General features: G+C 71.2%; 50 protein-coding genes (2 of these 50 cut by a window edge). 14 read left to right on the top strand and 36 right to left on the bottom strand.

The genetic code is table 11. The annotated features are described in order from the left end of the window. From hslU to HZU84_RS20430, 3 genes are all read left to right on the top strand, one after another. Positions 1-1,012 carry the 3' portion of an ATP-dependent protease ATPase subunit HslU gene (gene hslU / locus HZU84_RS03805; protein WP_149502387.1) on the top strand. Its footprint begins 368 nt before the window's first position, so the window shows 1,012 of its 1,380 coding nt (coding positions 369-1,380); its start codon lies beyond the left edge, outside the window; the stop codon is at positions 1,010-1,012. A gap of 126 nt (positions 1,013-1,138) precedes the next feature. Further along, complete coding sequence (locus tag HZU84_RS03800; RefSeq protein WP_149502386.1) at positions 1,139-3,499, top strand: putative bifunctional diguanylate cyclase/phosphodiesterase; 2,361 nt, start codon at positions 1,139-1,141, stop codon at positions 3,497-3,499. 66 nt (positions 3,500-3,565) lie between these two features. Continuing rightward, positions 3,566-4,351 carry a potassium channel family protein gene (locus HZU84_RS20430; protein WP_244954389.1) on the top strand — a complete coding sequence of 262 codons (786 nt, stop codon included), beginning with the start codon at positions 3,566-3,568 and terminating at the stop codon, positions 4,349-4,351. Here the strand turns inward: HZU84_RS20430 and HZU84_RS03790 are convergent. The 5 genes from HZU84_RS03790 to HZU84_RS03770 form a co-directional block, all read right to left on the bottom strand. Further along, the gene (locus HZU84_RS03790; RefSeq protein WP_149502385.1) at positions 4,330-5,100 is read right to left on the bottom strand and encodes a type III pantothenate kinase; all 771 of its coding nucleotides are present in this window, start codon (positions 5,098-5,100) and stop codon (positions 4,330-4,332) included. The genes HZU84_RS20430 and HZU84_RS03790 overlap by 22 nt on opposite strands. 79 nt (positions 5,101-5,179) lie before the next feature. Continuing rightward, positions 5,180-5,695: a hypothetical protein gene (locus tag HZU84_RS03785; protein WP_149502384.1), complete on the bottom strand. Its 516-nt coding sequence runs from the start codon at positions 5,693-5,695 to the stop codon at positions 5,180-5,182. 246 nt (positions 5,696-5,941) lie between these two features. Continuing rightward, positions 5,942-6,781: an ABC transporter ATP-binding protein gene (locus HZU84_RS03780; protein WP_149502383.1), complete on the bottom strand. Its 840-nt coding sequence runs from the start codon at positions 6,779-6,781 to the stop codon at positions 5,942-5,944. A 34-nt stretch (positions 6,782-6,815) separates the two neighbouring features. Next, positions 6,816-7,730, bottom strand: coding sequence for a nitrate ABC transporter permease (gene ntrB / locus HZU84_RS03775; RefSeq protein WP_149502382.1), 915 nt, complete (start codon positions 7,728-7,730; stop codon positions 6,816-6,818). Positions 7,731-7,785: 55 nt separating this feature from the next. Continuing rightward, positions 7,786-9,030 (bottom strand): CmpA/NrtA family ABC transporter substrate-binding protein, encoded by a 1,245-nt coding sequence (locus tag HZU84_RS03770; protein ID WP_149502381.1) that lies wholly within the window; start codon positions 9,028-9,030, stop codon positions 7,786-7,788. 497 nt (positions 9,031-9,527) lie between these two features. Between HZU84_RS03770 and icmF the strand changes: the two genes are divergently transcribed. Continuing rightward, positions 9,528-12,818 (top strand): fused isobutyryl-CoA mutase/GTPase IcmF, encoded by a 3,291-nt coding sequence (gene icmF, locus HZU84_RS03765; protein WP_149502380.1) that lies wholly within the window; start codon positions 9,528-9,530, stop codon positions 12,816-12,818. A gap of 27 nt (positions 12,819-12,845) precedes the next feature. Here icmF and HZU84_RS03760 read toward each other — a convergent pair whose 3' ends face one another. Continuing rightward, entirely contained in the window at positions 12,846-14,186 is a 1,341-nt protein-coding gene (locus HZU84_RS03760) for an esterase-like activity of phytase family protein (protein ID WP_149502379.1), read from the bottom strand. 342 nt (positions 14,187-14,528) lie between these two features. On the opposite strand from HZU84_RS03760, the gene HZU84_RS03755 reads away from it, so the two are divergent. Then, positions 14,529-14,714 (top strand): hypothetical protein, encoded by a 186-nt coding sequence (locus HZU84_RS03755; RefSeq protein WP_149502378.1) that lies wholly within the window; start codon positions 14,529-14,531, stop codon positions 14,712-14,714. Here the strand turns inward: HZU84_RS03755 and HZU84_RS03750 are convergent. Together HZU84_RS03750 and HZU84_RS03745 are read right to left on the bottom strand one after the other, a co-directional pair. Further along, the gene (locus HZU84_RS03750; protein WP_149502377.1) at positions 14,696-16,138 is read right to left on the bottom strand and encodes an NYN domain-containing protein; all 1,443 of its coding nucleotides are present in this window, start codon (positions 16,136-16,138) and stop codon (positions 14,696-14,698) included. The genes HZU84_RS03755 and HZU84_RS03750 overlap by 19 nt on opposite strands. 103 nt (positions 16,139-16,241) lie before the next feature. Then, the gene (locus HZU84_RS03745; protein ID WP_149502376.1) at positions 16,242-17,273 is read right to left on the bottom strand and encodes an endonuclease/exonuclease/phosphatase family protein; all 1,032 of its coding nucleotides are present in this window, start codon (positions 17,271-17,273) and stop codon (positions 16,242-16,244) included. A 97-nt stretch (positions 17,274-17,370) separates the two neighbouring features. On the opposite strand from HZU84_RS03745, the gene HZU84_RS03740 reads away from it, so the two are divergent. Then, entirely contained in the window at positions 17,371-18,552 is a 1,182-nt protein-coding gene (locus HZU84_RS03740) for an acetyl-CoA C-acyltransferase family protein (protein WP_149502375.1), read from the top strand. 135 nt (positions 18,553-18,687) lie between these two features. Here the strand turns inward: HZU84_RS03740 and HZU84_RS03735 are convergent, their stop codons facing one another. The 5 genes from HZU84_RS03735 to HZU84_RS03715 form a co-directional block, all read right to left on the bottom strand. Further along, positions 18,688-18,951: a hypothetical protein gene (locus tag HZU84_RS03735; protein ID WP_149502374.1), complete on the bottom strand. Its 264-nt coding sequence runs from the start codon at positions 18,949-18,951 to the stop codon at positions 18,688-18,690. A 149-nt stretch (positions 18,952-19,100) separates the two neighbouring features. Further along, positions 19,101-20,804: an ABC1 kinase family protein gene (locus HZU84_RS03730; RefSeq protein ID WP_149502373.1), complete on the bottom strand. Its 1,704-nt coding sequence runs from the start codon at positions 20,802-20,804 to the stop codon at positions 19,101-19,103. A gap of 11 nt (positions 20,805-20,815) precedes the next feature. Beyond that, entirely contained in the window at positions 20,816-22,930 is a 2,115-nt protein-coding gene (locus HZU84_RS03725; RefSeq protein WP_149502372.1) for a prolyl oligopeptidase family serine peptidase, read from the bottom strand. Further along, a complete protein-coding gene (gene ybeY / locus HZU84_RS03720; RefSeq protein ID WP_149502371.1) occupies positions 22,927-23,388 on the bottom strand; it encodes an rRNA maturation RNase YbeY in 462 nt (153 codons plus the stop codon). Before ybeY ends, HZU84_RS03725 begins: the two co-directional genes overlap by 4 nt. Positions 23,389-23,440: 52 nt before the next feature. Next, positions 23,441-24,448 (bottom strand): PhoH family protein, encoded by a 1,008-nt coding sequence (locus HZU84_RS03715; RefSeq protein ID WP_149502370.1) that lies wholly within the window; start codon positions 24,446-24,448, stop codon positions 23,441-23,443. A 121-nt stretch (positions 24,449-24,569) separates the two neighbouring features. Here HZU84_RS03715 and HZU84_RS20895 point away from each other — a divergent pair, with 121 nt between their 5' ends. The 4 genes from HZU84_RS20895 to ruvB all read left to right on the top strand — a co-directional run bounded on the left by HZU84_RS20895 (position 24,570) and on the right by ruvB (position 29,202). Further along, complete coding sequence (locus tag HZU84_RS20895) at positions 24,570-26,630, top strand: sensor histidine kinase (protein ID WP_180692779.1); 2,061 nt, start codon at positions 24,570-24,572, stop codon at positions 26,628-26,630. 160 nt (positions 26,631-26,790) lie between these two features. Beyond that, positions 26,791-27,462, top strand: a complete 672-nt coding sequence (locus HZU84_RS03705; RefSeq protein ID WP_149502368.1) for a response regulator — start codon at positions 26,791-26,793, stop codon at positions 27,460-27,462. 22 nt (positions 27,463-27,484) lie between these two features. After that, positions 27,485-28,063, top strand: a complete 579-nt coding sequence (gene ruvA, locus HZU84_RS03700) for a Holliday junction branch migration protein RuvA (RefSeq protein ID WP_149502367.1) — start codon at positions 27,485-27,487, stop codon at positions 28,061-28,063. 59 nt (positions 28,064-28,122) lie between these two features. Continuing rightward, the gene (gene ruvB / locus HZU84_RS03695; RefSeq protein WP_149502366.1) at positions 28,123-29,202 is read left to right on the top strand and encodes a Holliday junction branch migration DNA helicase RuvB; all 1,080 of its coding nucleotides are present in this window, start codon (positions 28,123-28,125) and stop codon (positions 29,200-29,202) included. A gap of 6 nt (positions 29,203-29,208) precedes the next feature. Here the strand turns inward: ruvB and HZU84_RS03690 are convergent, their stop codons facing one another. Genes HZU84_RS03690 through HZU84_RS03650 form a run of 9 tightly spaced genes read right to left on the bottom strand, consistent with a single transcriptional unit; the run spans position 29,209 to position 35,551 of the window. Beyond that, positions 29,209-29,886 carry a histidine phosphatase family protein gene (locus HZU84_RS03690; protein WP_149502365.1) on the bottom strand — a complete coding sequence of 226 codons (678 nt, stop codon included), beginning with the start codon at positions 29,884-29,886 and terminating at the stop codon, positions 29,209-29,211. A gap of 11 nt (positions 29,887-29,897) precedes the next feature. Next, positions 29,898-30,533 carry a YbhB/YbcL family Raf kinase inhibitor-like protein gene (locus tag HZU84_RS03685; RefSeq protein ID WP_149502364.1) on the bottom strand — a complete coding sequence of 212 codons (636 nt, stop codon included), beginning with the start codon at positions 30,531-30,533 and terminating at the stop codon, positions 29,898-29,900. A 50-nt stretch (positions 30,534-30,583) separates the two neighbouring features. Next, positions 30,584-30,907, bottom strand: a complete 324-nt coding sequence (locus HZU84_RS03680; RefSeq protein ID WP_149502363.1) for a DUF1840 domain-containing protein — start codon at positions 30,905-30,907, stop codon at positions 30,584-30,586. A 57-nt stretch (positions 30,908-30,964) separates the two neighbouring features. Continuing rightward, positions 30,965-31,723, bottom strand: coding sequence for a lysophospholipid acyltransferase family protein (locus HZU84_RS03675; RefSeq protein ID WP_149502362.1), 759 nt, complete (start codon positions 31,721-31,723; stop codon positions 30,965-30,967). Positions 31,724-31,737: 14 nt separating this feature from the next. Further along, entirely contained in the window at positions 31,738-33,030 is a 1,293-nt protein-coding gene (locus tag HZU84_RS03670; RefSeq protein WP_149502361.1) for a dihydroorotase, read from the bottom strand. Beyond that, on the bottom strand, positions 33,027-33,989 hold the full coding sequence (locus HZU84_RS03665) for an aspartate carbamoyltransferase catalytic subunit (RefSeq protein ID WP_149502360.1): 963 nt from the start codon (positions 33,987-33,989) through the stop codon (positions 33,027-33,029). Before HZU84_RS03665 ends, HZU84_RS03670 begins: the two co-directional genes overlap by 4 nt. Beyond that, on the bottom strand, positions 33,989-34,498 hold the full coding sequence (gene pyrR, locus HZU84_RS03660) for a bifunctional pyr operon transcriptional regulator/uracil phosphoribosyltransferase PyrR (protein WP_149502359.1): 510 nt from the start codon (positions 34,496-34,498) through the stop codon (positions 33,989-33,991). Before pyrR ends, HZU84_RS03665 begins: the two co-directional genes overlap by 1 nt. A gap of 4 nt (positions 34,499-34,502) precedes the next feature. Continuing rightward, entirely contained in the window at positions 34,503-34,973 is a 471-nt protein-coding gene (gene ruvX / locus HZU84_RS03655) for a Holliday junction resolvase RuvX (RefSeq protein ID WP_149502358.1), read from the bottom strand. After that, positions 34,970-35,551, bottom strand: coding sequence for a YqgE/AlgH family protein (locus HZU84_RS03650; protein WP_037477396.1), 582 nt, complete (start codon positions 35,549-35,551; stop codon positions 34,970-34,972). Before HZU84_RS03650 ends, ruvX begins: the two co-directional genes overlap by 4 nt. A 34-nt stretch (positions 35,552-35,585) precedes the next feature. Here HZU84_RS03650 and HZU84_RS03645 point away from each other — a divergent pair, with 34 nt between their 5' ends. After that, positions 35,586-37,085, top strand: coding sequence for a cryptochrome/photolyase family protein (locus HZU84_RS03645; protein ID WP_149502357.1), 1,500 nt, complete (start codon positions 35,586-35,588; stop codon positions 37,083-37,085). 32 nt (positions 37,086-37,117) lie between these two features. Here HZU84_RS03645 and HZU84_RS03640 read toward each other — a convergent pair whose 3' ends face one another. The 7 genes from HZU84_RS03640 to HZU84_RS03610 form a co-directional block, all read right to left on the bottom strand. Next, positions 37,118-38,215, bottom strand: coding sequence for a GGDEF domain-containing protein (locus HZU84_RS03640; RefSeq protein WP_149502356.1), 1,098 nt, complete (start codon positions 38,213-38,215; stop codon positions 37,118-37,120). Between the two features lie 13 nt (positions 38,216-38,228). Continuing rightward, positions 38,229-44,363, bottom strand: a complete 6,135-nt coding sequence (locus tag HZU84_RS03635; protein WP_149502355.1) for a hybrid sensor histidine kinase/response regulator — start codon at positions 44,361-44,363, stop codon at positions 38,229-38,231. 10 nt (positions 44,364-44,373) lie between these two features. Further along, complete coding sequence (locus HZU84_RS03630; protein ID WP_149502354.1) at positions 44,374-46,689, bottom strand: methyl-accepting chemotaxis protein; 2,316 nt, start codon at positions 46,687-46,689, stop codon at positions 44,374-44,376. Between the two features lie 59 nt (positions 46,690-46,748). After that, positions 46,749-47,279: a chemotaxis protein CheW gene (locus tag HZU84_RS03625; RefSeq protein ID WP_149502353.1), complete on the bottom strand. Its 531-nt coding sequence runs from the start codon at positions 47,277-47,279 to the stop codon at positions 46,749-46,751. A gap of 29 nt (positions 47,280-47,308) precedes the next feature. Further along, positions 47,309-47,674 (bottom strand): response regulator, encoded by a 366-nt coding sequence (locus HZU84_RS03620; protein ID WP_037480979.1) that lies wholly within the window; start codon positions 47,672-47,674, stop codon positions 47,309-47,311. A 14-nt stretch (positions 47,675-47,688) separates the two neighbouring features. Further along, a complete protein-coding gene (locus HZU84_RS03615) occupies positions 47,689-48,057 on the bottom strand; it encodes a response regulator (RefSeq protein WP_149505108.1) in 369 nt (122 codons plus the stop codon). A 146-nt stretch (positions 48,058-48,203) separates the two neighbouring features. Continuing rightward, positions 48,204-48,356 carry a rubredoxin gene (locus tag HZU84_RS03610; protein ID WP_037480977.1) on the bottom strand — a complete coding sequence of 51 codons (153 nt, stop codon included), beginning with the start codon at positions 48,354-48,356 and terminating at the stop codon, positions 48,204-48,206. A gap of 146 nt (positions 48,357-48,502) precedes the next feature. Between HZU84_RS03610 and thiD the strand changes: the two genes are divergently transcribed. From thiD to HZU84_RS03595, 3 genes are all read left to right on the top strand, one after another. Next, a complete protein-coding gene (gene thiD, locus HZU84_RS03605; RefSeq protein ID WP_149502352.1) occupies positions 48,503-49,438 on the top strand; it encodes a bifunctional hydroxymethylpyrimidine kinase/phosphomethylpyrimidine kinase in 936 nt (311 codons plus the stop codon). Positions 49,439-49,526: 88 nt separating this feature from the next. Beyond that, positions 49,527-50,819 carry a glutamate-1-semialdehyde 2,1-aminomutase gene (gene hemL / locus HZU84_RS03600; protein WP_149502351.1) on the top strand — a complete coding sequence of 431 codons (1,293 nt, stop codon included), beginning with the start codon at positions 49,527-49,529 and terminating at the stop codon, positions 50,817-50,819. A gap of 19 nt (positions 50,820-50,838) precedes the next feature. After that, positions 50,839-51,714, top strand: coding sequence for a D-hexose-6-phosphate mutarotase (locus HZU84_RS03595; protein ID WP_149502350.1), 876 nt, complete (start codon positions 50,839-50,841; stop codon positions 51,712-51,714). Between the two features lie 19 nt (positions 51,715-51,733). On the opposite strand, the gene HZU84_RS03590 is transcribed toward HZU84_RS03595, so the two are convergent. The 7 genes in view from HZU84_RS03590 to mdcA are tightly spaced (at most 50 nt apart) and all read right to left on the bottom strand, a layout consistent with a single transcriptional unit that may run on beyond the window. Continuing rightward, positions 51,734-52,651 carry an ACP S-malonyltransferase gene (locus HZU84_RS03590; RefSeq protein ID WP_149502349.1) on the bottom strand — a complete coding sequence of 306 codons (918 nt, stop codon included), beginning with the start codon at positions 52,649-52,651 and terminating at the stop codon, positions 51,734-51,736. Continuing rightward, complete coding sequence (gene mdcB / locus HZU84_RS03585; RefSeq protein ID WP_149502348.1) at positions 52,648-53,514, bottom strand: triphosphoribosyl-dephospho-CoA synthase MdcB; 867 nt, start codon at positions 53,512-53,514, stop codon at positions 52,648-52,650. Before mdcB ends, HZU84_RS03590 begins: the two co-directional genes overlap by 4 nt. Then, a complete protein-coding gene (gene mdcG / locus HZU84_RS03580) occupies positions 53,511-54,203 on the bottom strand; it encodes a malonate decarboxylase holo-[acyl-carrier-protein] synthase (RefSeq protein WP_244954388.1) in 693 nt (230 codons plus the stop codon). Before mdcG ends, mdcB begins: the two co-directional genes overlap by 4 nt. Then, positions 54,200-54,898, bottom strand: coding sequence for a biotin-independent malonate decarboxylase subunit gamma (locus HZU84_RS03575; protein WP_149502347.1), 699 nt, complete (start codon positions 54,896-54,898; stop codon positions 54,200-54,202). The genes mdcG and HZU84_RS03575 overlap by 4 nt, the downstream gene beginning before the upstream one ends. Before the next feature lie 2 nt (positions 54,899-54,900). Next, on the bottom strand, positions 54,901-55,830 hold the full coding sequence (locus tag HZU84_RS03570; RefSeq protein WP_149502346.1) for a biotin-independent malonate decarboxylase subunit beta: 930 nt from the start codon (positions 55,828-55,830) through the stop codon (positions 54,901-54,903). Further along, the gene (gene mdcC, locus HZU84_RS03565) at positions 55,827-56,162 is read right to left on the bottom strand and encodes a malonate decarboxylase acyl carrier protein (RefSeq protein ID WP_149502345.1); all 336 of its coding nucleotides are present in this window, start codon (positions 56,160-56,162) and stop codon (positions 55,827-55,829) included. Before mdcC ends, HZU84_RS03570 begins: the two co-directional genes overlap by 4 nt. A gap of 50 nt (positions 56,163-56,212) precedes the next feature. Beyond that, positions 56,213-56,739: the final stretch of a malonate decarboxylase subunit alpha gene (gene mdcA / locus HZU84_RS03560; RefSeq protein ID WP_149502344.1), read on the bottom strand. The gene runs 1,159 nt beyond the window's last position; the window shows 527 of its 1,686 coding nt (coding positions 1,160-1,686); its start codon lies beyond the right edge, outside the window; its stop codon occupies positions 56,213-56,215.

Here is a 56,739-nt window from a genome sequence, read left to right as displayed (position 1 = left end):
CGCCGAGGACGCCGCCGAGGAGCGCATTCTCGACGTGCTGGTGCCGCCGCCGCGCCCGGCCAGCGCGCCCGGTCTGGGCGGCCTGGGCTTCGGCTTCGCCGAGCCTGCGGCGCCCGCGCAGGCGCCGGTCGACAGCACCGCACGCCAGACCTTCCGCAAGCGCCTGCGCGAAGGCTCGATGGAGGACAAGCAGATCGAGATCGAGGTCGCCGAGGCACGGCCCGCGGTCGAGATCATGGGCCCGGCCGGCATGGAGGACATGGCCGAGCAGTTGAAGGGCATGTTCTCGCAGCTCGGCCAGGGCAAGCGCAAGGCCCGCAAGCTGACCATCGCCGAGGCGCGCCGCCTGCTGATCGACGAGGAGGCGCAGCGCCTGGTCAACGAGGAGGAGATCGTCACCCGCGCGCTGCACAACACCGAGCAGAACGGCATTGTCTTCATCGACGAGATCGACAAGGTCGCCAGCCGGGGCGAAGGCAGCGGCGGCGCCGATGTCTCGCGCCAGGGCGTGCAGCGCGACCTGCTGCCGCTGGTCGAGGGCACCACCGTCAAGACCAAGCACGGCATGGTGCGCACCGACCACATCCTGTTCATCGCCTCCGGGGCCTTTCACCTGTCGCGCCCGAGCGACCTGATCCCGGAGCTGCAGGGCCGCTTCCCGATCCGCGTCGAGCTGGGCTCGCTGAGCGTCGACGACTTCGAGGCCATCCTGAGCAGCACGCACGCCAGCCTGCTCAAGCAGTACCAGGCGCTGCTGGCCACCGAGGGCGTGACGCTCGACTTCCTGCCGGGCGCGATCCGCCGCATCGCCGAGATCGCGCACGGCGTCAACGAGCGAACCGAGAACATCGGCGCGCGCCGGCTCTCGACCGTGATGGAGCGCCTGCTCGACGAGATCTCCTTCGACGCGCCGCGGCGCAGCGGCGAGACGGTGTCGATCGACGCCGCGCAGGTCGACGCGCGCCTGGGCGAGCTGGCCGGCAACGAGGATCTGTCGCGTTACATCCTCTGACACCTGGCGTGATACCACCCTGAACAGGGGGAGGGGTCATCCCGACCGGACCGGGGCGTGGCCGATATGATGAACCGGCCCCGCCCGGATTCCGCCCGGATGCGGGGCGATTTCATCATTTTCGACATGCCCTGCCCGATCGCCCTGGAACTCGAGACTGCCCTGGCGGCCGCCGACCTGCTCGGCCTGCCGGCGGTGGTGCTCGACCTGCGCGGGCAGGTGCTGGCAGGCGCCGGACTCACGCTCGATCCGGCCGGCATCGAGCCGCTGCTCGCGGCGCTGTCCGACCGGCGCCACGGACCGATCGAGCCCCTGCCGGCGGCGGCCGGACGCTGGCTGCAGCTGGACCTGTCCTGGCCAGCCGGCGCACAGGCCGGCCAGGCGCTGGCGCTGGTGCGCGAGGTCGGTGCGCCGCAGGCGGCCGAGCCGACCTTCCGCCGGGAGCGCGACCGGCTGTGCTGGCTGGCCGACAGCGCCCCGGTGCTGATGGCCTACTGCGAGAACGATGCGCTGCGCTGCAGCTATGCCAACCGGGCCTTCGTGCAGTCGCTGTGCCCGGCTGCATCCGAACGCGGCCCGATCGGCCAGCCACTGGCCGGTGCAGTCACCCCGGATCTGGCCGACTGGCTGCAGGCCGCCACCGCACAGCTCGAGCGCGATGGCGAGGCGGTCTGCAATGAGCAGTGGCTCACGCTGGCCGACGGCACCGTGATCTGGGCCGAGCTGACGCTGGCGCCGCATGTCGACGCACGCGGCCGCCGCCACGGCCTGTATCTGCTGGTCAGCGACCACAGCCGACACCACCATGCCGAGCGTGCGCTGCTCGAGTCCGAGGAACGGCTCGCGCGCTTCATGCAGGCCGGCGTCGAGGGCATCGTCTTCCACCGCGACGGCCACATCGTCGATGCCAATCCGGCGCTGTGCACGCTGATCGGCCAGTCGCTGCACGAGCTGCTGGAGCGGCCGCTGCTGGGCCTGATCGCGCCGGAATTCCAGCCCCGGCTGGCGCGCCGGCTCGATGCGCAGGAGGACCTGTGCATCGAGACCAGCCTGATCGCGAAGGACGGCCGGCGCATTCCGGTCGAGCTGATCGAGCGCGGCACGCTGCAGCGCGGCACGCCGATGCGCATGACGGTGCTGCGCGACATCCGCGAGCGCCGCGACGTGCAGGACCAGCTGCACTACCTGGAGCATCACGATGCGCTGACCGGCCTGGCCAACCGCCACGCGCTGTTCAGCCAGCTCGAGCATCTGATGGTCGCCGCCCGGGCCTCCGACACCCGGCTGGCGCTGCTGTTCATCGACCTCGACCACTTCAAGCGGGTCAACGACTCGCTTGGCCATGCCGCGGGCGATGCGCTGCTCAAGACCCTGGCCAGCCGCCTGGGCGAGCGGGTGCGCAGCACCGACCGGGTGGCACGCTTCGGCGGCGACGAGTTCATCGTGCTGCTGCCGGGCGTGCGCAGCCGCGAGGCGATCGCCCATGTGGCGCGCAAGCTGCTCGAGGCGCTGGCGCATCCGGTGCGGATCGCCGGCTCGACGCAGGACATCTCGATCACGCCCTCGATCGGCATCGCGGTCTATCCGGACGACGGCGACACGCCCGATGTGCTGATCCAGCATGCCGATGCGGCGCTGCATGCGGCCAAGGCACGCGGCCGCGCCCACAGCGTCTTCTTCGAGCCGCGTCAGGTCAGCCTGGCGAGGGACAACCTGGTGCTGGAGGGCCAGCTCGGCCAGGCGATCGCGCAGGAGGAGTTCGCGCTGCTGTTCCAGCCGCAGGTCTGCGCCCGCGACGGCCGCTTTGTCGGCGTCGAGGCGCTGATCCGCTGGAATCATCCCGAGCGCGGCCTGCTGGTGCCCGACGCCTTCATCGCGCTGGCCGAGCAGCACCGGCTGATCGTGCCGATCGGCGCCTGGGTGCTGCGCGAAGCCGCCCGCCAGGCGCGCCTGTGGCATGAGGCCGGTCTGCCGCTGACGGTGGCGGTCAACCTGTCGACGCTGCAGTTCCAGGCCCCCGACTTCATCGCCTCGATCGAGCAGCTGCTGGCCGAGACCGCCCTGCCGCCCGGCTGGCTCGAGCTCGAGCTGACCGAGCGCATGCTGATGGACGATGTGCCCGGCGTGCTGGCGCGGCTGGCGCAGCTGCGCCAGCTCGGCGTGAAGCTCTCGGTCGACGACTTCGGTACCGGCTACTCCTCGCTGAGCCATCTGAAGGAGCTGCCGATCGACAAGATGAAGATCGACCGCTCCTTCGTGCGGGAGCTGCCGCAGCAGCGCGAATCGGCCGCGATCGCCGGCGCGATCATCGAGCTGGCACGCGGCCTCGGGCTGACGGTCGTCGCCGAGGGGGTCGAGACCGAGGCGCAGCGCGAGTTCCTGCTGGCGCACGGCTGCGACCAGCTGCAGGGCATGGGCATCGGCGCCCCGATGGACGCTGTTGCGCTGCAAGCCTGGCAGCGCGCCCGCACCAGCATCCCGACCTGACATCCGGGCCCGCTCTGCTAGGCTGAGCGCATGGTTCCGGAGCGATCGCCGTCGACACTCTCGTTCATGCCCTCGCGCCTGCCGCGGCACTGGCTGCTGCTGTGCAGCCTGGTGGCGACGATTCCAGCCTTCTATCTGGAGCTGCTGTCACCGGGCGGCAGCTCGCCGGTGGCGACCGCGGCCTACCTGATCGCGGCGCTGACCGTCGTTCTGAGCGGGCGACGCCAGCACCAGCACGTGCACGCGCGGCAGCCCCGACTGCGCCGGGTGCTGACTCGGCTGCTGATCGGCGGTCTGGTCGCCGCAGCCCTGCTGCCTCCCAGCTCGACCTCGGCGCCGGCCCTGGTGCTGCGCTCGCTGACCGCGGTGCTGACGCTGATGCACATGGTCTGGTGCCTGCGCCACCTGCTCGCGCGCGACAGCCTGCCGGCCCTGCTGGGCACCGCGCTGGGCGTGCTGCTGCTGTGCGGCGCCGGCTTCTGGTGGCTGGAGCCGCTCACGCCGACGCTGGCCGATGGCCTGTGGCTGGCCTTCACCACCGCGGCGACCGTCGGCTACGGCGACGTGGTGCCGAGCACGCCGGCCTCGAAGATCTTCTCGGTCTTCGTGGTGCTGCTGGGCTTCGGCATCCTGTCGCTGGTGACTGCCTCGATCGCGGCGATGTGGGTCGAGACGACCGAGCGCCAGGTCGAGCGCGACATCCTGCAGGATCTGCATGCCGAGATCGGCCAACTGCGCACCGAGCTGCGCGCCACCCATGCCGAGCTGCAGGCGCTGCAGCGCCGGCTGCCGCCGACGCCAGCGCCAGCACCTACGATAGCGCCCGACGATCAGCCGTCCGGGAACTCCTGAGCCCCGAGGCGCAGCAGGCCCTCGAAGATCAGCGTGTCGACCAGCTCGAAGGGCAGGTCGGTCTCGGGCGCGAGCTTGACCGCGGCGCCGCCACCCATCAGCAGCATCGGCTCGGCACCACAGCGGCGCAGCAGGTGGCGGTGCATGCGCTCGATCGCGCCGGCGATGCCGTAGGTGCCGCCGCTCATCAGCGCATCGCTGGTGTTGGTCGGGAACTCGCGCACCTCGCCGGTGGGCACCTTCAGTCCGGCGGTGCCCGACTCCAGCGCCTTGAGCATCAGCCCGAAGCCCGGCAGGATCAGCCCGCCCAGGAATCGGCCCTCGGCATCCATCGCGTCGATCGTCACCGCGGTGCCGACCATCACCACGAGCGCAGGCCGCGCCGGCCCCGAGGCCAGCACCCGCGCGCGCGCGCCGATCAGCGCCAGCCAGCGGTCCGAGCCCAGACGGGCCGGATGCTCGTAGCCGTTGCTCACGCCGGCGTCCTGCGGCTGCGACACCACCCAGCGCGGCGTCAGATCCCACAGATCGAGCTGCTCCTCGGTGCGGCGGCGCACGCCCTGGCCGGCCACCGCGCTGCCCAGCATGCGCTGCGGCGCCGGCAGGCGGGCCCAGTCCTCCTCGGCGAGCCGGTCGATGGCCTCGAGAAAGACCGCCCCTTGCGCGATCAGGGCCGCCTCGGGCCGGGGCGCCTCGTACAGGCCCCACTTGAGACGCGTGTTGCCGATGTCGATGACCAGGAAACTCATGAGAACGCCACAGGACGACAGGGATCGTGAAGCCGGCCCCCTGACCGGACTCGGATTCGGATTCGGATTCGAGTGCGGATCAGGACACCAGCAGCGACTCGACGCGCAGCAGCTGCTCGCGCGTCTCGCCCTGCGGCCGCACGCGCTGCAGTCGCGCCTGCACATCCGGCAGCAGGGCCCGCAATTCTGCGCGAGAGCGGGCCCGCCTGACCCTCAGCATCATCACTGCCCCCGACACCGGGGCATGGGCCCGCAGCAGCCCCAGCAGCACCTGGCGCGCCTGGGCGAAGCTGCCGTCCGTGGCATCGAGCCGGGCCAGCTCGGTGTCGCTGACCGCACTGCCCGGCCCGAGGGTGTCGGGCCCGTCGAGCGGCATCGGCGCGGTCGGCGGCGGCCCGATGACGATCAGGCCCAGCGCGAACAGCTCGTCGATGTAGCCGCGCGGCACGCCACAGCGCCGGCCCTGCTCGACCACCTCCTCGAGGGTGCGCTGTCCGTCGACCAGCAGCAGCAGCAGCCGGTGACGCTGCGACAGGCGCTGCTCGCGGGCCGCCATCTCGGCGTGGCCGGCCGCTGTCTTGCACGGAATGCCCAAGGATGCCTCCGACCGGTGTCGGCGCGATGCAGGTCATCGTCATTCCGCACACGGCATGAGCCGATTGTGCGCCCAGAACGGCCAGATCACGCCGCCGAAGCCCTGACATGCTGTTTCAGATTGGCACAAGAAAAAACCCGACGGGGTACCGTCGGGTCAGGTTCTCACAAGACGAATGCGTCACCCGCGTGACAAGCCGGGATCCCGGCCGTGTTGCAGAAACAACGCTTCAGGCCCGCATCGGACTCAGGCCGCGTCCTTCTCGACATGCGCCTGCTTGTGGTACAGGAACTCCAGCACCGCCTCGCGCGAGGCCAGATAGCCGGCATCGTGCGCCATCTCCAGGCGCGGGCGGAACTGCTCGCGGATCGGCGGCAGCGGCACCTGGTGGATCTCGCCGATGGTCGCCGCCGGGCCGTTGGTCAGCATCACAATGCGGTCCGACAGCAGCACCGCCTCGTCGACATCGTGCGTCACCATCATGACGGTCGAGCCGGTGGTGGCGACGATCTTCATCATCTCGTCCTGCAGCTTGGCGCGGGTCAGCGCGTCCAGCGCGCCGAAGGGCTCGTCCATCAGCAGCATCTTCGGCTCCATCGCCAGCGCCCGGGCGATGCCCACGCGCTGCTTCATGCCGCCGGAGATCTCGCCGGGACGCTTGTCCCTGGCATGGCTCAGGTTGACCAGATCCAGCGCGGCCAGCGAGCGTTCGCGCAGCCTGGCCTTGTTCTCGGTGGCGCCGAAGACCCGCTCGACCGCCAGGTAGACGTTCTCCATGCAGGTCAGCCACGGCAGCAGCGAGTGGTTCTGGAACACCACCGCGCGCTCCGGGCCAGGACCTTTCAGCTCGCGGTCGTCGAGCAGCAGCACGCCCGAGGTCGGCGTGGTCAGGCCGGCGACCAGGTTCAGCAGCGTCGACTTGCCGCAGCCGGAGTGGCCGATCAGCGCGATGAACTCGCCGCGGGCCACCTCCAGGTTGACATCGCGCAATGCGATGAAGGTGCCCTTCTTCGTCGGGAAGGACATGCCGACGTTCTCGATGCGCAGGAAACGCTGGTTGCGGGTGTCCAGATTGGCTTGGCTCATGATGAGGGTCCCCGGAGAGTCGGAAGTCGGTGGATCAGGAGTAGTCGAAGCGGCGGGCGACGGCCACCAGCAGCGTCTCGAGCAGCAGGCCGACACCACCGATCACGAAGATCGCGATCAGGATGTGCGCGACGTTCAGGTTGTTCCACTCGTCCCACAGCCAGAAGCCGATGCCCTGGCCGCCGGTCAGCATCTCGGCCGCGACGATCACCAGCCAGGCGGTGCCGACCGCCAGCCGCACGCCGGTCAGCATGTAGGGCAGCACCGCCGGGAACAGGATCTTGCGGATGATCGTCAGCTCCGACAGGTTCAGCACACGCGCGACGTTGAGGTAGTCCTGCGGCACCTGCCGCACCCCCACCGCGGTGTTGATGACCATCGGCCAGATCGAGCAGATGAAGATCGTCCAGATCGCGGCCGGGTTGGCGGCCTTGAACACCATCAGACCGATCGGCAGCCAGGCCAGCGGCGACACCGGCCGCAGCAGGCTGATGATCGGGTCGAGCATCTGGTTGAAGAACGCGAAGCGACCGATCAGGAAGCCCAGCGGAATGCCCACCACCGCCGCCAGGCCGAAGCCCACCGCCACGCGCTGCAGCGACGACAGCACGTTCCAGCCGATGCCCTGGTCGTTCGGGCCGTTGACATAGAACGGGTCGGAGAACAGCTTGACCGCCGCGTCCCAGACCACCGCCGGGCCGGGCAGCTGCTTGTCGCCGCTGTGCGCCACCGCCTGCCACACCAGCAGGAAGAAGGCGAAACCGAGCACCGGTGCGGCCATGCGGGTGAGCGTGCGCAGGCGCTGGGCACGGGCCATGGCCTCGGCCTGGGCCTTCATGCGGGCCTGGGTCTCGGCGTCGAGCACCGGGGCGGCCGGCGCGGCGGCGGCCGAGGTCGCCGGAGCGGTCGACGCGGCGGTTGCGGCAACGGACAGGGTGGCGGCATTCATGTCGGGAACCTCCTGGGACGGGGGACAGGTCGTCTCTTGTCGTCTCGGGTCGCGCTCAGGCGGCCCGGATCCTGAAGCCGTCGGCGTACTTGGCGGGATCCTTGCCGTCCCAGACCACGCCGTCCATCAGCTTGCTCGTGCGGAAATCGCTCTTCGGGATGCTGACGCCCAGCGCACCGGCCGCCTGCTTGTAGAGCGCCGTCTGGTTGATCTGCTTGGCCACGCCGAGGTAGTCGGGGTGGCTCTTGAGCAGGCCCCAGCGCTTGTGCTGCGTCAGGAACCACATGCCGTCAGACAGGTACGGGTAGTTGACCGCGCCGTCGTTGAAGAACTTCATGTGGTTCGGATCGTCCCAGGTCTTGCCCAGGCCGTTCTGGTAGCGTCCCAGGATGCGCTGGTTGATCGCATCGACCGAAGTGTTGATGTAGGACTTCTGGGCGACCGTCTCGGCCATCTTCATCTTGTTCTGCAGGCTGGCATCGATCCAGCGACTGGCCTCGAGCACCGCCATGATCACGGCACGGCAGGTGTTCGGGTTCTGCTTCACGAAGTCCGCGCTGGTCCCCAGCACCTTCTCGGGATGATCCTTCCAGATGTCCTGAGTGGTGTTGGCCGTGATGCCGATGCCATCCATGATGGCGCGATGGTTCCAGGGCTCGCCGACGCAGAACCCGTCCATGTTGCCCACGCGCATGTTGGCGACCATCTGCGGCGGCGGCACGGTGATCAGCTTGGCGCCCGAGACCGGGTTGATGCCTGCGGCTGCCAGCCAGTAGTGCATCCACATGGCGTGCGTGCCGGTGGGGAACGTGCCCGCGAAGGTGTAATCCCGCGGGTTGGCCGCCATGTACTTGGCCAGCGAAGGACCGTCCACGGCCCCCTTGTCGGCCAGCGCCTTAGACAGGCTGATGCCCTGCCCGTTGTGATTGATGGACATCAGCACGGCCATGTCCTTCTTCGGGCCGCTGACGCCGAGGTGCACGCCGTAGACCAGGCCGTACAGCACGTGGGCCATGTCGAGCTCGCCGTTGACGAGCTTGTCGCGCACCCCCGCCCAGGACGATTCCTTGGTCGGGATGATCTTGATGCCGTACTTCTGATCGAAGCCAAGCACGCTGGCCATCACGACGCTGGCACAGTCTGTCAGCGGAATGAAGCCGATCCTGACCTCCTTCTTCTCGGGCGCATCCGAGCCTGCGGCCCAGACCCCGCCGGGCAGTGAAACCGCGGCAGAAACAGCAGCGGTGCGCTTGATGAAATCACGGCGATTCGAGTCGATGGGGGTCGAGGGCGTCGTCATGGGAATCTCTCTCCAGAGGAAGAATCGGGGACGGCAAAAAAAAGCGGCGTCACGATCGTTGTCCGACACCCGGCTTGCGCCGGTCATCGGGACGATCGGACGCCGTTGTCCAAAAATGTCCCACCTAGTGAAGCCCCGTCGCCGAGGCCTCGCTGCATGTATTGCAGGGAGCGTGCCAACCCCTGAAAACCCGGGCACGGGCGATCCACAGGCGGTCTTTCGTGCCGGAATGATCACGACGGACCGGCCACGACATGCCAGCGACGGGTGCGGCGCACCATCGACAGGCATGCGCCGGACCGGGCGCACGCAGATGAAGCGCCGCGGTTCAAGTCGATGCATCGCGCTGGCGCCCCGCAGCCGTGCGCTTCGCTGCAGATCGGTGCAGAAGCCGGTGCCAAGTCGTTCGGGATCGGTGCAACAAGGGTTCCCCCCAAATGACGTTTACGTAAACGTCAACCGAAAATCGCGGTCCGGATGTTCCTCGGAGCCCTCAGATGACCGATCTCGCTGCCGACCACAAGGCCCTGGCCAGCTACCGCCCGACGCACAAGGTCCGCTTCGTGACCGCGGCCAGCCTGTTCGACGGGCATGACGCCTCGATCAACATCATGCGACGCATCCTGCAGGGCATGGGTGCGGAGGTGATCCACCTCGGCCACAACCGCTCGGTCGACGAGGTGGTGACCGCCGCGCTGCAGGAGGACGCCCAGGGCATCGCGGTCAGCTCCTACCAGGGCGGCCATGTCGAGTACTTCAAGTACATGGTCGAGCTGCTGCGTGCGCGCGGCGGCGCGCACATCCAGGTCTTCGGCGGCGGCGGCGGCGTGATCGTGCCGGCCGAGATCCGCGACCTGCACAGCCACGGCGTGCGCATCTTCAGCCCCGAGGACGGCCAGCGCATGGGTCTGGCCGGCATGATCGGCGAGATGATGATGCGCTGCGACCAGGACCTGTCCGGGCACGCGCCGACCGACCTCGCCGCGCTGCAGGGCCACACCGAAGCCGCCTGGCGTGCGCTCGCCCAGCTCATCACCGCGCTGGAGAACGGCAAGGCGGACGCGGGCGTCGTCGCCGCGGTGCATGAAGCGGCCAAGGCGAGCCGGACACCGGTGCTCGGCATCACCGGCACCGGTGGCGCCGGCAAGTCCAGCCTGACCGACGAGCTGATCCGCCGCCTGCGCCTGGACCAGGACGACAGCCTGCGCATCGCCGTCATCTCGATCGATCCGTCGCGGCGCAAGAGCGGCGGTGCGCTGCTGGGCGACCGCATCCGCATGAATGCCACCGGTCCGTGGTCCCGGGGCGCGCGGGTCTACATGCGCAGCCTCGCCACCCGCGACACCGGCAGCGAGATCTCGGCGGCGCTGCCCGACGTGATCGCCGCCGCCAAGGCGGCCGGCTTCGATCTGGTCATCGTCGAGACCTCCGGCATCGGCCAGGGCGATGCGGCGATCGTGCCCTTCGTCGACGTGCCGATGTACGTGATGACGCCCGAGTTCGGCGCGGCCAGCCAGCTCGAGAAGATCGACATGCTCGACTTCGCCGAGTTCGTCGCCATCAACAAGTTCGACCGCAAGGGCTCGGCCGACGCGCTGCGCGATGTCGCCAAGCAGGTGCAGCGCAACCGCGAAGCCTTCACCGTGATGCCCGACCAGATGCCGGTGTTCGGCACGATGGCCAGCCGCTTCAACGACGACGGCGTGACGGCGCTGTACCAGGCGCTCAAGGTCCGGCTCGGCGAACTCGGTCTGCCGCTGGCCGAAGGCCGCCTGCCGCTGGTCCACACCCGCCACAGCACGCACCAGACCCCCATCGTCCCGGCCGCCCGCACCCGCTACCTCGCCGAGATCGCTGACACCGTGCGCGGCTACAAGGCCCGGGTCCGCCAGCAGGCCACGCTCGCCCGCGAAATCCAGCAACTGCGCGCCAGCGCGGCGATGTTCCGGCAGGCCAATCCGGCGAAGAACCGCGGCGTGGAAGCGCTGACCGATCTGGCCGAGCAGCGCGAGCAGCGGCTCGATCCGGCCGCCCGCAAGCTGCTGGCCATGTGGCCCGAGATGCAGCGCGCCTACGCCGGTGACGAGTACGTCGTGAAGATCCGCGACAAGGAACTCCGCACCAACCTCATCCACACCACGCTGAGCGGCAACAAGATCCGCAAGGTCGCCCTGCCCGGCTTTGAATGCCACGGCGAGCTGCTGAAGTGGCTGATGCTGGAGAACGTGCCCGGATCGTTCCCCTTCACCGCCGGCGTCTTCGCGTTCAAGCGCGAGGGCGAGGATCCGACCCGCATGTTCGCCGGCGAGGGCGACGCCTTCCGCACCAACCGCCGCTTCAAGCTGGTCAGCGAGGGCATGCCGGCCAAGCGGCTGTCGACCGCGTTCGACTCGGTCACGCTCTACGGCGCCGACCCCGATCCGCGTCCGGACATCTACGGCAAGGTCGGCAACTCGGGCGTGTCGATCGCCACGCTCGACGACCTGAAGGTGCTGTACGACGGCTTCGACCTGTGCAGCCCGACCACCTCGGTGAGCATGACGATCAACGGCCCGGCGCCGACGATCCTGGCGATGTTCATGAACACCGCGATCGACCAGCAGCTCGACAAGTTCCGGGCCGACAACGGCCGCGACCCGACCGACGACGAAGCCGCGAAGATCAAGGCGTGGGTGCTGGCGAATGTGCGCGGCACGGTGCAGGCCGACATCCTGAAGGAAGACCAGGGCCAGAACACCTGCATCTTCTCGACCGAGTTCAGCCTGAAGGTGATGGGCGACATCGCTCAGTACTTCGTCCACCACGACGTGCGCAACTTCTACTCGGTGTCGATCAGCGGGTACCACATCGCCGAAGCCGGGGCGAACCCGATCAGCCAGCTCGCCTTCACGCTGTCGAACGGCTTCACGTTCGTGGAGGCGTATCTGGCGCGCGGCATGCACATCGACGACTTCGCGCCCAACCTGTCGTTCTTCTTCTCGAACGGCATGGACCCGGAGTACACCGTGCTCGGCCGCGTCGCCCGCCGCATCTGGGCGGTGGCGATGCGCGACAAATACGGCGCCAACGACCGCAGCCAGAAGCTCAAATATCACATCCAGACCTCCGGCCGCAGCCTGCACGCGCAGGAGATCCAGTTCAACGACATCCGCACGACGCTGCAGGCGCTGATCGCGGTGTACGACAACTGCAACTCGCTGCACACCAACGCCTTCGACGAGGCGATCACGACGCCGACCGAGGAGTCGGTGCGCCGCGCGATGGCGATCCAGATGATCATCAACCGCGAGTGGGGCCTGGCTCGATGTGAGAACCCGAACCAGGGCGCGTTCATCATCGACGAGCTGACCGAGCTGGTGGAGGAAGCCGTGCTGGCCGAGTTCGAGAAGATCGCCGACCGCGGCGGCGTGCTCGGCGCGATGGAGACGGGCTACCAGCGCTCGAAGATCCAGGAAGAGTCGATGCACTACGAGATGCTCAAGCACACCGGCGAGTACCCGATCATCGGCGTCAACACCTTCCGCAACCCGCACGGCGACGCAGTGCCCGAGTCGATCGAGCTGGCGCGCTCGACCGAGGAGGAGAAGCAGTCGCAGCTCCAGCGCCTGAACGACTTCCACGCCCGCCACGCCGCCGCGGCGCCGGCGATGCTCAAGCGACTTCAGCAGGCGGTGATCGACAACGCCAACGTGTTCGAGGTGCTGATGGACGCGGTGCGGGTGTGCTCGCTGGGGCAGATCACCAGTGCGCTGTTCGAGGTGGGCGGGCAGTATCGGCGATCGATGTGAAGCCGAGGGCAGCCCGCCCTCTCAACTTCAGTTCAGGATCCTGCCCAGCCGCACCAGCTGCGTCTCGCCGCTGCTGTCGTTGACGCCATCGTTGTCGGTGACGAACAGCACCTCGCCGCTGGCCAGCACCGCCAGGCCCTCGATCTTCTCCAGCACCGGCCCCCGGGTGGCCCGCAGGTCGGGCATCAGGTCGCGCACCAGGGTTTTGGTCAACGTGCTGCCATCGGCCGCGCCGGTCAGGTCGATGCGGTAGAGACGCTTGATGCGCGCATCCGGGCCGTTCTGGTTGTCGCGCTCGACCACCAGGAAGCGGTTGTTGCCCAGCGCGGTGATTTCCGACAGGCCCACCCAGCCGCCGTTGGGCGAGGTCGCCGGGTCCAGCGGGTAGAAGTGGAACTGCCAGGTCTTGGCGGTGAGGTCGTACACCGCGATGCGCGGCATCGTCTCGCCCAGCCAGGCGCGCTGCATCGCCACCACCAGCTTGCCGTTCGACTCGGCCACGCCCTCGAAGCCGTAGCGGGCCTGCAGCGCGTTGACCGCATCCGGCAGGGTCACCACCTCCTGGATCACGCCAGCAGCCGACACCCGCAGCAGCAGGTTGGCCGAGGTGATGTTGCGGCCGGTCTCGTAGGCGGTCTTCGAGCCCGCGCCTTCCGAGGCGATCCAGAAGCCGCCGGCGCTGGCCAGCGAAATGCCTTCCGGGTCCAGGTTCACCGTCTTGTCGGCGTTGATCATCGCCGCGACGTCGGTCTGGTCGAAAGCCTGGTTGTCCCGGGCGGCCGGCAGGGTGGCGCCGAAGGTCTTCAGCACATCGTTGGCATCGGTGATGCGCAGCTCGCTGCGGATGACGGCGGGCGTGACGCCGACATCGACCGTGAAGATGCGGTTGGCGCGGAAGAAGCTGTCGTCGACCGCGTACACCGTGCTGCCGCTGGGCGCCGCCACCATGCCGGACAGGGCGGCCCACGGAATCGGCTTGCCGTCCGCGCGGTCGGCGGACTGGATCGTCGGATAGGCCGGTGCCGCCTTCTGATAGGCATAGATGTTGAACGCCGCGCGGGCCGGCAGGCCACGGTCGTCCATCTCGCTGGCCGACACCATCAGACCGCGCGACGGGATCGTCACCAGGCCTTCCGGGCTGAGCGCACCGGGCAGCGCCTGCTTGTAGACCGGCGCGGTCGGCTGGCTCATGTCGTAGACGGCCACCACGCTGGAGCGCTCGGACGCGACGAACAGGTAGTCCGTCGAGCCGAAGCGGCCGAAGGCGACGTTCTCGGGCTCGTTGCCCTTGGCGTCGTTGCGGCGGTCGTTGGTGTGGCCGATGCGGGCGAGGCGGTATTCCAGGTCCATGCCGACATCGAAGGCCACGCTGCCGTCGGTGTTGAAGAGGGTGAAGCCGCGGCTGCCGCCGTTGAGGTCACCTTCGTTGGCCTCTCTCCCCCGCGATCGCGCCCGACGCGCTGCAACCCGCGCTCGACCTGCAGCGCACGCTGCTGCGCCGGGCCGAGCGCGCGGCGCTGCCGGCCACCGCGCGGCTGGTCGCGCAGCTGCTGCATCAGGATCTGGCCCGGCAGCTCAGCGCCTTCGGGCGCGATCTGGAGCAGGTGCCGGTGCGGCTGGAGGTGCTGGCCGACCTGGAGCGGCGGCTGCTGCTGTGCGTGCGGCTGCAGGCGCTCGACGAGCGGGAGATCGGCGCGCACTGCGGACCGGGTGCGGCTGCCGCTGCTGCTGCCGGCCGGCATCAAGGCCGGCACCATCGAGGTCGGCGTGCACTGGGATCAGGTCGGTCTGGCCTGGGCGGAACGGCTCATTCACTACCAGATCAAGTCCAAGCCCGACACCCCAAGCGACTTCGAGCTGGCGCGGCTGGCCTGGCGTCAGGACTGGGTGGACTGATCGGCGGCTGCGGCCGGCTCCGGGGCGGGTTCCTGGGCGGGTTCGGCCTGGGCCGGCATCGGGACGGCGGCCTGCGGCTCGGCCTCCGGTGCAGGATTCGGGGCGGCATTCGGCGCGATCTTGCCGCTGACCCAGCGCTGCAGCAGCGCAGGCGCACCCTCGTCCATCACCAGCTGCTCGCGCCGGCACAGGTTCAGCAGGTTGCCCACCAACCGGTAGGACAGCGTGGGCAGGTCGTCATGGCCCTGGCCGAACTCGTGCCCGCACAGCAGCAGGCCGCGCAGCACCCAGTTGACCGCCTCGCGGCTGACCTCGTGGCCCGCCTCGCGGCAGCGGTCGCGCACCCGCTTGCCGGTCTCGTTGAGCTGGAAGGGCTGGGCCGCGACATCGACCGCGATCATCTCCAGCAGCGCGCGGAAATCGCGCGGCGACAGCAGCGGCATGCCGATGGCGTCGTGCATCTGGCGCGCCAGCGCGAACAGCGACGGATCCGAGCCCCAGGCCGAGGCGGCCGGATGCGGGCGCACCGTCTGCGGCGCCGACAGCGGACGCGGCGGCACATGGCGCGCCGGGTCATAGAGATGGCCGCCCGAGGCGCTCCAGTCCAGGCGCAGCGGCGCCAGCGGCAGCGCCTCCAGGAAGCGCCGGAAGCTGCCCTGGCCGCCCCACTCCGGTGCCAGGCCGGGATGGCCGGCCATCAGCCGCGAGGCCAGCCGGGCGCAGGGCACCGGCTGGTCGGCACGCTCCACCTCGGCGCGCAGCCAGGCGGTCATCTGCTGCAGCGGCAGCTCCGTGGCCAGGTTGGCTGCGGCGGGGCCGGACGGTGTCGGCTCGGCTGCCTCCGGCACCGTGACGGTCGGCGTCGGCGCAGGCACCGCAGCCTCGTCGACCTCGGCGCCGAAGCCCAGGCCCTCGCGGATGAAGCGGTCGGGCTCGATCAGCAGATCGGCCGAGGCGCGGTAGGCCGCCGACGGGAAGCCCACCGCCAGCACCGTGGTGCGGCGGTCCCAGCGGCGCAGCTTGCGCAGCACCGGGGTGAAGTCGGCGTCGGCCGAGAAGACGATGAACTCGTCGTAGTGCACCGGATGCTGCAGCAGCTCGACCATGTCGAGCACCATGTGGATGTCGGTGCTGGTCTTGCCCTCGCTGGTCATCGACGGGCAGTCGACGATCTCGAAGCCGGCATGGTTGAAGGACGGGCGGAAGCGCTGGTAGACCTGCGGATTGAGGTAGACGCGCCGCACCAGCAGCCGGCGCCGGGTGCGGGCCTGGGCCTCGTCGAGCCCCTCGGGCAGGCCCAGCCCGTCGGTCAGCCAGCCGATCCATTCCAGCGGATGGCGGCCGAAGCGCTCGGCCACCGCCGGATCCAGCTTGCGCAGGCCCGAGTAGACATTGTCGAAATCAACGAAGAGGGCCGACTTCATGGTGTGGGGTCAGGATCGGAGGATCAGGAGCGGGGTCGCGAGGGGCGCAGTGTACGCAGCGCCCGCACTCGCCGGCCGCCCGGCTCCGCAGATCCGGTCAGCATCAGGCGGCGGGCGAGGATTTCAGCCGCAGCAGTGCCCGCACGAAGCCGTGGTCGCTGCGCGTGCGGTCGCGGCCCTCGTGCAGATGGTCGTTGAAGACCTCGACGCGGCGCACGTCGCCCAGCGCGAAGCGCGAGCTGCCGACCCACTCCTCGCTGACCCAGATCTGGTCGAGCAGCTCGGGCCAGCCCTGGAAGACATGCGAATAGGCCAGATCGCGGCGCAGCGCCGGCTCGGTCTGCACATCAAGCGCATGGAACAGCGCGACATCGCGGGCCTGGCGGTCGTAGGCCACCGCCTGCGTCGCGGCGATCAGCTGGCTGGTGACCGAATGCGGGCCGTCGTTCATGTCGCCGAGCAGCACCAGCGGATCGCGGGTGCGGTGGATCAGCTCGATGACCCGCGCACGCAGCGCCGCCGACTCCGCCCCGCGCATGATCATCGAGCGCAGCGACGCCCGCGCGGCCACCCGCGGATCGTCGCGATCCTCGAGCGCGCGGCCCTCGGCGTCCTGCAGGAACTTCGGGCGCTTGGACTTGAGGTGCGCCACCAGCACATGCAGGCGCTGGCCGCGCTTGGTGCGCAGCGTGGCATGCAGCACCGGGCGCTCGAAGCGGGCATGCTCGCCGACCTCCGGCACGACGACCGATTCGCCCGGGCCGAATTCGGCCAGGCTGCGCACCGCCTCGACCTTCAGCCGAGTCACCAGACCGACGCGCGGCGTGCCCTGCGCGCCGGTCTCGGCGCCCGGGGCCAGCGCCTGCATCGACTGCAGGCCGCTGCGCGCCACCGCCGCCTTCAGCGCCGCCTCGTCCCAGACCTCCTGCACGCCGGCGACATCGGCGTTGAGCCGGCGCAGCATCTGGCCGATCCAGTCGAGCTTGCGCTCGTGCTCGGCCATGCCGTAGGGCTCCTGGTTCGGATAGAAGACCCGCCCGGGCAGCGCGAGGTTGAGCAGGTTGCAGCTCGCCACCGTCAGGGGAATCCACTCGACGGGCGCGGCGACAGGCGATGAAGGCTGCGGGGTATCCATGACGCCGCAGTGTGACATTGCGCGGCGTCAGTTCGCTGTAGAGGAGGACAAGTACTGTGGCAACCCCGCACACCGATTTTTCCGGAGGAAGACAGCCATGGCACGTGAAGTCTTTGTCGTCAGCGCCGCACGCACCGCGATCGGCACGTTCGGAGGCACGCTGAAGGACGTTCCTCTGGCCGATCTGGCCACCACCGCCGTCAAGGCAGCCCTGGCCCGCTCGGGCGCGCCGGCCGACGCCGTCGGTCACCTCGCGATGGGCACGGTCGTCACCACCGAGCCGCGCGACTGCTACCTGAGCCGCGTCGCCGCGGTCAACGCCGGCCTGCCCAAGGAGACCCCGGCCTTCAACGTCAACCGCCTGTGCGGTTCGGGCCTGCAGGCCATCATCTCGGCCTCGCAGGCCATCCTGCTGGGCGACTGCGAAGTGGCGATCGGCGCCGGTGCCGAGAACATGAGCCGCGGCGCCTACCTGATGCCCGGCGCGCGCTGGGGCACCCGCATGGGCGACGCGCAGCTGGTCGACCTGATGGTCGGCGCGCTGCACGATCCCTTCCACAAGATCCACATGGGCATCACCGCCGAGAACGTCGGCGAGCAGTTCGGCATCAGCCGCCAGCAGATGGACGAGGCCGCGGCCGAGAGCCACCGCCGCGCCGCCGCCGCCACCGCCGCCGGCTACTTCACCGAGCAGATCGTTCCGGTGGAGATCGCCAGCCGCAAGGGCACGATCAGCTTCGTGACCGACGAGCACATCAAGGCCGACACCACCGCCGAGAGCCTGGCCAAGATGCGCCCGGCCTTCAAGAAGGACGGCGCGGTCACCGCCGGCAACGCCTCGGGCATCAACGACGCCGCCGCCGCGGTCATGCTGGCCAGCGGCGAGGCGGTCAAGGGCCACGGCCTGCGTCCGCTGGCCCGCCTGGTCTCCTACGCCCACACCGGCGTCGAGCCCACCATCATGGGCATCGGCCCGGTCTCGGCCTCGCGCAAGGCGCTCGAGCGCGCCGGCCTGACGGTCGCCGACATGGACGTGATCGAGGCCAACGAGGCCTTCGCCGCCCAGGCCTGCGCGGTCAACAAGGAACTGGGCCTGGATCCGGCCAAGGTCAACCCGAACGGCTCGGGCATCTCGCTGGGCCACCCGATCGGCGCCACCGGCGCGATCATCACCACCAAGGCGGTCTACGAGCTGCAGCGCACCGGCGGCCGCTACGCGCTGGTGACGATGTGCATCGGCGGCGGCCAGGGCATCGCGGCGATCTTCGAGCGCTGCTGATCGGCAGACGCCCGGGACGGTGAGGCCGCATCCGGCCGGCACCGTCCACCTCTTTCATGCGTGCCTCGATTCAGAGGTCGTTCACAGGCCGGTCGGCGACGACCGGCCTTTTTTGCGCCTGCGTTAGCGTCAGCGTCAGATGGAGCGGCTGCCGGTGATCTGCTGGGCGCGCATCGCGGCGGCACGCAGGTCGGCGGCATACGAAGGCTGGGTGGCCTCATAGCGGCCGGCCCACTCGATCAGCTCTTCGGCAGTGCGCGGCTCGCGCGGCTGCAGGCTGCTCTGGGCGGCCTTCATCGCGGCCTGCCACTGATCGACCAGCCAGCCGACCAGACGGACCAGCGGTGCCTGGGCGGCAGCAAAAGCCTGCGACTGAACGGGAACAAGGATCTGGGCCATCACAAACTCCTTAGGGAAAACCCTTGGTTGATGGCAGGAGTTTAGGGTAAACCCCAGGTTCCTGATCAAGAGGAGCCACAAAAGACCATCCTGTTGACTTGGTCTATGAAAATCCTTTTCGGTTACGAGGCAGGTACATCAATCCCGCGTCAGTCCCGATGCGCCACCCGCGCGGCCCGGCCGCTGCGCAGCACCGACCAGGCCAGCCAGATGCCGCCGATGCCGGCGATCAGGAACCCCAGCAGCCCGAAGGCCGGCAGCCCGAACAGCATCGGCCCGCCCCGCACGGTCATGACGATGGACGAGCCGACGATCAGCGCGGCCACCACCATCGCCACCGTCAGCCGGCTGACCGCACGGTCGAGCTGGTCGACCACCCGTTCGAGATGGCGCACCTCGACATGCACCTGCACGCCGGTGCGCTTGGTCTGGCGCAGCATGCGCGCGACCTCGCGCGGCAGGCGCCCGAGCAGGCGCAGGCCGTGCACCGCCGAGGTCCAGCCCCGCTCGGCCAGCACCCGGGGCGAGTAGCGCGCCCGCACCGCCGCCTCCAGCAGCGGCTCGGCCTCGGTGGCCATGTGGAAGTCGGGCGCCAGCGAGCGCCCCAGCCCCTCCAGCGTGATGAAGGTCTTGACCAGCAGCGCCAGATCGGCCGGCAGCGCCAGCCGGTACTCGCGCAGGATGGTGGTGACATCGTTCATCATCCCGCCCAGGCTGAGCTTGGCCAGCGCGGTGCCGCGGTACTGGTCGACGAAGGCGACCACATCCTGCTGCAGCGCCTCCATGTCGGTGTGGCCGGCATCCTCGGTCCACTCCATCAGCACCTCGACCACCGCCTGGGGATCGCGCTGCACCAGGCCGAGCATCAGCGACAGCAGCTGGTCACGGCGCGCATCGCTGAGCCGGCCCATCATGCCGAAATCGATGAAGGCCAGCCGGTTGCCCGGCAGGTAGAAGACATTGCCCGGATGCGGATCGGCGTGGAAGAAGCCGTCCTCGATGATCATCTTCAGCACCGCCTGCGCGCCGCGCTGCGCCAGCAGCATGCGGTCGAGCCCGGCGGCGTCCACCCGCGCCAGCTCATGGCCGGGAATGCCGTCGATGCGCTGCTGCACATTGACCCGCTCGCCGGTCCAGTCCCAGTAGACGGTCGGGATGACGATGTGCTCGCGCCCGGCGAAATGGGCGGCGACACGCTCGGCGTTGTGGCACTCGCTCTGCAGGTCCAGCTCGCGGCGCAGCGAGCGCCCGAGCTGGCGCACCAGGCCGGCCGGCTGGTAGGGGCGCAGGTCGGGCCACTCGTCCTCGGCCAGCTGCGCCAGGCGCTCGAGCAGGCGCAGATCGGCCTCGATGACCGGGCGGATGCCGGGCCGGCGCACCTTGACGATGACCTCGGTGCCGTCGTGCAGCTGCGCGCCGTGCACCTGCGCGATCGAGGCCGCCGCCAGCGGCTCGGCATCGAAGCGGGCGAAGACCTCCTCGGGCGGCGCGCCCAGGTCCTCGGCGAGCTGGGCGCGCACCACCTCGATCGGCACCGTCGGCGCCTGGCTGTGCAGCTTTTCGAGTTCGGCGATCCAGGCCGGACCGAACAGGTCGGCGCGGCCGGCCAGGATCTGGCCGAGCTTGACGAAGGTCGGCCCCAGATCCTCGAGCGCCATGCGCAGCTGCACCGGCGGATCCAGCCGCGCCAGGTCGGCGGCATGGTCCATGCGCAGCACATGGCCGGCGCGGGCCAGCCGATCGGCCCAGCCGAGCCGGCGCACCAGATCGCCCAGGCCGTGGCGAATGAAGACCGCCGCGATCTCCTGCAGCCGGCCGAGATCGCGGGCTGCCGTCAGGGAGGGAAATGCCATGGGCGTGGCGATCAGCGGCCGCCGAGGCGCGACCAGAGGTAGGCGAACTCCAGCGCCTGCAGGTGCGCACGCTGGGCATTGTCGGCCGCGCCGCCGTGGCCGCCCTCGATGTTCTCGTAGTACAGCACCGGCTGGCCGAGCGCCTCGAGCCGGGCGACCATGCGCCGCGCGTGGCCCGGATGCACCCGGTCGTCGCGGGTCGAGGTGGTGAAGAGCGCGCGCGGGTAGCTCACGCCCTCGCGCAGCGCCTGGTAGGGGCTGTAGCGCTCGATCCAGGCGCGCTGCTCGGGCTGGTCGGGGTCGCCGTACTCGGCCATCCACGATGCACCCGCCAGCAGCCGGTGGTAGCGCAGCATGTCGAGCAGCGGCACCTGGCAGACCACCGCGCCGAACAGGTCCGGCCGGCGCGTCATCGCCGCGCCCACCAGCAGGCCGCCGTTGCTGCCGCCCATGATGCCCAGCCGCGCCGGCGAACTCAGGCCGCTGGCGACCAGATCCTCGGCCACCGCGATGAAGTCCTCGTGGCTGCGGGGCTTGTGCTCGCCGACCGCCGCCTGATGCCAGGCCGGGCCGAACTCGCCGCCGCCGCGGATGTTGGCCACCGCCAGCGCGCCGCCGCGCTCGTACCAGGCCAGGCCGAAGCCGCCCGAGTACCAGGGCTGCATCGACACCTCGAAGCCGCCGTAGCCGTAGAGCAGCGTCGGCGTGCTGCCGTCCATCGGCGCGTCCTTCGGGCGCACGACGAAGTACGGCACGCGCGTGCCGTCGGCGCTGGTGGCGAAGCGCTGCTCGGCCACCAGCCCGGCGGCGTCGAAATAGCGCGGGCGCTGCTTGAGCACCTCGGGCGCGTCGCGGCCGGTCTCGGCCAGCATCAGCGAGTCCGGCGTCAGGAAGTCGGCATAGGTGACCCAGTAGTGCTCGGCCAGCGGATCGTCAGGCAGATGCGGCTCGTGCAGCGCGCCGATCCCCAGCGTGCCCGGACCCGGCAGCGCCACCGCGCGGCGCATCCAGCCGCCGGTGGCGGCATCGAAATGCAGCTCCTCGACCCGGTTGGCGACCTGGTCGAGCAGGTTCAGCAGCACATGGCCGCGGGTCCAGGCGCTGCCGCCCAGCGAGCAGGTGGGCGTCGGCGTGAACAGCGCGGTCCAGCGCACCGCCTCGCAGCCCTGCGCCATCAGCGCGTCGGCCTCGGCCACCAGCAGCGAGCCGGCCGGATGGCGCGTGCCGTCGGCCAGCACGAAGTCGCTGCGCAGCTCCATCACCGCCCAGCGCTCGTGAAAGCCCAGGCTGGCGTCGGCCGGCTTGGAGATCTCGCGGCGACTGCCGTCCGGCCCGACCAGCCACATCGCGGTGGTGTAGAAATCGATCGAGCGGCCGTGGATCACACGCTCGAAGCCGGGCGTGTCGTCGATGCTGACCCAGGCCGAGACGTCGCTCGCCTCGCCCTCGTGGATCGTCGGCGCGTCCGCCAGCGGCGTGCCGCGGCGCCAGGCCTTGATGACGCGCGGATAGCCCGAATCGGTCATCGAGCCCGGCCCGAAGTCGGTGCCGACCGCCAGCGTGTCGGCGTCGATCCAGCTGGCGCTGCTCTTGGCCTCGGACAGCGTGAAGCCGCCTTCGCCGGCCGCGATGAAGCGGCGCTCGACCAGGTCGAACTCGCGCACCACGGTCGCATCGGCGCCGCCGCGCGACAGGTCGATCAGGCAACGGCGCCAGACCGGGCGGCCCTCGGCGTCACGCGCCGGCGTGCAGACGTCCGCGCCGTGCCAGACCCAGTTCTCGCCTTCGGCCGCGGCCAGCGCGTCCAGGTCGAGCACCGTCTCCCAGACCGGCTCGGCCAGGCGGTAGCTCGCCAGCGTCGTGCGGCGCCACAGGCCGCGCGGATGCTCGGCGTCCTGCCAGAAGTTGTAGAAGTCGTGGCCGATGCGGCTGACATAGGGAATGCGCTCGCGCGCGTCCATCAGCGCCTTCAGGCGCGGGCGGAACTCGGCGTAGTCGGCACGCGCGCACAGCTCGCCCTCGGTGCGGGCGTTGTGCTCGCGCACCCAGGCCAGCGCGGCCTCGCCATGCACCTCTTCCAGCCAGAGGTCCGGGGCCTCGCCCTCGGGGCGGTCGACGGCGCTCATGCCGCACCTTCCGCGTACGGATCGGCGAAGCCCAGCGCGGCCATCACCTCGCGCTCGCGCTGCTCCATCGCCTCGGCCTCCTCCTCGCTGTCCTCGTGGTCGTAGCCCTGGGCGTGCAGCGTGCCGTGCACCAGCAGGTGCGCGTAGTGGGCCAGCAACTCCTTGCCGTTGGCGGCGGCCTCGGCCTCGACCACCGGCGCGCACAGCACCAGATCGGCCATCACCACCGGCTCGTCGGCGTAGTCGAAGGTCAGCACATTGGTCGCGTAGTCCTTCTGGCGGTACTCGCGGTTGAGCGTCCGGCCCTCCTCGGCGCCGACGATGCGCACGGTGATCTCGCCGGGCAGCTCGAGCGCGGCGCGGATGAAGCGCGCGACCTTGTGGCGCGGCAGCAGCGCGCGGTGGCGCGGATCGGCGAATTGCAGCGACAGGCTCAGTTCGGGGCGGGCAGCGGGCATGGGAGGGGACTTTCTCGGGATCGGATCGAAGAGCGGATCGAAGGACGGTTACTCAGGCCTCGGGCCGCTCGCCCACCGGGCGCGGCCGCGCCGCATCGTAGGCCTCGACGATGCGCGCCACCAGCGGATGGCGCACCACGTCGGCGGCGGTGAAGCGGGTCATCGCGATACCGCGCACCTGGCGCAGCACCTGCGCGGCGTCGACCAGGCCGCTCTTCTGGCCCTTGGGCAGATCGACCTGCGTGGTGTCGCCGGTGACCACCGCGCGGCTGCCGAAGCCGATGCGGGTCAGGAACATCTTCATCTGCTCCGGCGTGGTGTTCTGCGCCTCGTCGAGGATGACGAAGGCATGGTTGAGCGTGCGCCCGCGCATGAAGGCCAGCGGCGCGATCTCGATCTGGCCCTTCTCGAAGGCCTTGGCCACCCGCTCCATGCCCATCAGGTCGTAGAGCGCGTCGTAGAGCGGGCGCAGATACGGGTCGACCTTCTGCGCCAGATCGCCGGGCAGGAAGCCCAGGCGCTCGCCGGCTTCCACCGCCGGGCGGGTCAGGATGATGCGCTGCACGCTGCCGCGCTCGAGCGCATCGACCGCGCAGGCCACCGCCAGGAAGGTCTTGCCGGTGCCCGCCGGCCCCAGGCCGAAGGTGATGTCGTGGCCGAGGATGTTGCGCAGGTAGGCGACCTGGTTGCGGGTGCGCCCGGCCAGCTCGGCGCGGCGCGTCTTCAGCACGATCTCGGGCTCCTCGCCGGCCGGCTCGATCACCGTCTCGCCGGCCTGCACCACCCGCAGCGCCGGGCCCTCGTCATGCAGTGCCTGCACCAGCAGCAGCTGCAGCTCGGCCGGCTCGATCGGCGCGGTGGCACGCTCGTGCAGCTGCTGCAGCACCGCGACCGCGCGCTCGGCGGCGCGGCGTGCGCCCTCGATGCGGAAGGACTCGTTGCGCCGGCGGATGCTGACATCGAAGGCCGCCTCGATCGTGCGCAGATGCTCGTCCAGCGCGCCGCAGACATGGGCGAGGCGCTGGTTGTCGTGGGGAATGAAGGCGTGGCGCAGGATCACGGGTCGAGTGTGAACTATGAGGCACGGGGCCGGAGCCACGATTGTCGCCGCGCGCCGGCATCCGGGGCGGTCCGGCAGAATCGGGCGCCCGCCCGCCACCTCTTCCGGATTTCACATTTCCGTGACCCCGCCTCCCGTTCCGGCCGCCGACGTCCCGACGATCCATGCCTCGCAGGCGACCGACACGCCGCCCGAGTCCGCCGCGCCAGGCTCCTTGCACGAGCCTGCGATGCCCGACGCGGGCGGCGCCGTCCGGCCCTCGCTGCGCCAGCGCATCGAGCGCCTGAGCGGCGGCTCGCTGCTGGCGGCGCTGCACCCGGCGCGCTGGGGCCTGCTGGTGCTGGCGCTGATCGTCGGCGGCCTGTGGCTGGTCGAGCTCGGCAGCCGCGGCAGCCAGGACGACATGACCGTCATCCGCAGCGCGACGCTGATGGCGATGCCCACGCCGGAGCGGCCGCAGGCCGGCGCCCCCCGGCTGATCACCCTGCCGCACGCCTGGGATCATTCGCCGCGGCTGTCGGCGCCGCTGGGCTACCGGGTCCGCTTCGATCTGCCGACGCGCGCCCCGTCCGCCGCAGGCTCGGCCGGGCTGGCAGGCATGGCGGGCCTGTACATCGAACGCCTGTGCGGCGCGCACGAGATCCGGCTCAACGGCTGGCGCCTGGCGGTGCGGGGGCGGCTCGACGTGCCGCGCCCCAACGAATGCCTCGACCCGGTGCTGGTGGCGCTGCCGCCGGCGATGCTGCGTCCGGCCGACAACCAGCTCGACATCATCCTGGCCGCGCAGGTGCGCTCGCAGGTGGCGGTCAGCGAGCATGCCGGCTACCTGTCGCCGGTGCGCATCGGCCCGATGCATCAGCTCGAGGGCATGCAGCGCCGCCTGCAGACCCTGCACACCGGCATCACCCAGGCGCTGGCGATGCTGGTCGGGGCGGTGGGCACCGCCGCGCTGCTGCTGGCCGCGCTCAGCCGCCTGCCCTATCTCGGCTACTTCGGCGCCGCATGCCTGGGCTGGGCGATGCTGTGCGCGCTGCTGACCGGCGCCCACCTGCCGCTGTCGGTGCCCGCCTACGAATGGCTGACCGGCGCGCTGATGCCGCCGATCGCGGTGGCGGCGATCCTCTCGCTGATGCGCTACAGCGGCATCCAGGTGCGCTGGATCGAGCTGTCGGTGGCGCTGCAGAGCATCGTGGTGCCGCTGAGCCTGCTGATCGCCGCGCCCGACCGCATCAGCACCATCACCCAGCCGTGGATGGTGATCCTCTCGCTCGAGGTGCTGGTGGCGCTGGGCGTGTTCCTGCACCGGGCCTGGGCGCGCTCGCCGGCCGACTTCCGCGTCGTCGGCATCGCGCTGGGCATGACGCTGGTGGGCGCGGCCTTCGAGCGGATGATGGTGGCCGACGAGATCCTGCTGCCCGGCGTGCGTGCGATCAGCATCGGCGCGGTGGTGATGTTCGCCGGCATGGTGCTGCGCATGCTGCAGCAGATGCAGGCGGCGGTCGGTGCGGCCGAGGCCGGCCGGCTGGCCGCCGAGCGCCGGGTCGAGGAGATCACCAGCGACATGGAGCGCAACTACAGCCACATGGCCGAGATGCGCGTCGAGCAGGTCACCGCCAAGGAGCGCAAGCGCATCGCCGCCGACCTGCACGACGACCTCGGCGCCAAGCTGCTGACCATCGTGCACACCAGCGAGAGCGAGCGCATCGCCACGCTGGCGCGCGAGGCGCTCGAGGAGATGCGGCTGTCGGTGCGCGGCCTGACCGGCCGCGCGGTGCAGCTCGGCGACGCCATCGGCGACTGGCGCAGCGAGGTCATGATGCGCCTGAGCCAGGGCGGCGTGGAGCTCAACTGGAACACGCCCGACGACCTGCTGATGAGCGAGCGCGCGATGAGCGCACGCGCCTATGTGCAGACCACCCGCATCCTGCGCGAGGCGGTCAGCAATGTGCTCAAGCACAGCGGCGCGACCCACTGCGAGATCTCGATGCGCATGGACATCAACGACTTCGAGCTGACCATTTCCGACAACGGCCGTGGCATTCCGATGGAGCTCGACGGCAAGCTCGACCGCGGCCACGGCATGTCGACGATGAAGGGCCGCGCCAAGCAGCTCCAGGGCCAGTGCCTGGTGGAATCCGGCCCCGGCTACGGCACGACGATCCGGCTGACGCTGCCGCTGTGACCGGCGTGAATCACGTGAACCACGAAGTACCAATGCCCTGGCAACGCCAGTGATCTTTCACGAAATCCGGTCATTTTCGTAACCAGATCCGCCGTGGGGCTCCAGTCGGCCCGGCCGGGTCCACACTCGCATCCGGCCGAACGTTCCCGAGGAAAAGACGATGAAAACGATCCTGCTGCTCGAAGACCTTCCCGAAATCCGTGCCTGGCTGCGCGCCCTGGTGGTGCAGGTGTTTCCCGGCTCGACGGTGGTGGAATCCGCACGGGTGCATGACGCGCTGCAGCAGGTCGGCGCGCACCGCTTCGACCTGGCGATGATCGATCTGGGCCTGCCCGACGGCTCCGGCGTCAAGGTGGTGCAGGCGCTGCGCGAGGCCCAGCCCGACGCGCAGTCGGTGGTGGTCACCATCCACGACGACGACGATCACCTCTTCCCGGCCTTGCAGGCCGGCGCCTACGGCTATCTGCTCAAGGAGCAGCCGCGCGAGCAGCTGATGGAGCATCTGCAGCGCATCAGCCAGGGCGAGCCGCCGCTGTCGCCGTCGATCGCGCGCCGGATGATCTCCTATTTCTCGGCGCAGGCGAACCGCCCGGCGCTGCAGCCGCAGCAGACCCAGGACTCGCTGATGCCCAACGTGCAGCTCACCGAGCGCGAGCGCGAGGTGCTGCTGCGGGTGGCCAAGGGCTTCACGCTGCCGGAGATCGGCGTGCAGCTCGGCCTGTCCCGCCACACCATCGCCGACTATGTGAAGCAGATCTACCGCAAGCTCAACGTGAGCTCGCGCGCCGAAGCGGCGCTGGAGGCTCAGCGCCTGGGCCTGTTCCGGCGCTGAGGCGCTCGCATAATCGCGTCCCATGATCGGACGACTCACCGGAACCCTGGCGGAAAAATCCCCGCCGCTCGTGCTCATGGATGTCGGCGGCGTCGGCTACGAGGTCGACGTGCCGATGAGCACCTTCTGCAGCCTGCCGCACCTGGGCGAGCGCGTCACGCTGCACACCCACATGGTGGTGCGCGAGGACGCGCAGCTGCTCTACGGCTTCCTGACGCTGGAAGAGCGCGAGACCTTCCGCCAGCTCATCCGCATCAGCGGCGTGGGCCCGCGCATCGCGCTGGCGGTGCTGTCGGGCATGAGCGCGCAGGAACTGGCGCAGGCGGTGAGCCAGCAGCAACCCGGCCGCCTGGTCAAGGTGCCCGGCATCGGCAAGAAGACCGCCGAGCGCCTGCTGCTCGAGCTCAAGGGCAAGCTCGCGCCCGACCTGGGCGTGCCCGCCGGCTCGGTCGTCACCAGCGACGCCCAGGCCGACATCGTGCAGGCGCTGGTCGCGCTGGGCTACAGCGACAAGGACGCGGCCGCCGCGATCAAGGCGCTGCCCGCCGACATCGGCGTCAGCGACGGCATTCGCGCGGCGCTGAAATCACTGGTGAAATAGACAGTCCTTCGCACGGTTTCCGGCCGGTCGTCGGCCGGCTTTGACGGACAATTCCGCGCATGGCCATCCAGACCGACGACTTCGCCGCCCCCCCGAAACGCATCGTCAGCGCCGCTGCAGGCACGCCCCAGGAAGAAGCCCTGGAACGCGCGCTGCGCCCGAAGCTGCTGGGCGAGTACATCGGCCAGACGCGGGCGCGCGAGCAGCTCGAGATCTTCATCGGCGCGGCCAGGAAGCGCCGCGAGGCGCTCGACCATGTGCTGCTGTTCGGCCCGCCGGGACTGGGCAAGACGACGCTGAGCCACATCGTCGCCGCCGAGCTGGGCGTGAACCTGCGCCAGACCAGCGGCCCCGTGCTCGAGAAGCCCAAGGACCTGGCCGCGATCCTGACCAGCCTCGAGAAGAACGACGTGCTCTTCATCGACGAGATCCACCGCCTGAGCCCTGTCGTCGAGGAAATCCTCTACCCAGCGCTGGAGGACTACCAGATCGACATCATGATCGGCGAGGGCCCGGCGGCGCGCTCGATCAAGCTCGACCTGCAGCCCTTCACGCTGGTGGGCGCGACCACGCGTGCGGGCATGCTGACCAACCCCTTGCGCGACCGCTTCGGCATCATCGCGCGGCTGGAGTTCTACACGCCCGAGGAACTCTCCCGGATCGTCACCCGCTCGGCCGGACTGCTGGGCGCGCCGATCGACGCCGAAGGCGCGATGGAGCTGGCGCGGCGCTCGCGCGGCACGCCGCGCATCGCCAACCGGCTGCTGCGCCGGGTGCGCGACTATGCCGAGGTCAAGGGCGACGGCTGCATCGTCAAGACGGTGGCCGACCGCGCGCTGACGATGCTCGATGTCGATCCGGTCGGCTTCGACCTGATGGACCGCAAGTTCCTGGAAGCGGTGGTGCACCGCTTCGACGGCGGTCCGGTCGGGCTCGAGAACGTCGCCGCCGCGATCGGCGAGGACGCCGGCACGATCGAGGACGTGATCGAGCCCTACCTGATCCAGCAGGGCTATCTGCAGCGCACCCCGCGCGGCCGGGTGGCCACGCTGGCGGCCTGGCGCCACCTGGGCGTGACGCCGCCGCAGCGCGCCGGCCTGGTCAGCGGCGGCCCCGACCTGTTCGGAGACGGCGCGTGACCGCGCTCAGGACAGGCTGTGCGCCGGCGTGAGGCTGCGGCCGCCATCGCTGCTTTCCTCGAGGGCGTCGCCTTCGAGGTGCTGGATGTCGCCCCAGCCGATCATGGTCAGCCGCTCGCCGGTGAACAGCAGGCGGTTGATGCTGGCGTTGCCGAGCTGCCAGGTGCGCGGCGCCTCGATGGGCATGCCGCAGGCGGCGCGGTACAGGCAGTCGAGCACGCCGCCGTGCGCCACCAGCACCACCGTCTCGCCGGGGTGAGCCGCCGCCAGGCGCTGGGCGGCATCGACCGAGCGCTGGTAGAAGACGCGCAGCGACTCGGCGCCCTCGGGCTCGAAGTCGGGCTCACGCGACTTCCAGCGCCGGACCAGGTCCGGGTGGATCGCCTCGATCTCCGCGACGGTGCGGCCCTGGAACAGGCCGAAGCGCCGCTCGCGCAGGCCCTGGTCGTGAATGACCGGCAGGCCGGTGCGCAGCGAGATGGCCGCGGCGGTATCGGCGGCACGGACCAGGTCGGAGGCGTAGATCGCCGCGATGTCCTCGCCGGCGAGCGCCTCGGCGACCCGCCCGGCCTGCCAGCGGCCGGTGTCGTTGAGCGGAATGTCGAGCTGGCCCTGGATGCGGGTGTCGACGTTCCAGGCGGTCTCGCCGTGACGGATCGCGAGAATGCGGGTGCCGTGGCCCATGCCGCGCCCCCTCAGGCGCCGGCGCCGAGGCGTCGGTTCAGCGTGTAGCTGCCGGTGATCGAGGCCTGGCCGAGCACATGGCCGGCGATCGCCTCGCGCACCTGCGCGCCGGTGAAGGCGCCCTCGACCGGGCAGCGTTCCAGGTCCAGCGCAAACAGCGTGAAGACATAGTGGTGCACCAGGCTGTCGTTGAACGGCGGGAAGGGGCCGTCGTAGCCGAAGTACGAACCCGACATGTCGGGGTTGCCGGCGAACCAGCCGGTGTAGTCGTTCAGGCCGTGGCGCGCGCCGTGCAGCGTCTCGGGGCCGGCCTTGCCGCGGGCGGTGAAGCCCTGGCTGAACTCGCCCTCGCCCAGCTGCGCCAGCGTGGGCGGCAGGTCGACCATCACCCAGTGGAAGAAGTCGACGCGCGGCAGCTCGGCCGGCACCTCGCGGTCGGTCTGGTTGACATCGTCGCCGCGGCTGGGCACGTCCGGGTCGTGGCAGATCAACGCCAGGCTCTTCGTGCCGGCCGGCAGATCGCTCCAGGCCAGGTGCGGGCTGAGGTTGTCGGAGAAGGTGACGATGCTGGCCTCGTCGGGGCGGCCGGCGGCGAGGCGGGCGGGAATGGCGGCGCCGTCGGTCAGGCTGTCGCTGCGGAGTTGCATGGGAGCGGTCTTCCTTGCGGGTTCGGGGACGCGGGGAGCGAGGGGCGCGCTCAGACGCCCCAGACGATGTCTTCCTCGGCGGCGGCGCAGCGCCGCATCATGTCGATCAGCGGCCAGACGCGCTGGCGCAGGCTCACGCCCTTCGGGGCCGGCAGCGTGCGGCCCTCGGCGGCGGCCTCGGCCTCGGCGCGACGGCGCGCCTCCTCCTCGTCGCGCACGGCCGACTCCAGCTGGCCGATCAGATCGGGCATCTGCGCCGGCTGGAAGATGCCCTGCGGCGCCGGCTCGCGACCGATCAGGCGCATCAGCCGGTCGCCGACCTCGGAGGTCATGATCACGTCGCCGGAGGCCTTGGAGCGGAACTTGTAGAGCATGGTCGGGCTTTCTCGAACGGTTCGTCGTTGCCGGATCCGGTCGATTCTGCCCGAGACTCAGGCCGGCGGCGTGTCGGACACGATGCCGAGCGCGGCGGCGATGCGCGCGCGCAGCAGCAGCGACAGCGCGCGGCGATCCAGGCCGGCCGACGCGATCGGCGCCAGGATGCCGATGCGCACCTCGATCACGTCGGCCGAGGCGATGCGCCACAGGCTCTGCAGCAGCGTGGTGTCGCCGATGTAGGCCGCCGCCGGGCTGACCGGGTGGCCGGGCTCGGAGAAGCGCAGCGCCAGCGGCTGCACCGGCACGCCCGCGGTGACCGCCGCCTGCAGCAGATTGGCGTGAAAGGGCAGCAGATGATGGCCGTCGGAGGTGGTGCCCTCGGGGAAGAAGGCCACCGTGTCGCCGGCGGCCAGCGCCTCGGCCGACTGGTGCACCACCCGCAGCGCGTCGCGCTTGCTCTCGCGCTCGATGAAGATCGTGCCGGCGGCCGCGATCAGCCAGCCCAGCACCGGCCAGGCCTTCACATCGGCCTTCGAGACGAAGCGCGCCTGCGGGCAGACCGCATGCACCGCGGTGATGTCCAGCCAGGAGACATGGTTGGCGGCGATCAGGTGCGCGCCCGGCGCGAAGCGCCCGTCCGGCCGCAGCCGCAGGCCCAGCAGCGCCAGCAGCTTCGCCGACCACCACTGGATGCGGGCGCAGCGGTGCGCGGCGCTGGCGCCGTCGAACTCCCGCCAGGCGACCCAGACGCCGTGCAGGATGTGCACCAGCACCCGGCCGAGGCGCCAGATCGCCCTGAGACTGCGCAGCACGCCGCGGCCCGGCCTCAGCGCAGCTCGTGCGCGATGGTGCCGGCGACCAGCGTCGCGCGCACCCGGCCCGGCAGCGCCATGCCGGTGTCGGCGAAGGCGAACGGGGTGTGCTTGCCCTGGCTGTGCAGCACATCGGGCGTGACCGGCCAGGTCTCGTCGGGATCGAAGACGCAGACATCGGCCACGCCGCCCTCGACCAGCCGGCCGGCGCTCGAGGCCAGCGAGCCCAGCGCATCGCCCAGAACCCGCACCGGATCCGAGGTGACGCGCGCCAGCGTCTGCGCCAGCGACAGCTCCTGGTCCTGGCCCCACTTCAGCGCCAGGCTGAGCAGCAGCTCCAGGCCGGTCGCGCCCGGCTCGGCCTCGCCGAAGGGCAGCGTCTTGGCATCGCCCTCGACCGGCGTGTGGTCGGAGACCAGCGCGTCGATCGTGCCGTCGGCCAGACCGGCTCGCAGCGCGTCGCGGTCGCGGCCCTGGCGCAGCGGCGGCGTCAGGCGCATCGCCGGGTTGAAGTAGCCGATGTCGACATCGGTCAGGTGCAGCGAGTTGATGCTGACATCCGCGGTGACCGGCAGGCCCTCGGCCTTGGCCTGGCGCACCAGCTCGACGCCGGCGGCGCTCGACAGACGGCACAGATGCACCCGCACGCCGGTGGCGCGCATCAGCTCGAAGAGGGTGTGCAGCGAGATGGTCTCGGAGGCCACCGGAACGCCCGACAGGCCCAGCCGGGTGGCCACCGCGCCGCTGGCGGCCACGCCCTTGCCCAGCCACGGATCGACCGGACGCAGCCACAGCGACAGGTTGTGCGAGGACGCGTACATCATCGCGCGCTGCAGCACCAGGGTGTCCTTGATCGCCGATTCGGCCTGCGAGAAGCCGACGCAGCCGGCGGCCGTCAGCTCGGCCATCTCGGTCAGCGCCTCGCCCTTCAGGCCGCGGGTCAGCGCGCCCAGCGGGAACAGCCGGCACAGCGAGAGCTTGCGGGCGCGGAACTTCAGCATCTCGACCAGGCCGGGCTCGTCGAGCGCCGGATCGGTGTCGGGCGGGCAGACCAGGCTGGTCACGCCGCCGGCGGCCGCGGCGTTGAGCTCGCTCTCGAGCATGCCGCGCTCGCGCAGCCGGGCAGCCAGGTCGACCAGGCCGGGCGCGACGACGCAGCCGCGTGCGTCGAGGGTGCGGCTGGGCTGGAAGTCGGTCGGCACCGCGCCGATGGCGACGATGCGGCCGGCGGCGATCGCCACATCGGCGATCTCGTCGCGGCCCGAGGCCGGATCGACGACGCGACCGTTCTGGATCAGGATCTTCATGCTTCGTTCCCCGCGATGATCGACATCACCGCCATGCGCACCGCGATGCCAAACGTCACCTGCGGCAGGATCACGCTGTGCCGGCCGTCGGCCACCGCCGAGTCGATCTCGACGCCGCGGTTGATCGGGCCCGGGTGCATCACGATGCAGTCGGGCGCGGCCAGCGCGAGCTTCTCCTCGGTCAGGCCGTAGCTCTTGAAGTACTCGCCGGCGCTGGGCAGCATCGCGCCGCTCATGCGCTCGTTCTGCAGGCGCAGCATGATGATGACGTCGGCATCGCGGATGCCCTCGGCCATGTCGTGGTGGACCTGCACGCCCATCTCGGCCAGATTGCCCGGCACCAGCGTCTTCGGGCCCACCGCGCGGATCTCGGGCACGCCCAGCGTGGTCAGCGCATGGATGTCCGAGCGCGCGACGCGGCTGTGCACGATGTCGCCGACGATCGCCACCCGCAGCTTGGTGAAGTCCTTCTTGTAGTGGCGGATCGTGTACATGTCGAGCAGCCCCTGCGTGGGGTGCGCGTGGCGGCCGTCGCCGGCGTTGACGACGTGGACATGCGGGGCGCAGTGCTGCGCGATCAGGTAGGGCGCGCCCGACTCGCTGTGGCGCACCACGAACATGTCGGCATGCATCGCCGACAGGTTGGCGATGGTGTCGAGCAGGCTCTCGCCCTTCGACGCGCTGGACTTGGCGATGTCGAGGTTGATCACGTCCGCCGACAGGCGCTTGGCGGCGATCTCGAAGGTGGTGCGGGTGCGGGTCGAGTTCTCGAAGAACAGGTTGAACACCGACTTGCCGCGCAGCAGCGGCACCTTCTTGACCTCGCGGTCGTTGACCGCCAGGAAGGTGCTGGCGGTGTCGAGAATGTGCGTGAGCACCGCCCGGGGCAGGCCCTCGATCGACAGCAGATGGATCAGCTCGCCGTGCTTGTTGAGCTGGGGATTGCGGCGCGAGAGCATCAGCGGGTCTCCTGGGTGTCGCGGACCGTGAAGCGGAAGCGGCCGGTCTCGTCGCGGTCGAGCGCGATCTGCTGGGTGGCCGGCAGCGCGATGCGCGCGGCGGCGAAGGCGGCCTGGATCGGCAGCTGGCGCCCGCCCCGGTCGACCAGCACGGCGAGCCGGACCGAGGACGGCCGGCCGAAGTCGAACAGCTCGTTGATGACCGCACGCGTCGTGCGGCCGGTGTAGAGCACGTCGTCGATCAGCACGATCGGGCGGCCGTCGACGCTGAACGGCAGGTTCGTCGCGTCGGTGGTCGAGCCCAGGCCGCGCGAGCTGAAGTCGTCGCGGTGCAGCGTGCTGGAGATGACGCCGTGCGGCAGGGCCAGGCCGAGATCGCGCTGCAGCCGCTCGGCCAGCCAGGCGCCGCCGGACCACACGCCGACCAGGACGGCGTCGGGCTCGAGCAGCCCGCGCACGCCGGCCAGCAGTTCGCCATAGAGCGCCTCGGCATCGAGATGCAGACTCATGGGGTCAATCCTTCGGTGGGTTCGTTTCTTCGGGGTCTTGTTCTTGCAGCCGCGCCAGCGTGGCAGCCCGCGCAGCGCGGTCGAGCTCGTCGAGGTGCTGCGTCAGCAGCAGGGCCGCAGCGGCGGCATCGGCATCGCGCGCACCGGCGGCCAGCACCTCGGTGGTGCTGTAGCGCTCGTCGACCTCGAACACCGGCAGGCCGAAGCGGCCCTGCAGCTGGCGCGCGAAGCGCTGGGCACGGCGGGTGTTCTCGTGGTCGGCGCCGTCCGGGTGGCGCGGCACGCCGACGACCAGCGCATCGGGGCGCCATTCGCGGATCAGCGCCTCGATCGGCGCGAAGCGGGCCTGGCCCTCGGCGGCGATGGTCCTGAGCGGCGAGCCGCGGCCCAGCGTGCGGCTGCCGCTGGCCACCCCGGTCCGGCGCAGGCCGTAGTCGAAGGCCAGATAGGTCTCGGGCGATCGCGGCTGGCTCATGCGTGACCCGCCTCCTGAGCCAGGAAGGCCGGGTCGATGCCCAGCAGCGACAGCGCGCGCTGGTAGCGCTGCTCGGCCGGCGTGTCGAAGATGATGGCCGGATCGGCATCGACGGTCAGCCAGCCGTTGCGCGACAGCTCGTCCTCGAGCTGACCGGCGCCCCAGCCGGCATAGCCCAGCGTGATCAGCACCCGGCGCGGGCCGTTGCCGCCCGACAGCGCCTCGAGCACATCACGGCTGGTGGTCATCGCCAGGCCGCCGGGCACCAGCAGCGAGGAGGCGTAGGCCGCCGCATCGTCGGCCGGGCGATCGTGCAGCACGAAGCCGCGCTCGGTCTGCACCGGGCCGCCGAAATGCACCGGCACGGCGGCCAGGTCCTCGCGGTCCAGCGCCATCTCGACGCGCTCGAACAGATTGGCGATCGTGATGTCGATCGGCTTGTTGATGACCAGTCCGAGCGCGCCGCGCTCGGTGTGCTCGCACAGGTAGACGACCGAGCCGGCGAAATGATCGTCGGCCATGCCGGGCATGGCGATCAGGAACTGGTTGGTGAGGTTGATGCTGCCAAGGCCGGACATGGCGCGGATTGTAGCGATCACGCACACTGCGCAGATGCCCACGCGACTGCCCCCCTCCCCCACGCTCGATCCGGTCGACCGGGCGCTGGTCTGGCTGCGCCGCGACCTGCGCGCCGACGACCATGCCGCGCTGCACCGCGCGCTGCGCCAGGCCCGCCAGGTCTGGTGCGTCTTCATTCTCGACACCACGATCCTGACCGGGCTGCCCCAGGCCGACCGCCGCGTCGAGTTCATCTGGCACGCGCTGCACGAGCTCGACCGGCGGCTGCGCGCGCTCGGCGGCGGCCTGATCGTGCGCCAGGGCGACCCGCGCGAGGAGATCCCGCGGCTGGCGAAGGCGCTGCATGTGCAGGCCGTGCATGTCGCGCGTGACCACGAGCCCGCCGCGATCGCGCGCGACGCGAAGGTGCGCGGCGCGCTGGCCGACGCCGGCATCTCCTTCCTCAGCTGGAAGGACCAGACGATCTTCGAGACCGACGAGGTGCTGACCGCCGCCGGCACGCCCTTCTCAGTCTTCACGCCCTACCGCAACGCCTGGCTGAAGAAGCTGGCCGAGGGCGGCGGCTTCTACCTGAAGGCCTATCCGGTCGAGCGCCACGCGCGCCATCTCGCCCCGGTGCCGACCGACTTCGACCTCGGCATCCCGACGCTGGAGGCGCTCGGCTTCGCGCCCACCGACATGGCCGCGCGGCTGCATCCGGGCGCTTCGGGCGGCGAGCACCTGCTGCTGGACTTTCTCGAGCGCATCGACCGCTACGACAGCAGCCGCGACTTCCCGGCCATCAAGGGCCCGAGCTACCTGAGCGTGCACCTGCGCTTCGGCACGGTGTCGATCCGCCAGCTCGCGCGGCTGGCGCACGAGCGGGTGACGGCCGGCTCGCGCGGCGCCGAGGTCTGGCTGTCGGAGCTGATCTGGCGCGACTTCTACTTCCAGATCCTGCACCACCATCCGCGTGTCGTCGGCCACTGCTTCAAGCCGGAGTACGACGCGATCCGCTGGGAGCACGGCAAGGCGGCCGATGCGCTCTTCGAGGCCTGGTGCGCCGGACAGACCGGCTATCCGATCGTCGATGCGGCGATGCGCCAGCTCGCGCAGACCGGCTACATGCACAACCGGCTGCGCATGATCGCCGCCAGCTTCCTGACCAAGCATCTGGGGCTGGACTGGCGCCGCGGCGAGGCCTGGTTCGCGCTGCACCTGAACGACTTCGACCTGGCCGCCAACAACGGCGGCTGGCAGTGGGCGGCGTCCACCGGCTGCGATGCGCAGCCCTACTTCCGCATCTTCAACCCGATGACGCAGAGCCGGAAGTTCGATGCGGAGGGGCGCTTCATCCGCCGCTACGTGCCGGAGCTGGCCGGGCTGGACGACGACGCGATCCACGCGCCCTGGCAGGCCAGGCCGATGGAGCGGCTGGCGGCAGGCGTGGAGCTGGGCAGGACCTATCCGCAGCCGGTCGTCGACCATGACGAGGCGCGGGCACGCACGCTGGCGCGCTTCGAGGCGGTGAAGAAGGTCGCGGCGCGGCGCTGAGCCGCGGCGGCGCGGCCAGGCTCAGGCCAGACTCAGAACAGCTCGACCGAGCCGAACTTCATGTTGTCCTCGAGCTCGCCGGCCGCCACCAGCGCGAGCTGCGAGCAGACCTGGTTGCGGCCGTGGGTCTTGCCGTAGTAGACCGCCTTGTCGGCCCGGTCGAAGCAGGCCTGCGGGGTGTCGCCGGCACGCACGTCGCTGAAGCCGATGCTGACCGTCGAGCGGCCGATGCCGATGAAGTAGTGGCTCTCCACCGCATGGCGGAAACGCTCGAAGGCGGCGCGGGCGCTGTCCTCGTCGGGCGCCGACAGCAGCACGACGAATTCCTCGCCACCGAAGCGGTAGAGGCGGTCGTCATAGCGGAAGGTCGAGCGCATCAGCCGGGCCAGCACCGTCAGCGCCTCGTCGCCGACCAGATGACCGAAGCGATCGTTGATCTGCTTGAAATGGTCGATGTCGATGACACCGAGCCAGTAGCGCCGCGGGCCGTCCTGGCGGCGCTCGGGCACGGCCGTCGCGGTGGCGGCCACATCGTGCACCGAATAGAGCCGGTGCGCGTCGACCACCGTCGCCTGCAGGAAGGTGGAGTCGAAGCTCTTGCGGTTGAGCAGGCCGGTGAGCGTGTCGCGCTCGCTGTAGTCGAGCAGCGACATGTAGTTGCCATGCACCCGCAGCACGCAGGCCAGCAGCGTGCGCACCGAGTCGCTGACCGGCCGCGAGGAGCAGACCTCGAGCACGCCGGCGGTGTGCAGGTCGCCGGCCATCGGCAGCAGCAGCAGATGCCGTTCGCCCTGCACGGTCGTCGTCACCTCGGCCCGCTCGAAGCACTGCCAGTGCGAGGGCAGGCTGGAGAGCACCAGCGGATCGCGCTCGTCGTCGGGCAGTTGGTCGGCCACGATCGGCGGCTCGCGGCCGGCACGCTGGAGGCCGCACAGGATCCAGAAGCGCGGACCGTCGGCCTCGCCGATCAGGCGCCACAGCCGCACCTCCTGCACCCCGTCGGTGTCGGACAGCGCAGCCAGCAGGGCCGAGTCGATCATGACCCGCTCGCGGGTGCAGGTCATCTCGATCAGCAGATCCAGCGGTGCCGCGATGGACGGTGCACACCGGCTAGGTGGGTTCTGGGACATCTGGAAAACTCCGTCAGAGCGGGAGAGGTGCCGCTACATCGGCATGTCGACGGATCAGCCTTAGCAGTTCCTCCTCGCCATAGGGCTTGCCCAGATAGCCGTCGGCGCCCAGCTCGTGCGCAAGATCACGATGCTTCTGCGCAATCCGGGAGGTGATCATGATGACCGGCAGGTCCGCCAGGGCCGAATCGCCGCGGATGTTGCGCAGCAGGTCGAAGCCGTCCATGCGCGGCATCTCGATGTCGGACAGCACCACCGCCGGGCGCTCGCCGGCCAGCAGCTCCAGCGCCTCCATGCCGTCCTTGGCCAGCGCGACCCGCAGGCCCTCGCGCTCGAGCAGCCGCCGGGTGATGCGCCGCACCGTGAGCGAGTCGTCGACCACCAGCACCAGCGGCGCCGGCCGCACCGGCTCGAGCGGCGCGGTGCCGCGCGGCAGCGCCTCGGGCACCTGCATCAGCTGCTGCGCCTCGGCGCCGTAGACCGCCGCCAGCGTGACCGGGTTGTAGATCAGCGCGACCGCGCCGGAGGCCAGCAGCGTCATGCCGGCCAGCCCCGGCAGGCGCGAGAGCTGCGGCCCCAGGTTCTTGACCACCACTTCATGGCTGCCGAGCACCTCGTCGACCTGCAGCGCCACCCGCTGCTGCGCCGAGCGCACCACCACCAGCGGCAGGGTGCGTGCACCGGCCATCTCCAGGCTGTGCCCGCTGCCGCCCAGCAGCGCGCCGAGCCAGTAGAACGGCAGACGCAGGCCGCCGTACAGGTACTGGCCGTCATGCGCGGCCTGCTGCACCTGCTCGAGCGGCTGGCGCTGCACCAGCTCGACCAGATGGGACGGCACCGCGATCGAGCGGCTGCCCGCGCGCAGCAGCACCACCTGCGTGACCACCGTCGTCAGCGGCATGACCAGCCGGAAGCGCGTGCCGCGCCCGGCTCGGCTGAGGATCTCGATGCGCCCGCCCAGCGCCTGCACCTCGGACTTGACCACATCCATGCCGACACCGCGCCCGGCCACCTCGGTCAGCACCTCGACCGTGGACAGCCCCGGCGCAAAGATCAGGTTCGCCAGCTCATGCTCGTCGAGCCGGGCGCCCTCGGCGATCAGGCCCATCTCGACCGCACGGCGGCGGATGCGCGGCAGATCCAGGCCGGCGCCATCGTCGCGGACCTCGACGCTGACCTCGTTGCCTTCCTGCTCGAGCGTGATGACGATGCTGCCGGTCGGATCCTTGCCGGCGCCCTGGCGCTGCTCGGGCGGCTCGATGCCGTGGGTGACGCAGTTGCGCAGCAGGTGTTCGAGCACCGCGTTCATGCGGTCGAGCACGCCGCGGTCGACCTCGATCGAGCCGCCGACGATGTCGAAGCGCACCTGGCGGCCGGTCTCCTTCGCCGCCAGCCGCACCACGCGGTACAGCCGCTCGGACAGGCTCTCGAACTCGACCATGCGGGTGCGCAGCAGATCGCCCTGCAGCTCGCGGGTCAGCCGGGCCTGCGCGGCCAGTTCGTCCTCGGCGGTCTGCAGCGTGCGCTGCAGCGCGCCGCGCACGGTGGCCACGTCGTTGACCGACTCGGCCATCATGCGGGTGAGTTCCTGCAGCCGGGTGTAGCGGTCGAGCTCGAGCGGATCGAACTCCTGCGCCGCCGCCCGCGCGGCCGCCTGGCGCGACTCGAGCTGGGTGTCGGCCTGCAGCGTCACGTCGTGGAGCTGGCGGCCCAGGCGCTCGAGGTTGTCGGTGAGGTCGCCCAGCGAGCCGCGGATCTGCGCCAGCTCGGACTCCAGCCGCGAGCGGGTGATGCTGACCTCGCCGGCCAGATTGACCAGCCGGTCGAGCAGCGGCGCACGCACCCGCAGCGGCTGTGGGTTGACCGGCGCGCGCTCGGGCGGCTGCGGCATCGCCGGCATCGCGGCGGCAGCGGCCAGGTAGCGGCTCCAGTCGACGCCCTCGCCGGGCTGCGCCGGCGGCAGCGCGGGCGCGGACTCGGCGGGCGGCTGCGCAGCCACCGCGGCACCGGCCGGCACCACAGCCGTCCGGGGCGGATCGACCAGCGAGATCATCGCCGCTTCCGGCGGATGGTTGGGGCGGCTCGGCTCGACCGGCGGCAGCGGTGCCGGCCGGGTGGCCCAGGACACCGTCAGCGTCGAAGGCGCACCGGCCTGACGGGCGCACAGCGCCTCGAAGGCCGCCGACAGCGCATCGATCTGGCGCGACAGCCGCTGCAGGCCCGGCCCGTCGGGCGCCATGCCCAGCGCCTCGACCGCCGACTCCAGGCGGTGCGCCATCTCGCCCAGGCGCATCGCGCCGGCCAGCCGTGCGCTGCCCTTGAAGGTGTGCAGCGCCCGCATCAGCGCCGGCGCCGGCTCGCACAGATCGGGGTCGCGCTGCCAGGCGGCACCCTGCATCTCGATCAGCGGCAGCAGCTCCTGGGCCTCCTCGACGAAGATCGGGAACAGGTCGGCATCGACCTGATCGATCTGGTCGATGTCGGCCTCGAGCTCGGGATCGGGCTGGCGCGCGGATGACGGCGCCAGAACAGGCAGGGGCTGCGGCGCCGCCGCCGCTGCCACGTCAGGCGCCATGTCGGCCGCCCCGTCCGCGGCCCTGTCACCGCTCAGACCGTCCGTCGGCGCAGGCAGGCGGCGCGGCACCTCGTCGAGCCAGGCCTGCAGCCGCTCCAGCACCACCGGCGAGGCCGGCCGCAGGAAACCGGCGGCGAACTGGTGCAGCAGCCGACGGATGTCGTCGCTGACGGTGACGAAAAGCTCGGCGTCTCCCGCCTCGAGCAGGGCATGGCGCTGCAGCGAGGGCACCTGCTGCAGCGCCTGCTCGAGCAGCCGGGCCAGCTGGGCCAGGTCGGTGAAGCCCACGGTGGCGGAGTTGCCGGCCAGCCGGTGCGCCAGCACCACCACCTCGGCGTCGAGCGCGCGCGGCAGCTCCATCGACCACAGCGTCAGCTCGGTGCCGAGCCGGCGCGAGACCTCGTCGGCCTCGTTCAGATAGATGTTGAACAGCGGGATCTGCAGCCGCAGCGGACCGATGACCTTGATCTGGTCGGCATCCGGATCGCGCTCGGGCTGGGCCGCGCGCAGCACCTCGGCGCCGACCTGGGCCCGGAATTCCTCGAGCTGGATCACCTCGGCCCCGGCCGGCGCGGCATCGGCATCGGCGTCCGGCATCTCGAGCGTCAGCGGCTCGAGTTCGGTGATCGGCGCGACCGGCTCGCGCACCAGATCGGACTCGGCCATCAGACCGCCCGCATGCGTGGTGGACGGAGACTGGGTGTCGGTCGGAGTCGGCATGTCCACCGACTCGGCCTGCGCCACCACCTCGGCCGGCGCCGGATCGGGGGCCAGATCGAGATCCAGGTCCAGGCCAGACGCGGGGGCGAATGCGGGTGCGGGCGGCAAGTCCGCCGGCGCCGGATGCGGCTCGCCCAGATCCAGGTCGAGCAGCTCGACCGGCGGCGGCGCCGCGTGTGCGGTCTCGGGCAGCAGCAGCGGCAGATCCATCGGCCGGGTGGCCTGCAGCGGCTCCATCAGCGGCGCGGTCTGGGTGCCGATCGGCACCTCCAGGTCGACCTCCAGGTCCACCGCCGGCTCGACGCCGGGCAGGCCGACGGACCCATGCGCCGGCATCGGCAGCGGCCGGCTCTCGCCCGGCAGCACCACCCGCATCAGCTCGCCGGCCTGGCGCATCGCCTCGGCGGCGGCGATCAGCGGCTCGGGCAGGAAGATCTGCGCGTCACCTCCGGCGATCGCCTCGGTCCAGGCCGACAGGTAGGCGATGGCGTCCCCGGTCAGCGTGCGCAGGTTCGGCGTGGCCGGCACCTGCGCGGCCAGCCAGTGGTTGTAGAGCTGCTCGCAGGACCAGGCGGCCTCGCCATAGGCGTTCAGGCCGACCATGCGCGCGCTGCCCTTCAGGGTATGGAAGGCGCGGCGCAGCCGGGTGATCAGCGTGAGACTGGACGGATCGGCCTCGAGCTGCCGCAGCGCGTCGATCGCATCGGCGATCACCTCGCGCGACTCCTCGAGGAAGACGTCGCGCATCTCGTGATCGTCCTCCAGACCGGTCGGCGCGAAGGCGGGCGGCTCGGCCAGCGGCGGCGGTGCCAGCGGACGCTCGGTCAGCGGCGGCCCCAGCGGGTCGAAGTCCAGCGGCGCGGTCGCGGTGGCCACGAAGTCCTGCACCGCCTGCACCGCCTGCGCCCGCCCGGCGCCATCGGCCTGCGTCAGCGCCTGGCGGGCCGCCTCGAGGCGATCGCTGAGCGCCGGCACCGCCGCCACCCGCGACTCGTCCTGCAGCGCCTGCAGCTGCGAGGAGATCTGGTCGAGCGGCAGCGTCGCCTCCCGCACCGCCTCGACCAGCGCCTCGGCGCGCTCGATCACGTCGACATCGACCGCCGAGCGTCCCATCAGCGGCGCCAGCACGCCCAGGCGCTCGTCGAAGACGAACAGGGTGCGCGCCACCTGCGGCTGCACGCCCAGCATGTCGACCAGGAAGCCGAGCGCGCCCAGATTGGCCGCCAGACGCTGGAAGGCGCCCAGCGTGACCGGATCCTGCGGCCCGCGGTCGTCGTGCAGCAGCTGCTCGACATCGGCGCGCATGCGCTGCAGCGTCGAGATGCCGGCATCGAGCCCCAGCACCGAGAGCACGCCGCGCATTGCGCCGAGCTGGCCCGGCACCGGCGCCAGCAGGCCGCTCTCGCGCGGGGAGCGGAAGAACTGGTCGATCTGGCGCTCGACCTCGAGCAGCGCGCCGCGCAGCTCCTGCACCACGCTGCCCAGGGTCTGGCGGTCGCTGACCCGGCGGTAGAGTTCCTCCATCCAGGGCTCGAGCGGCTGGGCGGGATGGCCGGACAGCACCCGGCCGATGCGCTCGGCCAGCCGGTGCGCGGGCGCGGCCACGCCGCCGTCGAAATCGCCCGCGTCGATCGCGGCCTCGAGATAGAGCAGGCTGGTCGCGACCTCCATGCCCAGCTCGGGCTGGGGCGCGCGGCCGCTGCGCAGCGTCGTCTCGGCGGCCTGGCTCAGGGCGCCGGCCAGCGCACGGCCGTCGGCGTAGAGCCGGCAGACCGAATCGCCCACCAGCGAGAAGGTCTCGCCCAGATGCAGCATGCGCTGCGCGTCGCCGGCCGCAGCCGCATCCCAGGCCTCCTTGGCGGCCTGCAGGCGACGGCGCGCCTGCAGCACCAGCGCCGGATCACGCCGGCCGTAGAGCGGCTCGTCATAGCTGACCAGCGGCTCGGGCACCAGATGCCAGGCGGCATGGACCGCACGCAGCCACGGCGCCGCCTGCGCCTCGGCCGGCCAGGCACGCGCGCAGTGGAACAGCAGATCCTGGGCCAGACGGTCGGACAGGTCCGGATCGCCCTTGACACGGCCGCGCAGCTGCGCCATCACCCGCGAGGCACTGCGCTTGACATACAGGTCGGGCGCCAGCAGCGCCAGCGCCCAGGCCTCGAAGAAGGCCGCGGCCAGCCGCCACAGCGCCTGCTCATGGCCTGCGCTGGCCGCGCCCAGCACCGCGCACTCGCGCGACAGCGCGGCCGCGGCGCCCGGATGGTTCTGGCGCATCAGCACCAGCAGCGCCTTCTCGAAGCGCGCCAGCTGCGTCGCGTCGGCCGGCTTCACCAGCGCCGCCGGCACCTCGACAGCGGCCGGCAGCGCATGCCACTGCCAGTCGCGCCGCCACAGATCGGCCGGATGAATGCGCTCGGCGCCGGTCAGCTCCAGCAGCGTGCGCCACTGCGCGAACAGCCCGACCGGCTGCACCGGCTGGCCGGCGAGCTTGCGCGCCAGGAAGTCGAGCAGCGCGAACAGCGCCTTCTCGACCGCCTCGACGCCGGCGCTGTCCAGGCGCTGCGGCCGCGCCACGAAGCGCTGCACCAGCTGCTCGGCCGAACGCATCACCAGCGCGGCCTCCGGCAGGTTGACCAGCTCGAGCGCGCCGGCGCCCTGATGGATCTGCTGGCGGGCCTGGCGCAGGATGGACGGATCGACATCGTCGAGGTCCGAGCGGTCGGCCTCGCCGACCTCGCGCAGGTAGCGGCGCAGCGACTTCTGGGCCGATTCCAGCGTGCGGCGCAGCTCGTCATGGACCCAGGCAAGTGCGCTGAGATCGTCGGTCGGGGCAGTGTCTCGGGGCGATGACATGGGAACTCGCTCAGCTGATCTTGAAGCGCGCCACCGACTGCCGCAGCTCCTCGGCAGTGCGCGAGAGCTGCCGGACCAGCTGCGCGGTGGACCGGGTGCCTTCGCCGGTCTGCTCGGTGACCGCGAAGATGTGCTGGATGTTCTGCGCGACGATGGTCGCCGACTCGGCCTCCAGGCGGGACTGCGCCGAGATGGCCTCGATCAGTTCGGCGAGCTGGCGCGAGACACGGTCGATCTCGGTCAGCGCGGTGCCGGCGTTGTCGGAGAGCTTGGCGCCCTCGACCACGCCCTGGGTCGAGCGCTCCATCGCCACCACCGCATCGGCGGTGTCGGTCTGGATGGTCTTGACCAGCGCCGCGATCTGGCGGGTGGCATCGGCCGAGCGCTCGGCCAGGCGCTGCACCTCCTCGGCCACGACCGAGAAGCCGCGCCCCGCCTCGCCGGCCGACGCCGCCTGGATCGCCGCGTTCAGCGCCAGCACGTTGGTCTGCTCGGTGATGTCGGAGATCAGCTCGGTGATCTCGCCGATCTCCTGCGAGGACTCGCCCAGCCGCTTGATGCGCTTGGAGGTCTCCTGGATCTGCTCGCGGATGGTGTTCATGCCGCCGATGGTGTCGAGCACCGCGGTCAGGCCCGAGGTCGCCGCCGACAGCGAATGGCGCGCCACGTCGGCCGACTGCTGCGCCTGGCCCGAGACGCGCTGGATGCGCCCGGCCATCTGCAGCACCGCCTCGCCGGTCTCGCGGATCTCGCGCAGCTGCTCGTCGGACGCGGCCAGCAGCTCGGTGGAGGTGGCCTCGACCTGCTGCGTGGTGTCGGTGACGCGCGCCACCGTGCCCTGCACCTGCGAGACGAGCGAGCGCAGCTCCTCCACGGTGTAGTTCACCGAGTCGGCGATCGCGCCGGTGATGTCCTCGGTCACGGTGGCCTGCTGCGTCAGGTCGCCTTCGGCCACGGTCTGCAATTCGTTCATCAGCCGCAGGATCGCCGCCTGGTTGGCGTCGTTGACGCGCTTGGCCTCGCGCTCCTGGCGTTCGGCCTCCAGGCGCTGGCTGTCCGACAGCAGCGCGCGGGTGCGCTGGTCATGGGTGAAGACCATCAGCAGGCCGACGCCACCGACCGCGCCCAGCAGCAGCGACACCGCCAGCAACGCCACATTGAACCAGCCCAGCCCGCCGGCCGAGCCGATGCCGGTGCGCACCTGCTCCAGGCCGAGGCGCAGCACCTCGGCATCGGTGATGATCGCGGCCTGGGCCTCGCGGGCCGACACCAGGCCCTGCAGATTGCCCAGGATCGCGCCGGCCTGGACGCGCAGCTCGTCATGTGCCTTCAGCAGCGCCTCGAGCCGGGCGCGCAGCGCCGGGTCGCGGGTGGCGGTCAGGCGCAGGTCGGCATTGCCGTCGAGCAGGCCGCGGGCGATGTCGCGGAAGCTGTTGAGATCCTTGCCGAGCAGGAACAGCGCCTCCGGCGAGACGCCCTCGATCGTCAGCGCCTCGTTGGCGGACTTGCCGATGCGCTGGGTCAGCATCACCAGCCGGCCGGCGGCCGACACCTCGGCCGGCAGCGCATCCTGCTGCACCTTGGCCGCGGCCACCGCCTCGGCGGTCTCCAGCAGCTCGCCGGACTGGCGGTTGATCGCCTTGAGCGCCTGCGAGACCTGGGTCAGCAGCTTTTCCTGCGCCAGCACGGTGGCGGCATGGCGCTCGGTCTTCTCGACCACCGCCAGCAGCGGCTCGATCTGGCCGCGCGCATGCAGCGGCAGCGCCTGCAGGCCGGTCTCGGGCCGGCCGCCATGCAGGCCGCGCACATCGGCCGACAGCACCGCGGCGGCATCGCGCACCTCGGCAAAGGCCTCGGGCCGGCCGGCCACCGCCTGCAGCACCGACTTGGCCAGCCGCTGCGACTGCATCAGCGCCTGGCCGGTCGCGCCGACCTGCGCGGCACTGCCGCCGGCCGAGCGTGCGGTCAGCACCGAGGCCAGCACCAGGCCGAGCACGCCCGCCGCCAGCACGCCGCCGAGCAGGCGCTGCTGGCGGTCGGACGACCAGTGGCCGATCAGCGGCAGGCGCGCACCCGATCCCGGCTGCGGCTGGCGCTCGAGGGCTTCAGCCACGCGACGCGGCCCGGCCACCGCCAGCACCGAGGGCGAGGCCTCGCTGATGATCGCGTCAGGCACCGACACGGTGGTGCCCAGCCCGCTGTCCTGGACGGTGTCGCGCAGATCGGCCTCGAGGCCCGAATACGGGCCGGAGAGCGAGGAATCCTCGTGCTGCGCGGCATCGCGGTCCTTGCGGCCGCGCCCCTTGAGCCTGTCCATGAAACTCATCCACGCCTCGTCTTTCCTGTGTCTTGTCGTCCGGACGCCGGCAGCGGCGACCGGCGGGGTCATCGGGCGGCGACGATGCGCAGGAAACGCTCCTCGCGCGGCAGCATCGACAGCCGGATCTCCTGCCACAGCCGCCCGGCCCCGTCGCGCCAGCAGCCCCCGGCGAAGGCGGGCGCCGTCGCGTCGGCCGACGCCACCGCCTGCATCTGCTCAGGATGGCGCAGCCCGGCCAGCCGATCGACCAGCAGCGCCACATTGATGTCCAGGCTCGGGTTGAAGGCCACCACATGCGCCTGGTCGCGCACCGCGACGGGCACCCGCTCTCGCAGGCCCAGCACCCCGGCCAGATCGACCACGCCGGTCAGCGAGCCGCGCAGATTGGCCACGCCCAGGAACCAGGGTTCGGTGTGCGGCACCTCCAGCAGTGCACCGGGCTGGAAGATCTCGCCGGCCTCGGCCAGCGGGAACAGCAGCGCCTGGCCGGCGCACTCGACCGCCAGCCAGCCCGACACATGCTCGATGCTGCGCACCTCCTGCAGCCGCTCGGCCAGGCGCCCCTGCAGGGCCCTGAGCGCTTCCTTGTTGGCCATCGTCGCGTCCCGTCCTGTGGTGGGCCGGCTCAGCCGAAGGCCCGGATCTTCTGGACGAGCTCGCCCGGATCGACCGGCTTGACCACATAGTCGCGCGCGCCCTGGCGCATGCCCCAGACCTTGTCGGTCTCCTGGCCCTTGCTGGTGCACATGATCACCGGCACGTCGGCATAGCGCGGATCGCGGGTGATGGTGCGGGTGAGCTGGAAGCCGTTCTGCCCGGGCATGACCACATCCATCAGGATCAGGTCGGGCTTTTCCTCGGCGATGCGGCGCAGCGCCTCGTCGCCGTTCTCGGCGGTGCGGACACGGTAGCCCTGGCGCACCAGCAGGTCCGACAGCACATGCAGCTCGGTGCGGGAATCGTCGACCAGCAGGATGCTGCGGATGGTCATCGGGTCAGCCCCGCTCACGCCTCGACCCGGCCATGCTGCTGCACGGCCTGCAGCAGCTGGTCCTTGGTGAAGGGCTTGGTCAGATAGTCCTCGGAGCCGACCATGCGGCCACGCGCCTTGTCGAACAGCCCGTCCTTGGACGACAGCATGATCACCGGCACGCTGGCGAACTGCGGATTGCGCTTGATGATCGCGCAGGTCTGGTAGCCGTCCAGGCGCGGCATCAGGATGTCGCAGAAGATCAGGTCGGGACGGTGGTCGCTGACCTTGGCCAGCGCGTCGAAGCCGTCCTCGGCCAGCACCACCTCGCAGCCGCCCTGCTTCAGGAAGATCTCGGCGCTGCGGCGAATGGTGTTGCTGTCGTCGATGACCAGCACCCGCATCGCGGTGCGCTCGCGTGCCGCATCGAGGGGCGTCGAATCAGGTTCCAGTTCCACGGCGACCTTTCCTCGGTTGAAGCCATCGTCAGCGTTGCAGGGCCAGGACCGGCCACCGCGGAACAGGCGCCGGTCCGCGGACCCTGCGGGGGTCAGATCTCGACCATCTCGAAGTCGTCCTTGCGGGCGTCGCACTCCGGGCAGGTCCAGTTCATCGGCACGTCCGCCCAGGCGGTTCCGGGCGCGATGCCGTGCTCGGGATCACCGGCGGCCTCGTCATAGATCCAGCCACAGATCAGGCACATCCAGGTTTTCGGGGAACTCACGGCAGAGGGTCAGCTTGTCACTACAATGGCTGAGGATTGTAGCCACTGGCCTTGCCCGAAAAGCAAGAACAGGCAGCAAGCTCCGCAACAATTCCCAGAAACCTCCCGCGCCCGAATACCCCCGGATGAACCCCATCGCAACCGATCCCGCCAGCGAAGACCCCCAGGACCTGCCGGCCCCGGCTTGCGTGATGAGCTTCAATGCCAGTGACGCCACCGGTGCCGGCGGCATCGCCGGCGACATCGCCACCATCGCCGCGATGGGCGCGCATGCGCTGCCGGTGGTCGCCACCATCGTGATGCGAGACACCGCCGAGGTCTTCGAGCAGGTCACGCTCGAGGCCGACGCGGTGACCGAACAGGCCCGCGGCGTGCTGGAAGACGTGACCCTCTCGGCCTGGAAGGTCGGCTTTCTCGGCAATGCCGAGACGGTCGGCGCCGTCGCCGAGGTGCTCTCCGACTATCCCGACGTGCCGCTGGTCACCTACCTGCCCACGCTGTCCTGGATGGACGACGAGGACGAGGCCCAGGCCTATCTCGACGCGCTGCGCGAGCTGGTGCTGCCGCAGACCGAGGTGCTGGTGGGCAACCAGAAGACGCTGACCGACTTCCTGCTGCCCGAGTGGGACGCCGAGCGCCCGCCCTCCGCACGCGAGCTGGCGGTGGCCGCCGGAGAGCATGGCGCCAGCTATGTGCTGGTGACCGGCGTGCAGCTGCCCAACAACCAGGTCGACAATGTGCTGGCCTCGCCGCAGGGCGCGATCACCGGCGAGAAGTTCGAGCGCTTCGACACCAGCTTTATCGGTGCCGGCGAGACGCTGTCGGCGGCGCTGGCCGCACTCCTGGCCACCGGCCAGGAGCTGCATCTGGCGGTGTCGGAAGCGCTGGCCTTCCTCGACCAGTCGCTCGACGCGGGCTTCCGTCCGGGCATGGGCAATGTCGTGCCCGACCGCTTCTTCTGGGCGCTGCCGCCCGAGGACGAGGAAGGCGAGGACGGCGCCGAGGACCCGATGGCCGCCGGCCTGGAGCCGACGCCCGGCAAGCCGCGCAGCATCCACTGATCCTTCCTTCGGCCGATCGGGGTCCGCCCGGACCGGACGGACGCCCGCGGCCCCCACAAGACCGCCGGCTCCGACCGGCCCGCGACCGATGACCACCAACGACCAGCTGTTCGAGCGTGCCCGCCAGGTGATTCCCGGCGGCGTCAATTCTCCCGTGCGCGCCTTCCGCGCCGTCGGCGGCACGCCGCGCTTCATCGCACGCGCCCAGGGCGCGTACATGTGGGACGCCGAGGGCACCCAGTACATCGACTACATCGGCTCCTGGGGCCCGATGATTCTCGGCCACGGCCACCCGGCGGTGCTGGAGGCGGTGCAGAAGGCCGCGGTCGAGGGCTTCAGCTTCGGCGCGCCCACCGAGCGCGAGGTTGAGCTGGCCGAGGAGATCATCCGCCACGTGCCGAGCATCGAGCAGGTGCGCCTGGTCAGCTCCGGCACCGAGGCCGGCATGAGCGCGATCCGCCTGGCGCGCGGCGCCACCGGCCGCTCGAAGATCATCAAGTTCGAGGGCTGCTACCACGGCCACGCCGATGCGCTGCTGGTCAAGGCCGGCTCGGGCCTGGCGACCTTCGGCCACCCGACCAGCGCCGGCGTGCCGGCCGAGGTGGTGCAGCACACGCTGGTGCTCGAGTACAACAACCTCGAGCAGATCGAGGAGGCCTTCACGGCCCACGGGCCCGAGATCGCCTGCGTGATGATCGAGCCGATCGCCGGCAACATGAACTTCGTGCGCGCGGCCGTGCCTTTCGTGCGTCGCATCCGCGAGCTGTGCGACCAGCATGGCGCGCTGTTCATCTTCGACGAGGTGATGACGGGCTTCCGGGTCGCGCCGGGCTCGGCGCAGAGCCTGTACGCCGCGGCGATTCCCGGCTTCCGCCCGGACATCTCGGTGTTCGGCAAGGTCATCGGCGGCGGCATGCCGCTGGCGGCCTTCGCCAGCTCGCGGCGCATCATGGCGCACCTGGCGCCGCTGGGCGGCGTCTACCAGGCCGGCACACTCAGCGGCAACCCGGTGGCCACCGCCTGCGGCCTGGCCACGCTGCGCGAGATCAGCCGCCCCGGCTTCTTCGACGCGCTGGGCGCCAAGACCCGCGCGCTGGTCGACGGCCTGAAGGGCGCGGCCGACGCGGCCGGCGTGCCCTTCTGCGTCGACAGCCAGGGCGGCATGTTCGGCTTCTTCCTGATGCCGGAGCTACCGCAGAACTACACCACGGTGATGACCACCGACCAGCCGCGCTTCAACCGCTTCTTCCACGGCATGCTGGAGCGCGGCATCTACCTGGCGCCGGCGCTGTATGAAGCCGGCTTCGTCAGCGCTGCGCACACCGACGCCGACATCGCCGCGACGGTGGCCGCCGCCGCCGAGGTCTTCCGCACCCTCTGATCCCTTGTCTCCACGCACGATGAGCGACGACACCGCCCTGCCCCGCGCCTCGCAACCCACCGGCGCCTGCCTGTTCGACGGCCAGCCGGCCGTGCATCTGCGCTCGCCCGCCGGCGCGCAGGCCACCGTCCTGCTGCACGGCGCGCATGTCGTGTCCTGGATTCCGGCGCTCGGCGAGGAGCAGCTCTACCTCTCGCCCACCAGCGCGCTGGGCGGCACGGCCGCGGTGCGCGGCGGCGTGCCGGTGATCTTCCCGCAGTTCAACCAGCAGGGCCCGCTGCCCAAGCACGGCTTCGCGCGCAACCGCGCCTGGGCGCTGCAGGAGGCCACCGTGCGCGGCGAGCACGCCTTCGCGGTGCTGCGCCTGGACGCCGACGAGGCCACCCGCGCGATCTGGCCGCACGGCTTCGCGCTGGAGATGACGGTCAGCGTCGACGCCCGTCGCCTCGAGATGGAGCTGGCCGTCATCAACACCGGCGACAGCACGATCGACTTCCAGGCCGCGCTGCACACCTATCTGCGCTGCGGGGATGTGGGCCGCGCCCAGCTCGAGGGCCTGCAGGGCATCAACTACCAGGACGCGGTGCTCGACCAGCCGCGCCAGCAGTGGGTCGACGTGGTGACCATCGCCCAGGAGCTTGACCGCATCTACTGGGAGGCGCCGCGCGAGCTGCTGCTGCGCGAGGCCGGCCGCAAGGTGCGCATCATCGCCAGCCAGTTCGAGGACACGGTGGTCTGGAACCCCGGCCCCGAGAAATGCGCCAGCCTGCCCGACATGCCCGACGAGGACTGGCCGCAGATGCTCTGCGTCGAGGCCGCGCAGATCGGCAATCCGGTGCGCCTGAGTCCGGGCGAGGAGTGGGCGGGCATGCAGACGCTGGTGGTCGAGGACTGACGCCGACCCGCGTTCAGCTTCACGCCAGCGTGCGCGCCACCCAGTCGGCCACCGCCTGAGACGAGCCGAAATCCTCGACCGAACGCACCGGGATGTGCGGATGGCGCGCCTGCCACATCTTCGCCAGCGTGCGCCCGGGGCCGATCTCCAGCGCGCAGCGTGCGCCGCGCTCGGCCACGCTGTCCATGCAGGCGTCCCAGCGCACCGGCGCGGCGATCTGCGCAGCCAGACCGCGCAGCACGCCTGCACGGTCGCGGCGCGCCACGCCGTCGGCATTGCACGCCAGCCAGAGACGCGGCGCGGCCAGCCTGGCCGCAGCCAGATCCTCGGCGAAGCCCGCTGCGGCGGGCACCATCCACGGCGTGTGCGAAGCCACCTGCACTGCCAGTCGGGTGAGGCGCGCGCCCTGGGCCGCCAGCTCGGCCTGCGCCGCGTCCAGGGCTTCGGCCAGACCCCCGATGACCGCGCTGTCGGGCGCGATGCGGATCGCCAGCGCCAGCCCGTGGCGATCCAGCACCGGCTGCAGGCCCCCGGCCTGCACGCCCTGAACCGCCAGCAGCCCGGTGCGACGTCCGGCCACCGCCTGCGACATGCGCTCGGCCCGCTGCTCGGCCAGCGCCAGTGCGGTGGCGGCATCGCACAGGCCGGCGACGCTGGCCGCAGCCAGCTCGCCGACGCTGTAGCCAGCGACCACGCCCGGCGTCGGCAGCCGCTCGGCCAGCGCCGTCCAGCAGGCCAGCGACAGCCCGGTCAGCAGCGGCTGGGCGAAGCGGTTGTCGCTGGCGCGGTCCGGCTCGGTCAGAGCGGCGCGCCAGTCGGCTCCGATCCGCGCGGCCATCGCCGCCAGCACCGGCGCGCAGGCGGGCGTGCGCTCCAGCCACGGCAGCAGATCCGGGTGCTGCGTGCCCTGGCCGGGAAACAGCAGCGCCAGCGTCATCGTCCCACCCGCTGCAGCCAGCAGGCGGCGGCCAGCATGTCGGCCGCGCCGCCGGGCGACAGCCGCCGGGCGACGAACTCGCGGTGCAGCGCCTGGGCGCGCTCGAGCGCACCCGGCGCGGCTGCACCACCGGCCGCGAGAAAATCGCGTGCCACCCGCTGCACATGGCGCAGTCCCTCCAGGCCGGCGCGGTGGGCCAGATTGGTGTCGTCCAGCGCCGCCATCGCCGCGAACAGCGCCTCCAGCCGCGCCTGCTCCGGGCGCAGGCCCCGCGCCAGCGCGTCCGCCAGCGCCGGATGCACCGCCTCGAACAGCACCGGAAAGGCCTCGGCCGCCTCCAGCCCGGCGCCGCGCAGGCCGTGGCGGCGCGCGGCGATCGCGCCGTTCGACATCGCGCCCGCCGAGCGCTGCGCCCGCGCGACCAGCGCCTCGCCCCACCCCTGGCGCAGCGCGTCACGCAGCGCCGCGGGCGTCGGCTCCTGGCCGTTCGAGCGCAGGCGCCCGGCCGCCGCGCACAGCAGCCCCAGCGTGAAGATCGCACCGCGGTGGGTGTTGATGCCGCCGGTGGCGCGCAGCATGCGGGCCTCGGCCGCCAGGCCCTCCTGCTCCAGCGCGGCAAAGGACGCGCCGGCAGCGCCCAGCCTCGCAAAGGCCGGAAAGGCGCGACGCAGCGAGAACAGGCTGCGCAGGAAGGTCGAGGCGTCCATGTCGGTGTGACTGCCGCTGTCGGCGAAGGACACCAGCCCCGGCTTGGGCGCCAGCGACAGCTCGTCGTGCAGCGCGACCGTGGCGGCGCGGCCCAGGGCCTGGGCCTGTTCGGACCACAGGGGCGGCGACGCACACGGCTGACGCAGCGCGCTCATGCCCCGACCCCACGCTCCAGCGTCACGCCGTGCAGCCGCTTGACCAGCACCTCCCGGGTGCGGCCAGCGCGCCAGGCGGCCCATTCGCGCCAGGCCACCGCAGCGCAGTCCGGCCAGACCAGCTCGCCGTCCAGAGGCGGCAGCGCCGAGCCGTCCTGCGCCGCCAGCAGCAGCGCCACCGCATCGGCCTGCGCCCGGTCCTGCACCGGCAGGCACAGGTCGAGGTCGGAGCTCGGACGCAGGCAGGTCTGGCCGCTGATCAGCTGCCAGCCGTGGCTGCCATGCACCCGGGCCGGACAGTCCAGCACCTGCAGCGCATCCAGCAATCTCTGCATCGGCGCACGGGCCAGCGCCGGCAGCAGCGGCAGCGCCTGGCGCGCCGGCGGAAACTCGCCCAGTCGCGCCACCGAGTCCAGCGGCACCTGCAGCGCCAGCCGCAGGCGCTGCCAGGCCGCCGGCGCCGGCAGCCCCAGGGCCAGCTGCCCCTGCGGATCGACCCGGCCCGCACCGGGCTGACGGGTCACCACCAGCGGCAGGTCATGTTCGGCCCAGAAATGCAGGCAGTCCTGCGCCATCGGCTCGAAGGAGGCGCCAGACTGCGCCAGCAGCCCGGCCCAGCCCGCCGGCGTCAGATGCGCCAGCTGGTGGCGGCGCAGCGCCTCGAGCCCCACCCCCCGGCTCATGCTCATGCCGACAGCACCTGCCGAATGACCGTGTCGGCCAGCCGCCGCCCGCCACGCGCCAGACCGTCGCGGGCCCGCTCGTCCGCGGCCGGCAGATCGGCCAGGGCCAGGCGCAGCGCCTCGGTCAGGTCGCCCTGCCAGAGCCGGCGCACCCCGCCCATCGCGACATAGTTGGCCACGCCCGGCGCGAAGACCGGATTGGCCTGCGACAGCTCGGCCAGCATCGCCTCCGGCAGCCGGGTGATGCGCGCCATCGCCGGCAGGCGCATGACGCGGATCTCGGCGCCGGGCAGCGCGTCGCAGGCATCGGCCATCAGGCCGGAGGTGATGAAGCCGCCCGACAGCGCCTGGTCGTAGACCAGCCCGAGCACCGCATGGCCCTGGCGCCGCGCCAGGTCGATGCACTGCCCCAGATGCGCCATCGCGCGGTGAATGCCCAGCATCTCGTCGTGGCGGCGCAGCTGCTGGCCCTGGGTGTCGATCAGCAGCAGGATCGGGCGGCCCGGCGCGTCGACCACCACCTGCAGCACCGCCTGCGCCTGGCGCAGCGCCAGGTCGAAGCCGATCGCGGCATGGTCGGTGCTGCCGATGACCGCCAGCGTGCGCCCATCGAGCTGCCCGGTGCCCGACAGGAAGACGCCGTCGGCACGCACCGCATGATCGGCACCGAACAGCGCCGTGGCCAGATCGTTCCAGTTCATCGTCAGGCTCCGGTGTCGTCAGCCAGGTGGAGCGGGCGCAGCGCGCGCAGCCGCTCCAGCGCCAGGTCAGGCACCGCCTCGGCCTCGGTCACGCCCAGGCGGCGCCACAGCGCGGTCGCGTCGTCGGCGCCCTGCGCCAGCCGGCTGCGCGCCTCCAGCACGGCCTGCTGCGCCTGCAGGGCCGCCAGCGTCAGCGGCCGGGGGCCCTGCCCGATGGCCAGGAGCGCCGCCGCGCGAAAGGCGGCCACATCGTCCTCGACCAGCAGATCGCAGTCGCCGCAGAGGTAGCGGTGACGCCCGCCGGTGGTGCGCCAGACCCGCGCGCGGTCGCGCGAATCGAATTCCTCGACGCCGTGCGAGGCCTCGATCACCTCCGGCCCGGACATCGCATGGCGGCCGACATCGCTCATCACCACCCGGTCGGCGCAGCTGGCGACGATGCCCATGCCGCCGAAGCAGCCCGCACCGCCGCCGATCAGCACCACCACCGGCAGGCCGGCCGCGCGCAGGTCGAGCAGCGCACGCATCACCTCCGACACCGCGATCAGCCCGGCATTGGCCTCATGCAGCCGCACGCCGCCGGACTCGAGCAGCAGCAGCACCGCCTCGGGGCATTCGCCCTGGGATGACCCCTGCGCGGTCTGCGCCGCCTGCGCCCGGCGCAGCAGGCCGACCAGCTTGGCGCCATGCACCTCGCCGACGCCGCCGCCCATGAAGGCCCCTTCCTGCGCCGCGACGAAGACCGGCCGGCCACCCAGCCGCGCGCGGCCGATCGCCACGCCGTCGTCGAAGGCCGACGGCACGCCGAGCGCGGCCAGATGCGGGCTGGCGACGCGCTGCGCCGGCGGCAGCCATTCATGGAAGCTGCCGGCATCCAGCAGCGCGGCCAGGCGCTCGCGGGCGCTGCATTCGGCATAGCTCAGGCGGCTCATGTGCGGTCTCCGGCCAGCAGCTCGGCCTCGGCCTGCGCCAGGCGCAGCGCCACCACGGCCGGCGTGGCGCCCATGTCGTTGATCGACACCCGCAGCCCCGACCAGCGGTGGCGGGCATGGAAGTCCGCCAGCACCGCGGCCCAGATCGGCCGGAAGCCCCGCGCCGACGTCTCGACGCGGATGCGGCAGTCCGGGCCGTCATGCGGCTCCATCAGCACCTCCAGATGACCGGAGCCGACCACGCCGACCAGCACCGGCGCAAAGGCACCGACGGTCCGGGTGCCGGGAAAGGAGAACTCGAGCGCGTCGAGTCCGGGGGACGGTGTGCTCATCGTGATGTCCGTGGCGGTTCGTGGCTTTCGAGGCGTCAAGGCGTCGTGGCCTACCAGTGGCGAAAGCGGGCCGGCGGCGCATACAGCCCGCCGGAGGCCTCGACCAGATCGCGCATCGAGCGCGCCGCCAGCAGCTGGCGGCTGGCCTGGCGCGGATCGATGCCCAGATCCTCGGGGCGGCGGATCACGCCGCGGTCGCGCAGGTTCTCCACCATGCGCCGATCACGCCCGAGCCCGACCGGGGTGTAGCCGGCCACGCCGCGGATCGCCTGCTCGCGCTCCTCGTCGGTGCGGCACAGCAGCAGGTTGGCGATGCCCTCCTCGGTCAGCACATGCGTGACGTCCTCGCCGTAGACCATGATCGGCGGCAGCGCCATGCCGGCCTGCTCGGCCAGGGTCCAGGCGTCCAGCCGCTCGACGAAGGCGGGCTGCATGTGCTCGCGGAAGGTCTCGACCATCTGCACCACCAGCTTCTGGCCGCGTGGCGTGCCGCGGGCGCCGCCCAGGCCTTCGCGGGCCTGCGCGCCCGCCTTCAGCCATGCGGGGCTGGCATGGCGCCGGCCGCGGGCGTCGGCGC

This window comes from Sphaerotilus sulfidivorans, assembly GCF_013426975.1.
Classification (GTDB): Bacteria; Pseudomonadota; Gammaproteobacteria; order Burkholderiales; family Burkholderiaceae_C; genus Sphaerotilus; species Sphaerotilus sulfidivorans.
Note: the sequence above shows the minus strand (reverse complement) of the source record. Positions and strands in the feature narration are given on the sequence as shown.

Coding starts and splice junctions, on each gene's coding strand:
- HZU84_RS03770 (WP_149502381.1), bottom strand. CDS start 9,030: ATGACGACGCCCTCGACCCCCATCGACTCGAATCGCCGTGATTTCATC.
- HZU84_RS03620 (WP_037480979.1), bottom strand. CDS start 47,674: ATGACCATCCGCAGCATCCTGCTGGTCGACGATTCCCGCACCGAGCTG.
- HZU84_RS03725 (WP_149502372.1), bottom strand. CDS start 22,930: ATGAGCGCCGTCGACCGCCCCGAGGGCGAGGCCCCGGACCTCTGGCTG.
- HZU84_RS03570 (WP_149502346.1), bottom strand. CDS start 55,830: ATGAGCCGCCTGAGCTATGCCGAATGCAGCGCCCGCGAGCGCCTGGCC.
- HZU84_RS03650 (WP_037477396.1), bottom strand. CDS start 35,551: ATGTCCGGCCTTGGCAGCATCAACCTCACCAACCAGTTCCTGATCGCC.
- HZU84_RS03780 (WP_149502383.1), bottom strand. CDS start 6,781: ATGAGCCAAGCCAATCTGGACACCCGCAACCAGCGTTTCCTGCGCATC.
- HZU84_RS03630 (WP_149502354.1), bottom strand. CDS start 46,689: ATGAGTTTCATGGACAGGCTCAAGGGGCGCGGCCGCAAGGACCGCGAT.
- ruvA (WP_149502367.1), top strand. CDS start 27,485: ATGATCGGACGACTCACCGGAACCCTGGCGGAAAAATCCCCGCCGCTC.
- mdcB (WP_149502348.1), bottom strand. CDS start 53,514: ATGAGCGCGCTGCGTCAGCCGTGTGCGTCGCCGCCCCTGTGGTCCGAA.
- HZU84_RS03735 (WP_149502374.1), bottom strand. CDS start 18,951: ATGGCCCAGATCCTTGTTCCCGTTCAGTCGCAGGCTTTTGCTGCCGCC.
- HZU84_RS03680 (WP_149502363.1), bottom strand. CDS start 30,907: ATGCTCTACAAGTTCCGCTCCAAGGCCTCCGGCGACGTGATCATGACC.
- HZU84_RS03575 (WP_149502347.1), bottom strand. CDS start 54,898: ATGAACTGGAACGATCTGGCCACGGCGCTGTTCGGTGCCGATCATGCG.
- HZU84_RS03690 (WP_149502365.1), bottom strand. CDS start 29,886: ATGGGCCACGGCACCCGCATTCTCGCGATCCGTCACGGCGAGACCGCC.
- HZU84_RS03670 (WP_149502361.1), bottom strand. CDS start 33,030: ATGAAGATCCTGATCCAGAACGGTCGCGTCGTCGATCCGGCCTCGGGC.
- ruvB (WP_149502366.1), top strand. CDS start 28,123: ATGGCCATCCAGACCGACGACTTCGCCGCCCCCCCGAAACGCATCGTC.
- HZU84_RS03705 (WP_149502368.1), top strand. CDS start 26,791: ATGAAAACGATCCTGCTGCTCGAAGACCTTCCCGAAATCCGTGCCTGG.
- thiD (WP_149502352.1), top strand. CDS start 48,503: ATGAACCCCATCGCAACCGATCCCGCCAGCGAAGACCCCCAGGACCTG.
- HZU84_RS03740 (WP_149502375.1), top strand. CDS start 17,371: ATGGCACGTGAAGTCTTTGTCGTCAGCGCCGCACGCACCGCGATCGGC.
- icmF (WP_149502380.1), top strand. CDS start 9,528: ATGACCGATCTCGCTGCCGACCACAAGGCCCTGGCCAGCTACCGCCCG.
- mdcG (WP_244954388.1), bottom strand. CDS start 54,203: ATGAGCATGAGCCGGGGGGTGGGGCTCGAGGCGCTGCGCCGCCACCAG.
- HZU84_RS03645 (WP_149502357.1), top strand. CDS start 35,586: ATGCCCACGCGACTGCCCCCCTCCCCCACGCTCGATCCGGTCGACCGG.
- ruvX (WP_149502358.1), bottom strand. CDS start 34,973: ATGAGCCAGCCGCGATCGCCCGAGACCTATCTGGCCTTCGACTACGGC.
- mdcC (WP_149502345.1), bottom strand. CDS start 56,162: ATGAGCACACCGTCCCCCGGACTCGACGCGCTCGAGTTCTCCTTTCCC.
- HZU84_RS03625 (WP_149502353.1), bottom strand. CDS start 47,279: ATGGCCAACAAGGAAGCGCTCAGGGCCCTGCAGGGGCGCCTGGCCGAG.
- HZU84_RS03635 (WP_149502355.1), bottom strand. CDS start 44,363: ATGTCATCGCCCCGAGACACTGCCCCGACCGACGATCTCAGCGCACTT.
- pyrR (WP_149502359.1), bottom strand. CDS start 34,498: ATGAGTCTGCATCTCGATGCCGAGGCGCTCTATGGCGAACTGCTGGCC.
- HZU84_RS03595 (WP_149502350.1), top strand. CDS start 50,839: ATGAGCGACGACACCGCCCTGCCCCGCGCCTCGCAACCCACCGGCGCC.
- HZU84_RS03640 (WP_149502356.1), bottom strand. CDS start 38,215: ATGTCCCAGAACCCACCTAGCCGGTGTGCACCGTCCATCGCGGCACCG.
- HZU84_RS03750 (WP_149502377.1), bottom strand. CDS start 16,138: ATGAAGTCGGCCCTCTTCGTTGATTTCGACAATGTCTACTCGGGCCTG.
- HZU84_RS03685 (WP_149502364.1), bottom strand. CDS start 30,533: ATGCAACTCCGCAGCGACAGCCTGACCGACGGCGCCGCCATTCCCGCC.
- HZU84_RS03800 (WP_149502386.1), top strand. CDS start 1,139: ATGCCCTGCCCGATCGCCCTGGAACTCGAGACTGCCCTGGCGGCCGCC.
- HZU84_RS03790 (WP_149502385.1), bottom strand. CDS start 5,100: ATGAGTTTCCTGGTCATCGACATCGGCAACACGCGTCTCAAGTGGGGC.
- ntrB (WP_149502382.1), bottom strand. CDS start 7,730: ATGAATGCCGCCACCCTGTCCGTTGCCGCAACCGCCGCGTCGACCGCT.
- HZU84_RS03615 (WP_149505108.1), bottom strand. CDS start 48,057: ATGCGGGTGCTGGTCATCGACGACAGCAACACCATTCGCCGCAGCGCC.
- hemL (WP_149502351.1), top strand. CDS start 49,527: ATGACCACCAACGACCAGCTGTTCGAGCGTGCCCGCCAGGTGATTCCC.
- ybeY (WP_149502371.1), bottom strand. CDS start 23,388: ATGCCCGCTGCCCGCCCCGAACTGAGCCTGTCGCTGCAATTCGCCGAT.
- HZU84_RS03730 (WP_149502373.1), bottom strand. CDS start 20,804: ATGGCATTTCCCTCCCTGACGGCAGCCCGCGATCTCGGCCGGCTGCAG.
- HZU84_RS20430 (WP_244954389.1), top strand. CDS start 3,566: ATGCCCTCGCGCCTGCCGCGGCACTGGCTGCTGCTGTGCAGCCTGGTG.
- HZU84_RS03665 (WP_149502360.1), bottom strand. CDS start 33,989: ATGCTCTCGCGCCGCAATCCCCAGCTCAACAAGCACGGCGAGCTGATC.
- HZU84_RS03745 (WP_149502376.1), bottom strand. CDS start 17,273: ATGGATACCCCGCAGCCTTCATCGCCTGTCGCCGCGCCCGTCGAGTGG.
- HZU84_RS03590 (WP_149502349.1), bottom strand. CDS start 52,651: ATGACGCTGGCGCTGCTGTTTCCCGGCCAGGGCACGCAGCACCCGGAT.
- HZU84_RS03610 (WP_037480977.1), bottom strand. CDS start 48,356: ATGTGCCTGATCTGTGGCTGGATCTATGACGAGGCCGCCGGTGATCCC.